This is a genomic window from Streptomyces sp. NPDC126503 (assembly GCF_040302405.1).
GTDB classification, from domain to species: domain Bacteria; phylum Actinomycetota; class Actinomycetes; order Streptomycetales; family Streptomycetaceae; genus Streptomyces; species Streptomyces gulbargensis.
Genome location: NZ_JBEORS010000020.1, coordinates 56234 through 111684 on the forward strand (window position 1 = coordinate 56234; position 55451 = coordinate 111684).

General features: G+C 73.2%; 52 protein-coding genes and 1 tRNA gene (2 of these 53 running past the window's edge). 26 read left to right on the forward strand and 27 right to left on the reverse strand.

The window, feature by feature from the left end:
* The 4 genes from ABTY40_RS23650 to metH all read right to left on the reverse strand — a co-directional run.
* Positions 1–741: the start of an ABC transporter substrate-binding protein gene (locus ABTY40_RS23650; RefSeq protein ID WP_352061347.1), read on the reverse strand. The gene continues 843 nt to the left of window position 1, outside the view; 741 of the gene's 1584 nt are visible here — the first part of the coding sequence; it begins with the start codon at positions 739–741; its stop codon lies beyond the left edge, outside the window.
* A gap of 66 nt (positions 742–807) precedes the next feature.
* Positions 808–2394 carry an ABC transporter substrate-binding protein gene (locus tag ABTY40_RS23655; protein ID WP_352061348.1) on the reverse strand — a complete coding sequence of 529 codons (1587 nt, stop codon included), beginning with the start codon at positions 2392–2394 and terminating at the stop codon, positions 808–810.
* Positions 2395–2875: 481 nt separating this feature from the next.
* Positions 2876–3574: an HAD family hydrolase gene (locus ABTY40_RS23660; protein WP_352061349.1), complete on the reverse strand. Its 699-nt coding sequence runs from the start codon at positions 3572–3574 to the stop codon at positions 2876–2878.
* A 174-nt stretch (positions 3575–3748) separates the two neighbouring features.
* On the reverse strand, positions 3749–7258 hold the full coding sequence (gene metH, locus ABTY40_RS23665; protein ID WP_352061350.1) for a methionine synthase: 3510 nt from the start codon (positions 7256–7258) through the stop codon (positions 3749–3751).
* Between the two features lie 223 nt (positions 7259–7481).
* On the opposite strand from metH, the gene ABTY40_RS23670 reads away from it, so the two are divergent.
* The 5 genes from ABTY40_RS23670 to ABTY40_RS23690 all read left to right on the forward strand — a co-directional run bounded on the left by ABTY40_RS23670 (position 7482) and on the right by ABTY40_RS23690 (position 13767).
* Positions 7482–8267 (forward strand): IclR family transcriptional regulator, encoded by a 786-nt coding sequence (locus ABTY40_RS23670; protein WP_352061400.1) that lies wholly within the window; start codon positions 7482–7484, stop codon positions 8265–8267.
* A gap of 278 nt (positions 8268–8545) precedes the next feature.
* Positions 8546–9304: an MIP/aquaporin family protein gene (locus ABTY40_RS23675; protein ID WP_352061351.1), complete on the forward strand. Its 759-nt coding sequence runs from the start codon at positions 8546–8548 to the stop codon at positions 9302–9304.
* 34 nt (positions 9305–9338) lie between these two features.
* The gene (gene glpK / locus ABTY40_RS23680; RefSeq protein WP_345282461.1) at positions 9339–10865 is read left to right on the forward strand and encodes a glycerol kinase GlpK; all 1527 of its coding nucleotides are present in this window, start codon (positions 9339–9341) and stop codon (positions 10863–10865) included.
* A 16-nt stretch (positions 10866–10881) separates the two neighbouring features.
* The gene (locus ABTY40_RS23685) at positions 10882–12486 is read left to right on the forward strand and encodes a glycerol-3-phosphate dehydrogenase/oxidase (RefSeq protein WP_352061352.1); all 1605 of its coding nucleotides are present in this window, start codon (positions 10882–10884) and stop codon (positions 12484–12486) included.
* A gap of 198 nt (positions 12487–12684) precedes the next feature.
* Positions 12685–13767, forward strand: a complete 1083-nt coding sequence (locus ABTY40_RS23690; protein ID WP_352061353.1) for a PAC2 family protein — start codon at positions 12685–12687, stop codon at positions 13765–13767.
* A 77-nt stretch (positions 13768–13844) separates the two neighbouring features.
* Here the strand turns inward: ABTY40_RS23690 and mshC are convergent, their stop codons facing one another.
* The 4 genes from mshC to ABTY40_RS23710 form a co-directional block, all read right to left on the reverse strand.
* Positions 13845–15074 (reverse strand): cysteine--1-D-myo-inosityl 2-amino-2-deoxy-alpha-D-glucopyranoside ligase, encoded by a 1230-nt coding sequence (gene mshC / locus ABTY40_RS23695; protein WP_352061354.1) that lies wholly within the window; start codon positions 15072–15074, stop codon positions 13845–13847.
* Positions 15075–15312: 238 nt separating this feature from the next.
* Positions 15313–16122 carry an SCO1664 family protein gene (locus tag ABTY40_RS23700; protein WP_352061355.1) on the reverse strand — a complete coding sequence of 270 codons (810 nt, stop codon included), beginning with the start codon at positions 16120–16122 and terminating at the stop codon, positions 15313–15315.
* Positions 16119–16709: a DUF3090 domain-containing protein gene (locus ABTY40_RS23705; protein WP_352061356.1), complete on the reverse strand. Its 591-nt coding sequence runs from the start codon at positions 16707–16709 to the stop codon at positions 16119–16121. Before ABTY40_RS23705 ends, ABTY40_RS23700 begins: the two co-directional genes overlap by 4 nt.
* 65 nt (positions 16710–16774) lie before the next feature.
* Entirely contained in the window at positions 16775–17464 is a 690-nt protein-coding gene (locus ABTY40_RS23710; protein ID WP_345282472.1) for a histidine phosphatase family protein, read from the reverse strand.
* A 206-nt stretch (positions 17465–17670) separates the two neighbouring features.
* On the opposite strand from ABTY40_RS23710, the gene ABTY40_RS23715 reads away from it, so the two are divergent.
* Entirely contained in the window at positions 17671–18663 is a 993-nt protein-coding gene (locus ABTY40_RS23715; RefSeq protein WP_352061401.1) for a magnesium and cobalt transport protein CorA, read from the forward strand.
* Positions 18664–18857: 194 nt separating this feature from the next.
* On the opposite strand, the gene ABTY40_RS23720 is transcribed toward ABTY40_RS23715, so the two are convergent.
* Positions 18858–19907 carry an LLM class F420-dependent oxidoreductase gene (locus ABTY40_RS23720; protein WP_345282474.1) on the reverse strand — a complete coding sequence of 350 codons (1050 nt, stop codon included), beginning with the start codon at positions 19905–19907 and terminating at the stop codon, positions 18858–18860.
* Between the two features lie 129 nt (positions 19908–20036).
* On the opposite strand from ABTY40_RS23720, the gene ABTY40_RS23725 reads away from it, so the two are divergent.
* Complete coding sequence (locus ABTY40_RS23725; protein WP_352061357.1) at positions 20037–21014, forward strand: aldo/keto reductase; 978 nt, start codon at positions 20037–20039, stop codon at positions 21012–21014.
* Positions 21011–23323, forward strand: a complete 2313-nt coding sequence (locus ABTY40_RS23730; protein WP_352061358.1) for a helix-hairpin-helix domain-containing protein — start codon at positions 21011–21013, stop codon at positions 23321–23323. The genes ABTY40_RS23725 and ABTY40_RS23730 overlap by 4 nt, the downstream gene beginning before the upstream one ends.
* Positions 23324–23394: 71 nt before the next feature.
* Here the strand turns inward: ABTY40_RS23730 and ABTY40_RS23735 are convergent, their stop codons facing one another.
* On the reverse strand, positions 23395–24063 hold the full coding sequence (locus tag ABTY40_RS23735; protein WP_352061359.1) for a hypothetical protein: 669 nt from the start codon (positions 24061–24063) through the stop codon (positions 23395–23397).
* A gap of 47 nt (positions 24064–24110) precedes the next feature.
* Here ABTY40_RS23735 and ABTY40_RS23740 point away from each other — a divergent pair, with 47 nt between their 5' ends.
* Complete coding sequence (locus ABTY40_RS23740) at positions 24111–24299, forward strand: DUF5703 family protein (protein WP_017241661.1); 189 nt, start codon at positions 24111–24113, stop codon at positions 24297–24299.
* 61 nt (positions 24300–24360) lie between these two features.
* Here ABTY40_RS23740 and ABTY40_RS23745 read toward each other — a convergent pair whose 3' ends face one another.
* The 3 genes from ABTY40_RS23745 to ABTY40_RS23755 form a co-directional block, all read right to left on the reverse strand.
* Positions 24361–25176 (reverse strand): chaplin, encoded by an 816-nt coding sequence (locus ABTY40_RS23745; protein WP_352061360.1) that lies wholly within the window; start codon positions 25174–25176, stop codon positions 24361–24363.
* A gap of 156 nt (positions 25177–25332) precedes the next feature.
* Complete coding sequence (locus ABTY40_RS23750) at positions 25333–25566, reverse strand: chaplin (RefSeq protein WP_352061361.1); 234 nt, start codon at positions 25564–25566, stop codon at positions 25333–25335.
* Positions 25567–25693: 127 nt separating this feature from the next.
* On the reverse strand, positions 25694–27019 hold the full coding sequence (locus ABTY40_RS23755) for a M20/M25/M40 family metallo-hydrolase (RefSeq protein ID WP_345282491.1): 1326 nt from the start codon (positions 27017–27019) through the stop codon (positions 25694–25696).
* Between the two features lie 237 nt (positions 27020–27256).
* Between ABTY40_RS23755 and ABTY40_RS23760 the strand changes: the two genes are divergently transcribed.
* Together ABTY40_RS23760 and ABTY40_RS23765 are read left to right on the forward strand one after the other, a co-directional pair.
* A tRNA-Leu gene (locus ABTY40_RS23760) sits at positions 27257–27344 on the forward strand.
* A 74-nt stretch (positions 27345–27418) separates the two neighbouring features.
* The gene (locus ABTY40_RS23765; RefSeq protein ID WP_352061362.1) at positions 27419–28363 is read left to right on the forward strand and encodes a pseudouridine synthase; all 945 of its coding nucleotides are present in this window, start codon (positions 27419–27421) and stop codon (positions 28361–28363) included.
* On the opposite strand, the gene ABTY40_RS23770 is transcribed toward ABTY40_RS23765, so the two are convergent.
* The 4 genes from ABTY40_RS23770 to ABTY40_RS23785 all read right to left on the reverse strand — a co-directional run bounded on the left by ABTY40_RS23770 (position 28364) and on the right by ABTY40_RS23785 (position 32542).
* Complete coding sequence (locus ABTY40_RS23770) at positions 28364–28984, reverse strand: MBL fold metallo-hydrolase (protein WP_352061363.1); 621 nt, start codon at positions 28982–28984, stop codon at positions 28364–28366.
* Complete coding sequence (locus ABTY40_RS23775) at positions 28984–30069, reverse strand: S-(hydroxymethyl)mycothiol dehydrogenase (RefSeq protein ID WP_352061364.1); 1086 nt, start codon at positions 30067–30069, stop codon at positions 28984–28986. The genes ABTY40_RS23770 and ABTY40_RS23775 overlap by 1 nt, the downstream gene beginning before the upstream one ends.
* Before the next feature lie 122 nt (positions 30070–30191).
* On the reverse strand, positions 30192–31658 hold the full coding sequence (locus ABTY40_RS23780; protein ID WP_352061365.1) for an amino acid permease: 1467 nt from the start codon (positions 31656–31658) through the stop codon (positions 30192–30194).
* Positions 31659–31840: 182 nt separating this feature from the next.
* Positions 31841–32542, reverse strand: coding sequence for a FadR/GntR family transcriptional regulator (locus tag ABTY40_RS23785; RefSeq protein WP_345282501.1), 702 nt, complete (start codon positions 32540–32542; stop codon positions 31841–31843).
* Between the two features lie 148 nt (positions 32543–32690).
* On the opposite strand from ABTY40_RS23785, the gene ABTY40_RS23790 reads away from it, so the two are divergent.
* From ABTY40_RS23790 to ABTY40_RS23800, 3 genes are all read left to right on the forward strand, one after another.
* Complete coding sequence (locus ABTY40_RS23790; RefSeq protein ID WP_352061366.1) at positions 32691–33215, forward strand: gluconokinase; 525 nt, start codon at positions 32691–32693, stop codon at positions 33213–33215.
* Between the two features lie 54 nt (positions 33216–33269).
* Positions 33270–34667: a GntP family permease gene (locus tag ABTY40_RS23795; protein WP_352061367.1), complete on the forward strand. Its 1398-nt coding sequence runs from the start codon at positions 33270–33272 to the stop codon at positions 34665–34667.
* Positions 34668–34731: 64 nt separating this feature from the next.
* Positions 34732–35169 (forward strand): ASCH domain-containing protein, encoded by a 438-nt coding sequence (locus tag ABTY40_RS23800; RefSeq protein ID WP_352061368.1) that lies wholly within the window; start codon positions 34732–34734, stop codon positions 35167–35169.
* 21 nt (positions 35170–35190) lie between these two features.
* Here ABTY40_RS23800 and ABTY40_RS23805 read toward each other — a convergent pair whose 3' ends face one another.
* On the reverse strand, positions 35191–36846 hold the full coding sequence (locus ABTY40_RS23805; protein ID WP_352061369.1) for an FAD-binding dehydrogenase: 1656 nt from the start codon (positions 36844–36846) through the stop codon (positions 35191–35193).
* A gap of 94 nt (positions 36847–36940) precedes the next feature.
* Here ABTY40_RS23805 and ABTY40_RS23810 point away from each other — a divergent pair, with 94 nt between their 5' ends.
* From ABTY40_RS23810 to ABTY40_RS23830, 5 genes are read left to right on the forward strand one after another with little or no spacing between them, the layout of a single operon-like run.
* Entirely contained in the window at positions 36941–37621 is a 681-nt protein-coding gene (locus ABTY40_RS23810) for a TetR/AcrR family transcriptional regulator (RefSeq protein ID WP_352061370.1), read from the forward strand.
* A 10-nt stretch (positions 37622–37631) separates the two neighbouring features.
* Positions 37632–38396, forward strand: a complete 765-nt coding sequence (locus ABTY40_RS23815; RefSeq protein WP_352061371.1) for a glucose 1-dehydrogenase — start codon at positions 37632–37634, stop codon at positions 38394–38396.
* Between the two features lie 56 nt (positions 38397–38452).
* On the forward strand, positions 38453–39025 hold the full coding sequence (locus ABTY40_RS23820; protein WP_352061372.1) for an NUDIX domain-containing protein: 573 nt from the start codon (positions 38453–38455) through the stop codon (positions 39023–39025).
* A gap of 9 nt (positions 39026–39034) precedes the next feature.
* The gene (locus ABTY40_RS23825) at positions 39035–39430 is read left to right on the forward strand and encodes a YidH family protein (RefSeq protein ID WP_352061373.1); all 396 of its coding nucleotides are present in this window, start codon (positions 39035–39037) and stop codon (positions 39428–39430) included.
* Between the two features lie 32 nt (positions 39431–39462).
* Entirely contained in the window at positions 39463–39771 is a 309-nt protein-coding gene (locus tag ABTY40_RS23830) for a DUF202 domain-containing protein (protein WP_352061374.1), read from the forward strand.
* Between the two features lie 62 nt (positions 39772–39833).
* On the opposite strand, the gene ABTY40_RS23835 is transcribed toward ABTY40_RS23830, so the two are convergent.
* Entirely contained in the window at positions 39834–40763 is a 930-nt protein-coding gene (locus ABTY40_RS23835) for an NADP-dependent oxidoreductase (RefSeq protein WP_352061375.1), read from the reverse strand.
* 124 nt (positions 40764–40887) lie between these two features.
* On the opposite strand from ABTY40_RS23835, the gene ABTY40_RS23840 reads away from it, so the two are divergent.
* Positions 40888–41184: a hypothetical protein gene (locus tag ABTY40_RS23840; protein WP_352061376.1), complete on the forward strand. Its 297-nt coding sequence runs from the start codon at positions 40888–40890 to the stop codon at positions 41182–41184.
* 167 nt (positions 41185–41351) lie between these two features.
* On the forward strand, positions 41352–42263 hold the full coding sequence (locus ABTY40_RS23845) for an MBL fold metallo-hydrolase (RefSeq protein ID WP_352061377.1): 912 nt from the start codon (positions 41352–41354) through the stop codon (positions 42261–42263).
* A 101-nt stretch (positions 42264–42364) separates the two neighbouring features.
* On the opposite strand, the gene ABTY40_RS23850 is transcribed toward ABTY40_RS23845, so the two are convergent.
* From ABTY40_RS23850 to ABTY40_RS23875, 6 genes are all read right to left on the reverse strand, one after another.
* Positions 42365–44503 carry a xanthine dehydrogenase family protein molybdopterin-binding subunit gene (locus ABTY40_RS23850; RefSeq protein WP_352061378.1) on the reverse strand — a complete coding sequence of 713 codons (2139 nt, stop codon included), beginning with the start codon at positions 44501–44503 and terminating at the stop codon, positions 42365–42367.
* Positions 44504–44517: 14 nt separating this feature from the next.
* Positions 44518–45510, reverse strand: coding sequence for an FAD binding domain-containing protein (locus tag ABTY40_RS23855; RefSeq protein ID WP_352061379.1), 993 nt, complete (start codon positions 45508–45510; stop codon positions 44518–44520).
* Complete coding sequence (locus ABTY40_RS23860) at positions 45507–46112, reverse strand: (2Fe-2S)-binding protein (protein WP_352061380.1); 606 nt, start codon at positions 46110–46112, stop codon at positions 45507–45509. The genes ABTY40_RS23855 and ABTY40_RS23860 overlap by 4 nt, the downstream gene beginning before the upstream one ends.
* Positions 46109–46420 carry a hypothetical protein gene (locus ABTY40_RS23865; protein WP_502990655.1) on the reverse strand — a complete coding sequence of 104 codons (312 nt, stop codon included), beginning with the start codon at positions 46418–46420 and terminating at the stop codon, positions 46109–46111. The genes ABTY40_RS23860 and ABTY40_RS23865 overlap by 4 nt, the downstream gene beginning before the upstream one ends.
* Positions 46421–46546: 126 nt before the next feature.
* Entirely contained in the window at positions 46547–46711 is a 165-nt protein-coding gene (locus ABTY40_RS23870) for a hypothetical protein (RefSeq protein ID WP_352061381.1), read from the reverse strand.
* Between the two features lie 327 nt (positions 46712–47038).
* Positions 47039–48349 (reverse strand): enolase C-terminal domain-like protein, encoded by a 1311-nt coding sequence (locus ABTY40_RS23875; protein WP_352061382.1) that lies wholly within the window; start codon positions 48347–48349, stop codon positions 47039–47041.
* Between the two features lie 133 nt (positions 48350–48482).
* On the opposite strand from ABTY40_RS23875, the gene ABTY40_RS23880 reads away from it, so the two are divergent.
* Entirely contained in the window at positions 48483–49511 is a 1029-nt protein-coding gene (locus tag ABTY40_RS23880; RefSeq protein ID WP_352061383.1) for a phosphotransferase family protein, read from the forward strand.
* A 6-nt stretch (positions 49512–49517) separates the two neighbouring features.
* Positions 49518–50741: an acyl-CoA dehydrogenase family protein gene (locus tag ABTY40_RS23885; protein WP_352061384.1), complete on the forward strand. Its 1224-nt coding sequence runs from the start codon at positions 49518–49520 to the stop codon at positions 50739–50741.
* A gap of 33 nt (positions 50742–50774) precedes the next feature.
* Here the strand turns inward: ABTY40_RS23885 and ABTY40_RS23890 are convergent, their stop codons facing one another.
* Entirely contained in the window at positions 50775–51368 is a 594-nt protein-coding gene (locus ABTY40_RS23890) for a TetR/AcrR family transcriptional regulator (RefSeq protein WP_309053148.1), read from the reverse strand.
* Between the two features lie 86 nt (positions 51369–51454).
* Positions 51455–52273: an SDR family oxidoreductase gene (locus ABTY40_RS23895; protein WP_352061385.1), complete on the reverse strand. Its 819-nt coding sequence runs from the start codon at positions 52271–52273 to the stop codon at positions 51455–51457.
* Positions 52274–52439: 166 nt separating this feature from the next.
* Here ABTY40_RS23895 and ABTY40_RS23900 point away from each other — a divergent pair, with 166 nt between their 5' ends.
* The 3 genes from ABTY40_RS23900 to ABTY40_RS23910 form a co-directional block, all read left to right on the forward strand.
* Positions 52440–53696, forward strand: a complete 1257-nt coding sequence (locus ABTY40_RS23900) for an exo-beta-N-acetylmuramidase NamZ family protein (RefSeq protein ID WP_352061386.1) — start codon at positions 52440–52442, stop codon at positions 53694–53696.
* Positions 53697–53793: 97 nt separating this feature from the next.
* A complete protein-coding gene (locus ABTY40_RS23905; protein WP_352061387.1) occupies positions 53794–55146 on the forward strand; it encodes an erythromycin esterase family protein in 1353 nt (450 codons plus the stop codon).
* A gap of 181 nt (positions 55147–55327) precedes the next feature.
* Positions 55328–55451, forward strand: partial view of an alpha/beta fold hydrolase gene (locus ABTY40_RS23910; protein ID WP_352061402.1) — the 5' portion only. The gene runs 1085 nt beyond the window's last position; only the first 124 of its 1209 coding nucleotides appear in the window; it begins with the start codon at positions 55328–55330; its stop codon lies off the right edge, out of view.

Consider the following 55451-nt stretch of genomic DNA (forward strand, 5'->3'; position numbering starts at 1 on the left):
CTCGCCGGCGCCGAAGGCGCGGGAGAGGGCGGTGCGGTCGCCCTGGTAGAGCTTGAGGGTGACGCCGCCGTTCTTCGGCTTGGCGGTGCCCTGGTAGCCGGGGTTGGGCGAGAAGACGGCCTCGGTCTCGCCGAAGGAGTCGAGCTTGTACGGGCCGGAGCCGACGGCCTTGCCGTCGGTGCGCAGGGCGTCGGCCGGGTACTCGCGGTGGTCGACGATGGAGCCGGCGCCGGAGGCGATCTTGCTGGGGAAGGTGGCGTCCGGCACCTTGAGGTGGAAGACCACGGTCCGCTCGTCCGGGGTCTCGATCCGGTCGATGGTGGCGAGCAGGGGCGTGGGGCCGGAGGGGGCGCCGATCTTGAGGGCGCGCTCGAAGGAGAACTTGACGTCCTCAGAGGTGAGCGGGTTCCCGTTGGAGAACTTCAGGCCGGGGCGCAGGGTGCAGCGGTAGACCTTGCTGCCGGCGGCGAAGCCGCACTTCTCCGCGGCCTCGGGCTCCGGCACGGAGGCGCCCTTGGGGAAGGCCAGCAGGGACTGGAAGACGTTGTTGAACAGGAGCCAGGAGCCGGGGTCGTAACCGGCGGCCGGGTCGGTCGCGAGGATCTCGTCGGACATGCCGACGCGCACGGTGCCTCCGGCTCCGTCGGCGCCCGCCCCCTGTTCGGTTCCGCAACCGCTGAGGAGGGCGGCGGACAGGCCGGCGGCGAGCGGGGCCGTCAGCCACTTGGTGTGTGCCTTCACAGAACTTGCCTCTTGATCTCTTGCCAGGCCGGCCGCGCGCGGTGCGCGGCCGGAACAACGAAGGGGTCAGGCGGTGCCGCGGCCCAGTTCCCAGAGCAGCAGGTCGGAGGAGGTGTTGAGCGCGTACTCGACTCCGGTGACGTCGGCGCGGGAGGCGACGTACTGCTTGCCCTGCCACAGGGGGAGGACGGGCACGTCCTGGGCGACGATCTTCTGGATCTGCCCGTAGACGGGGGTGGCGGCGTTGCGGTCGGCCTGCCGGCGGGACCGCGGGATGAGCTGGTCGCGGACGACCTTGTTGACGTACGGGGAGTTCAGGAAGTTGTCGCGGTCGAGGAAGGGCGCGATGTAGTTGTCGGGGTCCGGGTAGTCGGGGAACCAGCCGAGGCCGTAGACGGCGTAGTCGCCGCGCTTCTGAGCGGTGCGGAACCGGGACCACTCGGCGCCCTTGACGGTGACGTCGAAGAGCTCGGTGGCGACGAGCTGGTTCTTGAGCGCCTCGAACTCCTGGGCGGTCTCGGCGCCGTAGTGGTCGGTGGTGTAGTGGAGGGTCAGCTTGACCGGGGTCGGGACGCCGGCGTCCTTGAGGAGCTTGGCGGCCCGGGCGGTGTCGGGCTCTCCGTACACGTCGAAGAAGGGGGTGGCGTGGCCGGTGATGCTGGTGGGGATCAGCGAGTAGAGCGGCTCGGCGGTGGGGCCGTAGACCCGGTCGACGAGGGCGCCGCGGTCGATGACGGCGGCCATGGCCTGGCGGACGGCCTTCTCCTGGACGGAGGGGTCCTTGGTGTTGAAGCCGAGGTAGCGGATCTCCAGGCCGGGCACCTCGGTGACGTGGATGTCGTCGCGGGAGGTCTCGGTCAGGTCCTTGATCTGCTCCTGGGAGAGCGAGCGGGCCATCATGTCGATGTCCTTGCTCTCCAGGGCGGCGCCCATGGTGCCCGCGTCGCCGAAGGTGCGCAGCTCGACCCGCTCGTTGCGCAGGGTGATGTCGCCCTTGTAGCGCGGGTTCTTGGTGAAGACGAAGCGGGTGGCCTTCTCGCCGTCGCGCTCGGCCTTCATGGTGTAGGGGCCGGAGCCGTCGACCTCGAAGCCGTCGCGGAGCTTGTCGGCGGCGTACTTGTCCTTGCTGAGGATGCCGGCGACGGGGGTGGAGAGCTTGTACGGGAAGGTGGCGTCGGGCGTCTTGAGGTGGAAGACGACCTCGTCGCCCTTGGTCTCGACGGTGTCGATGTTGGAGAGCAGGGCCGCGGTGCCGTTGTCCGACTTGATCTTCAGGACGCGCTCGACGGAGTACTTGACGTCCTCGGCGGTGACGGGGGTGCCGTCGGCGAAGGTGAGGCCCGAGCGCAGGGTGCAGCGGTAGCTCTCGCTGACCTTGTCGGTGAAGCCGCAGCTCCGGGCCGCCTCGGGGACGGGCTCGCCGCCGCCGCGCGGCACGTGCAGCAGGGTCTGGACGGTCTGCCGCAGGATGTTCCAGGCGCCGGTGTCGTAGGCGAAGGCCGGGTCGAGGGGGGCGGGGGCGTCCTCGGTGGCCGTGAACTGGTCCGTGGTACCGACGACGATGGCTCTGCTCTCCTCCGAGGCGCCGCAGGCGGCGAGGAGGGGGGCGAGCAGTCCGGCCACGGCCGGCATCACCAAGGTCTTGCGGTTCATCAGGGACGTTCTCCTCACCCGGCACGGGGGTACAGCGGTCTGTGGACACTCCGCCGCCGGCCGCCCGGTCGGGGCGGGAGCGATCGGGCCGGGATGTGCGATCGTTCCTGTGTTCACGGCGGTGTGGGTGTGCGCCGGTGCACGCGGTTATGCGGCGAAGTACTCGCGAAAGATTAGTGCGCCGCAGGGGTATTGCCGGACCGGGGGCCCGGTGCGGGGGTAATCGCAGGGTGATCATGAATGCGCGGCGGTCGATAGTCATGCGGGGGTGCGATGCGGACGCCGGTGATCGAAACGGGACACATGGGGTCGCTCCGCGCCCGCTTTTCGGACGGGGAACGGGATCAGGCCACCCACCGCCGAGCACGCTGCGTGACGAAGGTCACGTGGCGCGTTCACGGTGAATGGCCTGATCGTTTTTGGTACGGGAATGCGGGAATCCCACGTGCCGCCGGTACCACGGGTAAGCCTCAGGAAATGCTCAGATTCCCGTGATCAGCGTGCGCAGGAACGGTACGTCGACCTCTTCGAGGGAGCGCACCACGACCCGGCCGGGCAGCGGCGGGATGGGGGCGACGGAGGGGACGGCCACCACCCGGCATCCGGCGGCCTCGGCGGCGGCCACGCCCGTCGCGGTGTCCTCCACGACGGCGCACAGGGCCGGATCGGCGCCGACGCGACGGGCGGCCGTCAGGTACGGCTCCGGGTGCGGCTTGGTCCGGGCGACCTCGTCGCCGGCGACGGTGAGGGTGAAACGGTCCGGGCCGAGCGAGGCGAGGACCCGGTCGATGATCCGCCGGTGGGAGGCGGAGACCAGGGCGGTGGGGATGTCGTGCCGGGCGAGCTCGGTCAGGAGGCGCTCGGCGCCCGGCATGAGGGGCACGCCCCGGGCGATGCGCTGCTCGAACCTGTCGTTGAGCAGGACCGTCAGCTCCTCCAGGGTGATGTCGGCGCCGGTGGCCTCGATGAGGTAGCCGGCGCTGCGGGTCATCGGGCCGCCGACCACGACGTCCCGCCAGGCCTCGTCCAGCCGGTGGCCGAGATCGGCGAAGACCTCCACCTCGGCGTCCCACCAGAAGCCCTCCGTGTCGACGAGGGTGCCGTCCATGTCGAGGAAGACCGCCTGCAGGGCGGAGCTTCCGTTCGGACGGAACAGGGACGCGGGGACCGTACTGGTCATCCGGCACACCTCCATGGAGGGACGAGAAGGCCGGCCCCCGCTCCCCCGGGACGGGGAGAAGGACCGGCCTGCACTGGACCGACCAGTGTACGTCGCCGCCCGCGCGTGCGCCGGTATTTGCGCCCGCGCGGGCGAAGGGGGCTGCCGCGAGCCGCCCCGGGCGGCTCGGGGGCCTCAGCGCGCGTTGAAGTACTTCGCCTCGGGGTGGTGGAGCACGATGGCGTCGGTGGACTGCTCGGGGTGGAGCTGGAACTCCTCCGAGAGGTGCACCCCGATCCGCTCCGGGCGCAGCAGTTCCGCGATCTTCGCCCGGTCCTCCAGGTCGGGGCAGGCGCCGTAGCCGAGGGAGAAGCGCGCACCCCGGTACTTGAGGTCGAACATGTCCGCCACGTCCGCCGGGTCCTCGGCGGCGAAGCCCAGCTCGGCGCGGACCCGCGCGTGCCAGTACTCGGCGAGGGCCTCCGCCAGCTGCACGGACAGGCCGTGGAGCTCCAGGTAGTCGCGGTAGGAGTCGGAGGCGAACAGCTCGGCGGTGGCCTCACCGATCCGGGAGCCGACGGTGACGACCTGGAGGCCGACGACATCGGTCTCGCCGGAGTCCTCCGGGCGGAAGAAGTCGGCCAGGCAGAGGCGGCGCCCGCGGCGCTGGCGCGGGAAGGTGAAGCGGGTCCGCTCGTTGCCCGCCTCGTCCAGGATGATCAGGTCGTCGCCCTTGGAGACGCACGGGAAGTAGCCGTGGACGACGGCCGCCTCCAGCAGGTTGTCGGTGTGGAGGCGGTCCAGCCAGCCGCGCAGCCGGGGCCGGCCCTCGGTCTCCACCAGCTCCTCGTACGTCGGTCCGTCCCCGGCCCGGCTCTGCTTGAGGCCCCACTGCCCCTTGAAGAGGGCGCCCTCGTCCAGCCACGAGGCGTAGTCCTTGAGCGGGATGCCCTTGACCACGCGGGTGCCCCAGAACGGCGGGGTGGGCACCGGGTTGTCGGTGGCCACGTCCGAGCGGCCGCCGGGCTCCGGCTCGTCCACCTGGAGCGCGGCGGAGCCCCTGGCGACCCGGCGCTGCTTCAGCTCGGGGAGTACGGCTCCGGGGACGCCGCGCTTCACGGCGATCAGGGCGTCCATGAGGCGCAGCCCCTCGAAGGCGTCGCGGGCGTAGCGGACCTCGCCCTGGTAGATCTCGTGGAGGTCCTGTTCGACGTAGGCGCGGGTGAGGGCGGCGCCGCCGAGGATGACCGGGTACTTCGCGGCCAGGTCGCGCTGGTTCAGCTCCTCCAGGTTCTCCTTCATGATCACCGTGGACTTCACCAGCAGGCCGGACATGCCGATGACGTCGGCGTGGTGCTCCTCGGCGGCTTCGAGGATGGCGGAGACGGGCTGCTTGATACCGATGTTGACGACGTTGTAGCCGTTGTTGGAGAGGATGATGTCGACGAGGTTCTTGCCGATGTCGTGGACGTCGCCGCGGACGGTGGCGAGGACGATCGTGCCCTTGCCCTCGTCGTCCGACTTCTCCATGTGGGGTTCGAGGTGGGCGACGGCCGTCTTCATGACCTCGGCGGACTGGAGGACGAACGGCAGCTGCATCTGGCCGGAGCCGAACAGCTCGCCGACGACCTTCATGCCGTCGAGCAGCGTCTTGTTGACGATGTCGAGCGCCGGCGTCGTCTCCAGGGCGGCGTCGAGGTCGGCCTCCAGACCGTTCTTCTCACCGTCGATGATCCGTCGCTTGAGGCGCTCCTCCAGGGGCAGGGCGAGGAGCTCCTCGGCCTTGCCGGCCTTGAGGGACTTGGCGGTGGCGCCCTCGAAGAGGGCCATCAGCTTCTGGAGTGGGTCGTAGCCCTCGGCCCGCCGGTCGTAGATCAGGTCCAGCGCGGTGGTGACCTGCTCCTCGTCGAAGCGGGCGATCGGGAGGATCTTGCTCGCGTGGACGATGGCGGAGTCCAGGCCCGCCTTGACGCACTCGTCGAGGAAGACGGAGTTCAGCAGGATGCGCGCGGCCGGGTTGAGGCCGAAGGAGATGTTGGACAGGCCGAGGGTGGTCTGCACGTCCGGGTGGCGGCGCTTCAGCTCGCGGATCGCCTCGATCGTGGCGATGCCGTCCTTGCGGGACTCCTCCTGGCCGGTGCAGATGGTGAAGGTGAGGGTGTCGATGAGGATGTCCGACTCGTGGATGCCCCAGTTGCCGGTGAGGTCGGCGATGAGCCGCTCCGCGATCTCGACCTTCTTCTCGACCGTCCGCGCCTGGCCCTCCTCGTCGATGGTGAGGGCGATGAGGGCGGCGCCGTGCTCCTGGGCAAGGCGGGTGACCTTGGCGAAGCGGGACTCGGGGCCGTCGCCGTCCTCGTAGTTGACGGAGTTGATGACGGCCCGGCCGCCGAGCTTCTCCAGGCCGGCGCGGATGACCTCCACCTCGGTGGAGTCCAGGACGATGGGGAGGGTGGAGGCGGTGGCGAAGCGTCCGGCCAGCTCCTCCATGTCGGCGACGCCGTCGCGGCCCACGTAGTCCACGCACAGGTCGAGCATGTGCGCGCCCTCGCGGATCTGGTCGCGCGCCATCTCGACGCAGTCGTCCCAGCGGCCCTCCAGCATCGCCTCGCGGAACTTCTTCGACCCGTTGGCGTTGGTCCGCTCGCCGATCGCCAGGTACGAGGTGTCCTGGCGGAACGGCACGGTCTGGTACAGCGAGGCCGCGCCCGGCTCGGGACGCGGGTCGCGCGGCGCCGGGGTGAGGTCGCGGACGCGCTCCACGACCTGCCGCAGGTGCTCCGGGGTCGTACCGCAGCAGCCGCCGACGAGGGAGAGCCCGTACTCGCGGACGAAGGTCTCCTGGGCGTCCGCCAGCTCGGCGGGGGTCAGGGGGTAGTGGGCGCCGTCGGCGGTGAGGACGGGCAGGCCCGCGTTGGGCATCACGGACAGCGGGATGCGCGAGTGGCGGGCGAGGTAGCGCAGGTGCTCGCTCATCTCGGCCGGGCCGGTGGCGCAGTTCAGGCCGATCATGTCGATGCCGAGCGGCTCCAGCGCCGTCAGGGCGGCGCCGATCTCGGAGCCGAGGAGCATCGTGCCGGTGGTCTCGACGGTGACGGAGACGATGACCGGGACGTCGGCGCCGAGGGCGTCGAGGGCGCGGCGGGCGCCGATGACGGAGGCCTTGGTCTGGAGGAGGTCCTGGGTGGTTTCGATCAGCAGGGCGTCGGCGCCGCCGGTGAGCAGGCCCTCGGCGTTCTGCTGGTAGGCGTCGCGCAGGACGGTGTACGGGGCGTGGCCGAGGGTCGGCAGCTTGGTGCCGGGACCGATGGAGCCGAGGACCCAGCGCTGCCGGCCGTCGGCGGCGGTGACCTCGTCGGCGACCTCGCGGGCGATGCGGGCGCCGGCCTCGGACAGCTCGTGGACGCGCGGGGAGATGTCGTACTCGCCGAGGGCGGAGTGGTTGGCGCCGAAGGTGTTGGTCTCGACGCAGTCGACGCCGGCGGCGAAGTACTCGCGGTGGACCGAGGCGACGATGTCGGGCCGGGTGACGTTCAGGATCTCGTTGCAGCCTTCGAGGTTCTGGAAGTCCTCGAGGGTGGGGTCCTGGGCCTGGAGCATGGTGCCCATGGCGCCGTCGGCGACGACGACGCGGCTCGCGAGGGCCGCGCGGAGCGTCTCGGCACGGTTGCGGCTGTCGGCGGAAGGGGTCGGCAACGAGGCCATGGATGTGCTCCCTGGGATGCGACGGCTGTCGGCTTTGCCCGCTCGGAGGAGCGTGCACGGGGTCAGCGTAACCGCGAGCGGCCCGGGGTGGACACGGCGTCCCACGAGGCGGACGGCATCCTGTGTGCGAGGACTCCCGGTACGGCCCCTTCTTCACCGACACTGTCAGGTGTGACGCAAGGTCGGCATGGACCGATAGTGTTCAGCATTGTCGAACAGCACGATGAGGGAGAAGGGCCGGGCGATGGCGAAGAACATCCAGTCGCTTGAACGGGCGGCGGCGATGCTGCGACTGCTCGCGGGCGGCGAGCGCCGGCTCGGCCTGTCCGACATCGCGTCCTCTCTGGGACTGGCCAAGGGGACGGCCCACGGCATCCTGCGCACCCTCCAGGCGGAGGGCTTCGTGGAGCAGGAGCCGGCCTCGGGCCGGTACCAGCTGGGCGCGGAGCTGCTGCGGCTCGGCAACAGCTACCTGGACGTGCACGAGCTGCGCGCCCGGGCGCTGGTCTGGACGGACGACCTGGCCCGGTCCAGCGGCGAGAGCGTGCACCTGGGCGTGCTGCACCAGCAGGGCGTGCTGATCGTGCACCACGTCTTCCGGCCCGACGACAGCCGCCAGGTCCTGGAGGTGGGGGCCATGCAGCCCCTGCACTCCACGGCCCTGGGCAAGGTCCTGTCCGCGTACGACCCGGTGGCGCACAGCGAGGCCGTGGAGGCGGAGCGGGAGGCGTTCACGCCCCGTACGACGACGGAGCTGGGGTCCTTCGAGGAGCTGCTCGACATGACCCGGGCGCGGGGCTGGGCGGCGGACGTGGAGGAGACCTGGGAGGGCGTGGCCTCGGTGGCCGCGCCGGTCCACGACCGGCGGCGGATGCCGGTGGGTGCGGTGGCGGTCACGGGCGCCGTGGAGCGGGTGTGTCCGGACGGGGAACTGCGTCCCGAGCTGGTGGCGGCGGTGCGGGACTGCGCCCGCGCGGTCTCCCGGGACCTGGGGGCCCGCCGCTTCTGACACGCGGAGCGACCGCCCCCGTACGCTGCGGACCACTGTCTCGAACCCGCCGGTAACGATCGCGTTATCGGCGGGTTTTTCCCTTCCCAGGGCCTTGACGCGCTGTTAACCCGGGGGCAAAACTTCCGTTCATCGGTCGGCATTGTCGAACAGCTACCGGCAATACACGTTAGAGTGTGGCAGTGCCAAGGGCCGGAAACGCCCTCCCACGAGGGCGCGGACCACCGGAGAAACCCGGAGTTCGCCTTCCCCCTGGACGAAGGACAAAGGAGTCGCGGGTGTCCAGCTCCGACATCTTCCTCGGCGAGACCATCGGTACCGCCGTACTCATTCTTCTCGGCGGTGGTGTCTGCGCCGCCGTGACGCTCAAGAGCTCGAAGGCCCGGGGTGCGGGCTGGCTCGCGATCACCTTCGGGTGGGGCTTCGCCGTGATGACGGCCGTCTACATGACGGCTTCCCTCTCCGGAGCCCATCTGAACCCCGCCGTCACGGTCGGCATCGCGTTCAAGGACGGCGACTGGAGCCACGCCCCCGTCTACTTCGCCGGCCAGTTCCTCGGCGCGATGATCGGTGCAGCGCTGGTCTGGGTGGCGTACTACGGACAGTTCCGGGCCCACCTCACCGACCCGGAGACCGTCGGCGAGAAGCCGATCGAGGGCCCCGGCCCGGTGCTGGGCATCTTCTCCACCGGGCCCGAGATCCGCAGCGCCTGGCAGAACCTCGCCACCGAGATCATCGGCACCGTCGTCCTGGTCCTCGCCGTGCTCACGCAGGGCCTCAACGACAGCGGCAAGGGCCTCGGCGTCCTCGGCGCCCTGATCACGGCCTTCGTCGTGGTCTCGATCGGCCTCTCGCTCGGTGGTCCGACCGGTTACGCGATCAACCCGGCCCGCGATCTCGGTCCGCGCGTCGTGCACGCCCTGCTGCCGCTGCCGAACAAGGGCGGCTCCGACTGGAGCTACGCCTGGGTCCCGGTCGTGGGACCGCTGATCGGTGGAGCCCTCGCCGCGGGTATCTACTCCCTCGCGTTCGCCTGAGCCGTCCTCTTCCAGACTTCCCTTGGAGCACATCGTGACCGACGCACACACCGCGGGCCCCTTCATCGCGGCCATCGACCAGGGCACCACCTCCTCCCGCTGCATCGTCTTCGACAAGGACGGCCGGATCGTCTCGGTCGACCAGAAGGAGCACGAGCAGATCTTCCCCAAGCCGGGCTGGGTGGAACACGACGCCGCCGAGATCTGGGCCAACGTCCAGGAGGTCGTCGCGGGCGCCCTCGACAAGGCGGGCATCACCTCCGCCGACGTCAAGGCCATCGGCATCACCAACCAGCGCGAGACCACCCTGCTCTGGGACCGGAACACCGGTGAGCCCGTCCACAACGCCCTCGTGTGGCAGGACACCCGCACCGACACCCTCTGCAAGGAGCTCGGCCGCAACGTCGGCCAGGACCGCTTCCGCCGCGAGACCGGCCTGCCGCTGGCGAGCTACTTCTCCGGCCCCAAGGTCCGCTGGCTGCTGGACAACGTCGAGGGCCTGCGCGAGCGCGCCGAGCGCGGCGAGATCCTCTTCGGCACCATGGACTCCTGGGTCATCTGGAACCTCACCGGCGGTGTCGACGGCGGCGTGCACGTCACCGACGTCACCAACGCCTCCCGCACCATGCTGATGAACCTCCACGACATGGCCTGGGACGAGCGCATCCTGTCGTCGATGGAGATCCCGGCCGCCGTGCTGCCGGAGATCCGCTCCTCGGCCGAGGTGTACGGCACGGTCAAGGGCGGCGTCCTCGACGGCATCCCGGTCGCCTCCGCGCTCGGCGACCAGCAGGCCGCCCTCTTCGGCCAGACCTGTTTCGCCGAGGGCGAGGCCAAGTCCACGTACGGCACCGGCACCTTCATGCTGATGAACACCGGTGACAAGATCATCAACTCCTACAGCGGCCTGCTGACCACGGTCGGCTACCAGATCGGCGACCAGAAGCCGGTCTACGCCCTGGAAGGCTCGATCGCCGTCACCGGCTCGCTCGTCCAGTGGATGCGCGACCAGATGGGCCTGATCAAGTCCGCCGCCGAGATCGAGACCCTCGCCTCCTCGGTCGAGGACAACGGCGGCGCCTACTTCGTGCCGGCCTTCTCCGGCCTCTTCGCCCCCTACTGGCGCTCCGACGCCCGCGGTGTCATCGCCGGTCTCACCCGGTACGTCACCAAGGCGCACATCGCCCGCGCCGTCCTGGAGGCCACCGCCTGGCAGACCCGCGAGATCACCGACGCCATGACGAAGGACTCCGGCGTCGAACTGACCGCGCTGAAGGTCGACGGCGGCATGACCTCCAACAACCTGCTGATGCAGACCCTCTCGGACTTCCTGGACGCCCCCGTGGTGCGCCCCATGGTCGCCGAGACCACCTGCCTCGGCGCCGCCTACGCCGCCGGCCTGGCCGTCGGCTTCTGGCCGGACACCGACGCCCTGCGCGCCAACTGGCGCCGCGCGGCCGAATGGACCCCTCGCATGGACGCCGAGAAGCGTGACAGCGAGTACAAGAGCTGGCTGAAGGCCGTTGAACGCTCCATGGGCTGGCTCGAAGAAGAGAACTGACGAGGAGTAATTCGAGATGACCACCCCGCAGACCGTTCCCGCCCTCGGAGCACGCCCCGCCGCCGGTTCGCTCCCGACCCGCGCCGAGACCAGAGAGCAGCTTGCCAAGGCGACGTACGACCTCCTGGTGATCGGCGGCGGCATCCTGGGGATCTCCACCGCCTGGCACGCCGCGCAGGCCGGTCTGCGGGTGGCCCTGGTGGACGCCGGCGACTTCGCCGGCGCCACCTCCTCGGCCTCCTCCAAGCTGCTCCACGGCGGCCTGCGCTACCTGCAGACCGGCGCGGTGAAGCTCGTCGCCGAGAACCACTTCGAGCGGCGGGCGGTCTCCCGCCAGGTGGCCCCCCACCTGTCCAACCCGCTCACCTTCTACCTGCCCGTCTACAAGGGCGGCCCGCACGGCGCCGCCAAGCTGGGCGCCGGCGTCTTCGCGTACTCCGCGCTCTCCGCCTTCGGCGACGGCGTCGGCCACCTCCTCTCCCCCGCCAAGGCCGCGCAGGACGTGCCGGAGCTGCGGACGGACGACCTCAAGGCCGTGGCCGTCTACGGCGACGACCAGATGAACGACTCGCGCATGGCCCTGATGACCGTCCGGGCCGCCGTCGACGCCGGCGCGGTCGTCCTCAACCACGCCGAGGTCACCGGACTGCGCTTCACCCGCGGCCGGGTCACCGGCGCGGAGCTGAGGGACCGGCTCTCCGGCGACGAGTTCGGCGTCTCGGCCCGGCTGGTGCTCAACGCCACCGGCCCGTGGGTGGACCACCTGCGCCGGATGGAGGACCCGAACGCGGCCCCGTCCATCCGTCTGTCCAAGGGCGCGCACCTCGTCCTCAAGCGCACCTCCCCCTGGAAGGCGGCGCTGGCCACCCCGATCGACAAGTACCGGATCACCTTCGCCCTCCCCTGGGAGGACATGCTGCTCCTCGGCACCACCGACGAGGAGTACGAGGGCGACCCGGCCGAGGTCGCGGTCAACGACAAGGACATCGCCCAGATACTCGACGAGGCCGCCTTCTCCATCCGCGACCAGCAGCTCTCGCGCGATCTGATCACGTACTCCTTCGCGGGTCTGCGGGTGCTGCCGGGCGGGCCCGGCGACACCTCCAAGGCCAAGCGCGAGACGGTCGTCACCGAGGGCCGCGGCGGGATGCTGTCGGTGGCCGGCGGCAAGTGGACCACTTTCCGCCACATCGGCCGCACGATCATGAAGAAGCTGGAGTCGCTGCCCGGCCGTCCGCTCGGCGAGGACTACGAGCCGGTCGCCACGCTGCCCAAGCGGCTGCCGTTGCCCGGCATCGCCAACCCGAACGCGGTCGCGCACCGGCTGCTCGTGGACGGTCCGGCGCCCGGTCCGCGGATGGCCGCCGACACCGCCAAGCACCTGGCGACGCACTACGGCTCGCTCTCCTTCGAGATCGCCCGCATGGCGAACGAGAACCCGGAGCTGGCCCGCCGGATCCACCCCGACGCCCCGGAGATCTGGGCGCAGGTCGCCTACGCCCGGGACCACGAGTGGGCGGAGACGGCGGACGACGTGCTGCGCCGCCGTACGACGCTGACCATCCGGGGTCTCGCGACGGACGAGATCCGCGCCGGGGTCGAGTCGATGCTGCGGAAGTGACGTCCCGTAACTCCCGTGCGCCGAGGGGCGGTTCCTCCTGGAGGGGCCGCCCCTCGGGCGTGCCGTGTGCGGCGGCCCGATCCTGGGTAGCCGATCAAGGCCGCACGGGCCTGCGGGGAAGTCCGGGGGCTGCGGGCGGGCCGCCGGAAAGCCGTAAGGTTGGTCCGTACGACAGGAACTTCGAAAAGGAGGCGCTGGGTGATCGAGCTCGAGGGGGTTCCCGAGCTGATCGACCCGGTCATGGTGGCCGCGTTCGAGGGCTGGAACGACGCCGGCGACGCCGCCTCCACCGCGGTCGCCCATCTGGACCGGGAATGGAAGGGCGAGGTCTTCGCGGCGCTCGACGCCGAGGACTACTACGACTTCCAGGTGAACCGGCCGACGGTCTTCCTGGACAACGGTGTCCGGAAGATCACCTGGCCGACGACCCGGCTCTCCGTGGTGCGGGTCGGCGGGGACAAGCCCCGTGACCTGGTGCTGGTGCGGGGGATCGAGCCCTCGATGCGCTGGCGGTCCTTCTGCAACGAGCTGCTGGGCTTCGCCCACGAGCTGGGCGTGGAGATGGTGGTGATCCTCGGCGCGCTGCTGGGCGACACCCCGCACACCCGTCCGGTGCCGGTCAGCGGGGTGACCTCCGATCCGGACCTGGCGCGGACGATGGACCTGGAGGAGACCCGGTACGAGGGCCCGACGGGCATCGTCGGCATCCTCCAGGAGGCGTGCACCCACGCGGGCGTACCCGCGGTGAGCCTGTGGGCTGCGGTGCCGCACTACGTGTCGCAGCCGCCGAATCCGAAGGCGACGCTGGCGCTGCTGAACCGCCTGGAGGACCTCATCGGGCTGCGCATCCCGCTGGGTGAGCTGCCGGAGGACGCGCGGGCCTGGCAGCTGGGCGTGGACCAGCTGGCGGCCGAGGACAGCGAGGTCGCCGAGTACGTGCAGACGCTGGAGGAGGCGCGGGACACCGCCGAGCTGCCGGAGGCCTCGGGCGAGGCCATCGCCCGGGAGTTCGAGCGCTATCTGCGGCGGCGCGACCCCGGTGCGGGCCCCGGCGCTCCCGGTCCTGGCCCCGGGGTGGCCACGGAGGGCGGCGACACGTCGTACCTCCGGGACGCGGCCGGAGGGCGCACCCGCCCGCCGAAGCCGGACCAGCCGGGGCCGGAGGCCGTACCGGGCGTCGAGTCGCCGGCCGAGACGGCCCAGGACGACCAGGGCGACCAGGCCGGCCCGGACGGCCGGCCCCGGCCGGACGGCGAGGACGGCGGCTCCGAGGAGGAGTGACGGTACGAGAGGAGGGGGCGCCCCGGTCGGGGCGCCCCCTCCTCCGTGTCCGGACCGGAAACCGGCCGGGGGTCGGCCTACAGGGCGACGCCGAGGAGGGCGTCGACGGCGCGGGAGACGAGACCGGGCGCGGACTCGTCCGTACCGCCCTCCGCGTGCTGCAGCGCGGCCCAGCGGTCGACCGCCGCGAGCGCCTTCGGAGCGTCGAGATCATCGGCGAGCGCCTCGCGGAGCTCCTCGACGAGGGCGTCCGCGGAGGGGCCGTCGGGGCGGGAGACCGCGGCGCGCCAGCGGCCGAGGCGGTCCACGGCGTCCTGGAGGACCTGGTCGGTCCACTCCCAGTCGGCGCGGTAGTGGTGGGAGAGGAGCGAGAGCCGGATGGCGGCCGGGTCGACGCCCTGGCGGCGGAGCGCGGAGACGAAGACCAGGTTGCCCTTCGACTTCGACATCTTCTCGCCGTCGAGGGCCACCATGCCGGCGTGGACGTACGCCTTGGCCATCGGGTACTCGCCGGTGAGGCTCTGGGCGTGCGAGGCGCCCATCTCGTGGTGCGGGAAGATCAGGTCGGAGCCGCCGCCCTGCACGTCGAAGCCCATGCCGAGGTGGTCGAGGGCGATGGCGACGCACTCGATGTGCCAGCCGGGGCGGCCGGGGCCGAGGGTGCCGCCGTCCCAGCTCGGCTCGCCGTCGCGGGCGGCCATCCACAGCATCGGGTCGAGCGGGTTCTTCTTGCCCGGACGGTCCGGGTCGCCGCCGCGCTCGGCGGAGAGGTGGCGCATCAGGTCGGAGTCGTAGTGCGAGACCGAGCCGAAGTGCGGGTCGGCCTCGACGGAGAAGTAGATGTCGCCGTCGAGTTCGTAGGCGGCGCCGGAGTCGCGCAGCCGCTCGACCAGCGGAACGATGCCGGGTATGGCTTCGACCGCTCCGATGTAGTGCTGCGGCGGCAGCATCCGCAGGGCCGTCATGTCCTCGCGGAAGAGGGCGGTCTCGCGCTCGGCGAGGCCGGTCCAGTCGATGCCGTCGCGGATCGCGCGCTCCAGGAGGGGGTCGTCCACGTCCGTCACGTTCTGGACGTAGTGCACCTGCCGCTTGGTGTCGAGCCACACGCGCTGCACGAGGTCGAACGCGTTGTAGGTCGCCGCGTGACCCATGTGGGTCGCGTCGTACGGCGTGATGCCGCAGACGTAGAGACGGGCGACGGGGCCGGGGGCGAGGGTCACTCGTCCGCCGGTCGCGGTGTCGTGGATCCGGAGGTCGCGGCCCTTGCCGGGAAGGGCGGGGACCTCAGAAGCGGGCCAGGCATGCATGACCCGAGCGTAACCGGACAGCCGTTCCGGATACGAACCGGAGGGGAGATCTTGACCGATTAGACGGTCTTGCACGTCAGGGCCGCGCGTGCATACCCCCAGGGTCCCAGGCCACGGCCGGAGAAGTGGCCGAAACAATACGGTCCGGCCCGACTGTGACGGACGCCTCGCCGCCCGGCCCGCCGGCCGCCGCGCAGTACGTCAGGTCCGTGCTCCGGCGCGCCCGTCGTGCCGTGGCTCAGACGGGGGGCCAGGGGATGGCGGGCCACTGCCCGGACGGCTCCGGATGCCGCCGGTGCTCGCGCAGCGCCCCGACCCTGGCGCGCAGCGCCTCGATCTCGGCGGCGGTGAGCAGCCGGGCCAGCCGCGCCGCGAGCGGCTCCCCCGGGGCCAGGGCACGGCCGAGGCCGTCGAGGACCTCCAGGGCCTCGGCGGGCAGCTCCTCCCCCGCCCAGCCCCACAGCAGGGTCCGCAGCTTGTCGTCCACGTGGAAGGTGACGCCGTGGTCGATGCCGTACAGCCGTCCGTCGGGGGCGGGCAGCAGGTGGCCGCCCTTGCGGTCGCCGTTGTTGATGACGGCGTCCAGAACGGCGAGCCGCCGCAGTTCGGGGCTGTCGGCGTGGACGAGGAGCGCGGTGCGGCCCTCGCCGACCTCGGCCGGCCCGACGGCCTTCCAGCCCTCGCCGGGCTCCGCGTCCTCGGTGAGCGCGAGGAGCCGCGCCTCGGGGTCGGCCTCGATCCACAGCTGGACCATGCCCTCGCCGTACGGCCCGTCCCGGAGCACGGTCGGCGGGACCAGGCCCCAGCCGGTCGCCTCGGAGATCTCGTAGGCGGCGACCTCGCGCTGCGCCAGCGTGCCGTCGGGGAAGTCCCACAGGGGCCGCTCCCCCGCGACCGGCTTGTAGACGCAGGCGGCCTCGCGGCCCTCGTGGGCGACGGAGCAGTACAGCACCGCGTTCGACGCCTCGCGGACCCGGCCGCGGACGGTCAGCTCACCGCGGGCGAGCAGTTCGACGGCCGGCAGGGTCTCGGGGCTGCTGCTGCTCATGCTCCGCGACGGTACCCGTTCTGGCGGGGGCACACATGGCCTTCGGGGTCGAGCGGGAGGCTGCACAGGGGGCACGGCGGCCGGCCGGCGTTCACCACGTCCAGGGCGCGCTTCGCGAACGCCCGCGCCTGGGCTCCGGTGAGGCGCACGCGGAGCATCGGCGGGCCGTTCTCCTCGTCCTGGAGCAGCCGTTCCTCGGCCGCGGCGAGGTCCTCCTCGGAGTCCGCGTCGAGTTCGACGAGCGCCTGCGCCTCCACGATCATGCGCTGCTCCTCGCCGTCCCAGGCGAGCGCCATGGTGCCGACCCGGAACTCCTCCTCGACGGGCACGTCGAGGGGGGCGGTGTCCGCGATGTCGGTGGGGGCGACGGCCGGGACGGGGGCATTGCCCCCGGTGCGGCGCACCACCTCGTCGAGGAGTTCGTCGATGCGCTCGGCGAGGGCCGCGACCTGTGCCTTCTCCAGGGCGACGCTGGTGACCCGGCCGGCGGCGGAGGCCTGGAGGAAGAAGGTGCGGCGGCCAGGCAGCCCGACCGTACCGGCCACGAAACGCTCCGGTGGGTCGTAGAGGAACACCTGACGGGACACGTTCCCGGCTCCTTGCGTCTCGACGTCGTACTACAGCGGCGCGTCCACCCTACTGCGGGAAGGGATCACGGTGCGCCCGCGCCGCCCCCGACCTCCGCCGCCCCGCCGTCGCCGGGCGTCTCGCGGGGGGCGAGAGCCGCGAAGTCGCCGGTGTCGCCGAGCCGGACGAGGAAGGGCCGCAGCCGGGTGTAGCGGATGACGGTGACCGAACAGGGGTCGACGTGGACGCGCTGGAAGAGGTCGAGGTGGAGTCCGAGCGCGTCGGCGACGAGGGACTTGATGATGTCGCCGTGGGAGCACATCGCGTAGACGGCGTCCTCGCCGTGCTCGGCCTCGACGCGCGCGTTCCAGTCGCGTACGGCCTCGACGGCGCGGGCCTGCATGCCGCGCATGGACTCGCCGCCGGGGAAGGCGGCGGCGGAGGCGTGGGCCTGGACGACCTGCATGAGGGGCTCGTCGGCCAGTTCGGCGAGCTTGCGTCCCGACCAGTCGCCGTAGTCGCACTCGTTGATCCGCTCCTCGATGTGGAGCGGCAGACCGGGCCGGGCGTCCAGGAGCGGCCGCACGGTCTCCCGGCAGCGCTGGAGCGGGCTGGAGACGACGGCGGCGAGGGGCACGTCCGCGAGGCGGCCGGGCAGGGCGGCGGCCTGCGCGACCCCGCGCTCGTCGAGGGCGACGCCGGGGGTGCGCCCGGCGAGGACCGCGGAGGTGTTGGCGGTGGAGCGTCCGTGCCGGACGAGGATCAGCGTGGCCATGTCCGCCAGCGTAAGCGGCGTGCCGCGCGAGCGGGGCACGGAAGGGGCGACCGCTCCCGGCCTGGGCCCCGGGGCCGGCCCGCCCGGTGTGGGGAGGCGAGGCGCGGGTACGGGCGGAGGACGGACGGCTACGGATGGAGGCGACGGGTGCGCGGCAGGCGGTACGGGACACGGCGGGAGTGCGGGGCGGGACCGGGCGGGGGAGAATACGGCGCGTGATCGTGGACTCCGCCCTCTACCGGGACGGGCGCCGTACCGACGGCCCCGCCGACCTCTCGCAGGCCCTCGCCGAGGCGCGGGCGACGGGCGACGCCTTCCTGTGGGTGGGCCTGCACGAGCCGACCCACGCCGAATTCGACCACGTGACGGCCGAGTTCGCGCTGCATCCGCTGGCGGTCGAGGACGCCCTGAAGGCGCATCAGCGGCCCAAGCTGGAGGTCTACGACGACTCCCTGTTCGCGGTGCTCAAGCCGGTGGTCTACGAGCCGGAGAGCGACCGGGTCTCCTCGGGCGAGCTCATGGTCTTCATGGGCGACTCGTTCGTGGTGACGGTCCGGCACGGCGAAGGCGCCCCCCTCGCCGCCGTGCGCAAGCGCCTGGAGGCCGACCCGGAGGTGCTCCGGCACGGTCCGACGGCGGTGCTGTACGCGGTGAGCGACGCGATCGTGGACCACTACATCGACGTGGCGGCGGAGCTCCAGGTGGACCTGGAGGAGCTGGAGGCCGACGTGTTCGCGCCGACCGGGGGCAAGGCGGGCAACACGGCGGAGCGGATCTACACGGCCAAGCGGCAGGTCCTCGAGTTCCGGCGGGCCAGTGGCCCCCTGGCCGGGCCGATGTCCCGCCTGACGGCCGGCACGGTGCCGTTCGTGAACGAGCGCTCCCAGCCGTTCTTCCGCGACGTCAACGACCATCTCACCCGCGCCAACGAGCAGGTCGAGGGGCTCGACCGGCTCCTTTCGGACGTGCTGTCGGCACATCTGGCACAGATGGGCGTGCGGCAGAACGACGACATGCGCAAGATCTCCGCCTGGGCCGCCATGGCCGCGGTCCCCACGATGGTCGCGGGGATCTACGGCATGAACTTCGACCACATGCCCGAGCTGCACTGGGAGTGGTCCTATCCCGTGGTGATCGTCCTGATGGTGGGGACGGTCCTCGGGCTGTACCGGCTGTTCAAGAGCCGGGGCTGGATGTGACGCGCCCGGCCCGGCGCTCCCGGGGCCGTCCCGGGTCGGAGGGCCGGGGGGCGGCGCGGGCTCGGCCGAAGGAGTGAGGCCGGAGCCGTAACCCCGGGCGCGGTGGCGCGTTGAGCTGCGTGACGGCCGTGGCGGGGAAGACCCCCCGAGCCCCCACCACGGCCGCAGGCTTTCTCCCGCTCCCCCGTGCCCGGTCAGGCGAGTCCGGCCCGCTCCAGGGCCTCGACGCCCGCCCGCAGCGCCGCCAGCCGCTCGTCCAGGGTGAACCCGGCCGGGGAGAGTGTGAGGGTGGTGACGCCGGCCGCCGCGTAGGCGGTCATGCGGTCCGCGATCCGCTCGACCGGGCCGAGCAGCGCCGTCCGGTCGATCAGGGTGCGCGGCACGGCCGCCGCCGCGCCCGCCTTGTCGCCGGCCAGGTACTTCTCCTGGATCTCGGCGGCCTCCTTCTCGTAGCCCATGCGCCGGGCGAGCTGGTTGTAGAAGTTCTGCTCGCGGCTCCCCATGCCGCCGACGTACAGCGCGGTGTACGGGCGGAAGACGTCCGCGAGGGCGTCCACGTCCTCACCGAGGGCGAGGGGGAGGGTCGGGCAGACGTCGAAGCCGTCCATGGTCAGCCCGGCCTTCTCGCGGCCCGCGCGCAGATGGCGCAGCGTCGTCTCCTCCAGGTGCTCGGCGGAGGGGAAGATCAGCAGCGCGCCGTCGGCGATCTCGCCGGTCTGCTCCAGGTTCCTGGGGCCGATCGCGGCGATGTAGAGGGGGATGTGCTCGCGCTGCGGGTGCACGGTGAGCTTGATCGGCTTGCCGGGGCCGCCCGGCAGCGGCAGGGTCCAGTGCGCGCCCTCGTACGTGAGCCGCTCGCGGGTCATGGCCTTGCGGACGATCTCGACGTACTCGCGGGTGCGGGCGAGCGGCTTGTCGAAGGCGACGCCGTACCAGCCCTCGGAGACCTGCGGGCCGGAGACGCCGAGGCCGAGCCGGAAACGGCCGCCGGAGAGCGAGTCCAGGGTGGCGGCGGTCATCGCCGTCATGGCGGGCTGCCGGGCCGGGATCTGCATGATCGCGGAGCCGACGTCGATCCGTTCCGTCTTCGCCGCGACCCAGGACAGGACGGTGGGGGCGTCGGAGCCGTACGCCTCGGCCGCCCAGCAGACGTCGTAGCCGAGGCGGTCCGCCTCCTGGGCGACGGCGAGGTTGTCGCCGTCCATGCCGGCGCCCCAGTAGCCGAGGTTGATGCCGAGCCGCATTCCACGCACCCCTTACCCATCGGTAACGTCCCTGTGGTCCGGACTCTAGCGCGGGGTCCGGGCTTCCGGCAGGGGACCGTTGTCCACAGGCTCTCTCCGCGTGGTGCCCTGGCCAGTAATCTCGCGGCCATGGAGCAGAGGCATCTCGGACGTACCGGCCTGCGCGTGTCGCGCCTCGGACTCGGCACCCTCACCTGGGGCCGGGACACCGACGAGCACGACGCGGCCGAGCAGTTGAAGGCCTTCTGGGACGCGGGCGGGACGCTGGTCGACACCGCCGACGTGTACGGCGGCGGCGAGGCGGAGTACCTGCTCGGCCGTCTGATGGAGCGCCTGGTGCCCCGGCGGGACCTGGTCCTGGCCACGAAGGCGGGCAGCGTCCCCGACCCCGACCGGCGCACGGACGGCTCGCGCGGCCATCTGCTCGCCGCGCTCGACGCCTCGCTCGCCCGCCTCGGCACGGACCACGTCGACCTGTGGCAGCTGCACGCGTACGACCCGCACACCCCGCTCGAGGAGTCGCTGCAGGCGCTCGACATCGCGGTGCGCAGCGGGCGCGCCCGGTACGCGGGCGTGGCGAACTTCTGCGGCTGGCAGCTGGCCAAGGCGGGCACCTGGCAGCTCGCCGGTGACCGGACCCGGCTGGCGGGGGCGCAGCTGGAGTACTCGCTGCTCCAGCGGGGCGTGGAGCGCGAGGTGCTGCCGGCCGCGCTCGACCTCGGGATGGGCCTGCTGCCGTCCTCGCCGCTGGGCCGGGGGGTCCTGACGGGCAAGTACCGCAGCGGTACGCCCTCGGACTCGCGGGGCGCCTCCGGGACGATGGCCCCCTTCGTGGAGCCGTACCTGGACGAGGCGGCGAGCCGGATCGTCGACGCGGTCGCGACGGCGGCGGACGGGCTCGCGACGACCCCGCTGCACGTGGCGCTCGCCTGGGTCCGCGACCGGCCGGGCGTGACCGCGCCGATCGTCGGGGCGCGCACGGCGCGGCAGCTCGCGGCCTCGTTGTCGGTGGAGACCCTTAGTCTTCCTGACGAGATCTGCCGGGCGCTGGACGACGTGTCGGCGCCCGTGCACCGCTATCCGGATCACGACTGGAGCACCTTGTGACCGAGCCTTCCGGGGAGACCGTGCCCGAGGCACCCGCGGACGTGGAGCCTGCCGACGCCCTCGGGGAGCGGGAGCCCGAACGGACCGGGGCCGCGGCCCCCTCCGCCACGGGGTCCGGCTCCACGAGACCGGCCGACGCCCCGGCCGGAGAGCCGGACACGCCCGACGGCGCCACCGACCAGGAGGAGGCCGCCGGGGAGCCGGCCGAGGCCGGGGACGACGGGGAGGACGGAGCCGAAACTGTCGCCGTGGAGGCCACCGGTTCCGAGGCGGGAGCCGATGCCCCCACGGAGGCGGCCGGCGGGGAGACCCCCGCTGCCGGTCAGCTGAGTGAGGCGGAGGCCGAGATCGCCGCGCAGCGGGAGCTGCGGGCCCGGATCGAGGCACGGAAGGCCGAGAAGGCCGGTCCCGTGGAGAGCGGGGCCAAGCTGAGCGGGACGGCCGCCGATCTGCTGGCCGCCGTACGGGCGGTGGAGAGCGGCAAGGCCTCCGGCGAGGCGTTCTACGAGGCGCCCGAGCCCGCCCCCCGCCGCCCCGCGCCCGCGGCCGCCCCGGCCGTGACGGTACGGCCCCCCGCCCCGCGGACGGCCGCCGCGCCCGCGCCCGCCACCACCGCGGCCGTGGCGGAGGTCCTGGCCGCCGGTGGCGCTCCCGAGGCGCTGGCCGGGCCCGTCGCCGCCGCGCTCGGGGAGAGTGCGGCGGGCGCGCTGCGCGAGGACCCCTGGCAGCTGCTGGCCGTCCCCGGGGTCCGCCCCGAACAGGCGGACGGCTTCGCGCGGGCGCTGCTCGGCGGTGCGTGCGGACCGGACGACCCGCGCCGGACGGTCGCCCTGACCGTGTGGCTGCTGGAGCAGGCCGCCGTCCAGGGTCACACGGCGCTGGACGTCGAGGCGGTACGGGCCGGGCTCGCCCGGCATGCCGTGCCCGATCCGGACAAGGCCGTGGAGACCACCGTCGCCGAAGGAGCCGTCCTGGTCTTCCAGGAGGAGGAGCAGGAGGAGGCGGCGGAGGACGACTCCGAGGGGAGCGGCGCCGGGGAAGCCGAACCGGAGGAGCCCGGGACGGAGGCGGCCGGCGTGCCCGTCCTGCTCGGGCTCGACCGGTACGCGCTCGCCGAGGAGAGCCTGGCCGACGGTCTGGCCCGGCTGGTGCGGACGGCCACGCCGGACACCTGGGAGGGGTCCGAGCTGGAGCGCGCCGCCGGGGCGCACGGCCTCGTGCTGCACACCGGCGGGGAGGCGGCCCGCGCCGAGGCGGTGGCGCTCGCCGCCGCGGCCGGCGCCCGGGGCCTGCGGTCCCTGGTGACCGTGCACAGCCCGGAGGGGCTGGGGGCGCTCGGTGACGGCGGAGCGCCGGCGGTGACGCTCGCCGCGCTGCTGTCCGGTGCGGCCGGTCCGGGCCGGGACGAGGAGGGCGCCCTCGCGCTGGACCTGCTGGTGGTGCTCGACGCTCCTCAGCTGGACGTGGAGGCGGGCGCGATGCTGGTCGAGTCGCTCCCGGACGGCTGCCGGCTGGTGCTGAGCGGCGACCCGGGTGTTCTGGGCTCCGCCGGCGCCGGGCAGGTCTTCGCCGACGCGCTCGCGGCCCGCGTGTGCCCCCGGGTCGCCTCCCGGGTTCCGGACCCGGGGCCGCTCGGGGAGCTGGTCTCCGGCGTGGGCGCCGGGGAACTGCTCCAGGTGGAGGCCCCCGGCAAGGAGATCGTCATCGTCCCGGTGCGGGACGCCGGCGAGGCCGTGCACCGGACGGTCCAGCTGGTCGCGGACTCGGTTCCGCGCGCGCTCGGGGTACCGCCCGAGCGGACGCAGGTGATCACGGTCGGCCACGGCGGCTCCGCCGGTACGCGCGCGCTGAACGCGGCGCTCAAGCAGCGGCTGAACCCGGGGCCCGGCCGGTTCGGGGGCTACGACCCCGGTGACCGGGTGGCGTACGCGCCCGCTCCCGGCCGGACCGTGAGCGGAACCGTCCTGGGGGCGGACCCGGAGGGCCTGCGGCTGCGCTGCGCGGGCGCGGAGGTGCTCGTACCGAAGGAGCGGGTGGAGTCGGCGCTGCGGCACGGCTGGGCGCTCACCGCGCACCAGGCGGCCGGGGCGCGCTGGCCGGCGGTGGTCGTGGTGCTGCCGGGGGACGCGGCGCCGGGGCTGAGCCGGCCGTGGGTGTACACGGCCTTCGGCCGGGCGGAGCGCCATCTGTCGGTGGTGCACGGCGTGGACCAGGCGCTGCCCCGGGCGGTCGCCGAGCGCCCCGCCCCGGAGCGTACGACCCGGCTGCGGCCGCTCCTGGAAGGGCTGCTCGCCGCCGACGGGGAGTGAGCCGCCCCGGGGACGGCGCGGGGCCGGGACACCGTGGCGGTGTCCCGGCCCGTCGTGTCGGATCGGTCCGCCTAGACCGGCGCGGATCCCGGGGTGCCGGGGCGCGCGGTGCCCTCCTCCTCGTCCGCGTCCCCGAAGTCGTCCTCGTCGAAGACGGAGCTGACGTCGAAGCGGTAGAGGATCCGCTCGGGGTCGGCCTGCTCGAAGGGTGAGGCCAGCCACTCCCCCGGGTCGGGGAGATCGTCGGCCGCGGTGAGCCAGAGGGTGGAGTCACCCTCCTCCAGCCCGAACTCCTTGTGGCGGGACGCGATCTCATCGGCCTCGTACTCGCCGAAGACCACCCCGAGGGCGGCGGCCGTGCCCGTCGGGCCGTCCTCGTCCTCGTCGGGGTCGAGGTCGGTGATCCGGCGTGCCTGGGCGAGCAGGCGCTGCGGTTCCACCACGGCGTAGTCGCGCCGGATCAGGAGGCTGAGCGCGCGAGGTTCGTCAGGTCCGGCGTACGGCGGGAGGCTGTCGTCGGCTCCCGGGATCTCGAAGGGGGTGACTTCGTCATAGCGTTCGTAGAGGAGTTCGTCGTAGGCCTCGGCGGCGGTGGCGAGGACGTTGAAGGCCTCGTAGACGGCCGGGTCGTCGTCTCCCGTGCGGCGTTCGACCGCCGCGAGGTGACGGTCCAGTGCGGCTTTGACCGCCTCGGCGGCGGCACGTACCTCGGCAGCGGTGGGCTGCGCAGCATCAGACATGGGACAGACGCTATCCGTACCGGGCCGGTGCCCGCACAATAGATGCGATGCCGGAATACGAATTTGTCGACGTGTACGTGCCGCGCGGCGTCTCCCGTAAGGAGGCCACGCGGCTGCTGACCGACCATGCCGAGTACGGACACTGGGAGTTGGACCGCCTGAGCCTGCACCGGGACGGCAGCCGCAGGGTGCGGCTGAAGCGCCGGATCATCCGCCAGATCCGGGCGACCTGGTAGGACGCCGAGAAGGGGCCCCGCACACCGCGGGGCCCCTTCGCGTCGTACCCGGGTGCGGCCGTCAGGCGGCGCGGCGGGCGCGGCGGTAGATCAGCGAGCCGGCGAGCAGCAGGCCCACGCCGGCGGGAACGGCGACGCCGAGCGTTCCCGCACCGGTCTCGGCGAGCTCCTCGGTGCCGCGCGGCGGGGTGACACCGTGCGGGCCGGGGTTGTTCGAGCCGCCGTCGTCGCCGGGGCCGCCGGGCGTCCCGGGCGTGCCCGGGGTGGTCGGGGTCTCCGGCGTGGTGGGCGTGCCGGGATTCCCCGGGTTTCCGGGGTTTCCGGGGTTGCCGGGGTTTCCAGGATTGCCCGGGTTCCCCGGGTTCCCGGGATGGCCCGGGTTTCCGGGGTTCCCGGGATCGCCCGGATTCCCCGGGTTTCCGGGGTGGCCCGGCGGGGTCGGCTCGACGCCGTTGGCGCAGTTGTTGCCCGCGGCGGCGTTGCCGAGGCCGATGCCCGTGACGCTGTTGCCGCACACGTTCACCGGGACGTCCACGGGGACCTGGACGACGTTGCCGGAGCCCACGCCGGGAGAGCCGCTCGCGTGGCCGTCGGCCGAGGAGCCGTCCGGCTTGTCGGAGCCGTAACCGGAGTCCGAGACGTTGGCACACGTGTTGCCCATCGCCGGATTCAGGATTCCGACGACGTTGACGGTGTTTCCGCACACGTTCAGGGGAACGTGGACCGGCACCTGGACGGTGTTGCCGGACGCGATGCCGGGGGAATTCGCGGCCGCGCCGTTCGCTCCGGAATCGGCGTGCGCATGACCGCCGGCGAGGGCGAATACCCCGCCCGCGGCCGCAACGGTGATGAGGCCCTTGCGCGTGACCTGTCGCATAGCTGGTTGTCCTGCCTTCTCGGCTTCTCGCCTTTTCGGCTTCGAAAAGAGCGCCACCGGGCCGATGCCCGGGGCGGAATGGGCACCGGCCCCGGAGTGCATGGCGCGCACTCCGGGGCCGGACCGGCCCACGCCCTCACGGGGCGAGGCTCAACGTCAGGCGTTGACGCAGGTGTTGCCGAAGGCGGGGTTCAGCAGACCGATGATGTTGACCGTGTTGCCGCACACGTTCACCGGGATGTGGATCGGAATCTGGACGACGTTGCCCGAGACGATGCCGGGGGAAGCGATGGCCGCCCCCTGGGCACCCGCGTCGGCGACGGCCACGCCCGCGCCCGCGAGAACGAGACCACCGGTGGCAGCCGCAGCAGCGACGACCTTCTTGATCATTATTCCTCCTAGTTGGCAATGCGGTCCCAGCGGCGGACCGCATCACCTGTAACGAGGGGGAATGGTGGGGGCTACGGCCCCCATGTGCATTCACTCTTTCCGGTTAAAGTCATACACGCGGTCGAATTCAGCAGGCGTCGATGAAGCGGTCCAGAACGCGGACGCCGAACTTCAGACCGTCCACGGGAACGCGCTCGTCCACGCCGTGGAACATGCCCGCGAAGTCGAGCTCGGGCGGCAGCTGGAGCGGGGCGAAGCCGAAGCAGCGGATGCCGAGGTCGTCGAAGGACTTGGCGTCGGTGCCGCCGGACAGCATGTACGGCACGGCGCGGGCGATCGGGTCCTCGGCGCGCAGGGCGAGCTGCATGGCGTCGACCAGGGCGCCGTCGAAGCTGGTCTCCAGGGCCTTGTCGCCGTGCACGTCCTCGCGCTTCACGCGCGGGCCGAGGATCCGGTCGAGGTCGGCGAGGAACTCCTGCTCGTACCCGGGCAGGAAGCGTCCGTCGACGTGGGCGGTGGCCTGGCCGGGGATCACGTTCACCTTGTAGCCGGCGCCGAGCATGGTGGGGGCGGCGGAGTTGCGGAGGGTGGCCCCCACCATCTTGGCGATGCCGCCCAGCTTGGCGAGGGTGCCGTCCATGTCCTCGGGGTCGAGCGGGGTGCCGAGCGCGTCCGACAGCTCGTCCAGGAAGCTCCGTACGGTCTTGGTGACGCGCACCGGCCACTGGTGGCGGCCGAGCCGGCCGACGGCCTCGCACAGCTCCGTGATGGCGTTGTCGTCGTTGGTCATGGACCCGTGGCCCGCGGTGCCCTCGACGGTCAGCCGCATCCAGTGCATGCCCTTCTGGGCCGTCTCGACCAGGTAGAGCCGCAGGTTCTCGTTGACGGTGAAGGAGAAGCCGCCGACCTCGCCGATGGCCTCGGTGACCCCGTCGAAGAGGTCCCGGTGCTTGTCGACCAGGTGCCGGGCTCCGTAGGTGCCGCCGGCCTCCTCGTCGGCGAGGAAGGCGAGGACGATGTCGCGCGGGGGCTTGCGGCCGCTGCGCAGCCGGTCGCGGACGACCGCCAGGGTCATCGCGTCCATGTCCTTCATGTCGACCGCGCCCCGGCCCCAGACGCAGCCGTCGGCGACCTCGCCGGAGAAGGGGTGGTGGGTCCAGTCCTCGGCGTTCGCCGGGACGACGTCGGTGTGGCCATGGATGAGCAGGGCGGGCCGCGAGGGGTCCTCCCCCTCGATCCGGGCGACGGTGGAGGCCCGCCCCTTGTGCGACTCGATGATCTTCGGCTCGAGGCCGACCTCGGCGAGCTTCTCCGCCACGTACTCGGCCGCCGCCCGCTCCCCCGGTCCGGAGTGGTCGCCGTAGTTGCTGGTGTCGATGCGGATGAGATCACGACAGAGGTCGACGACCTCGTCCTCGCCGGTGATGCCCCGGGCGGTGCTCGACTCGCTCACGCTGCTTCCTCCCACTACGTGCCCCATGGCTGCTGATCACCTCCATCCTCCCGCGCCGCCCCCACCGGGCCCAAGGGCGCCGACCGTCCGACATGCGGCCGTCACATCCCCGGCGGCGCCCGGCGCGTCCGGGGGGTGCGCAGGGCGCTGACCAGGGGGTGGTGATCGACCACCCCGAATGTTTGCTATGGTTTTCCTCGTCGGAAGGGCCGAGCGGCCCGGAAGACCACAACACCTGTCCGGGTGGCGGAATGGCAGACGCGCTAGCTTGAGGTGCTAGTGCCCTTTATCGGGCGTGGGGGTTCAAGTCCCCCCTCGGACACCAGCGAAGGACCCCACGTCATGTGGGGTCCTTCTTGTTGTGGTCCGGTTGCGGCCCTGGGTACGACGGGAGGACGCGTGAGACGCGGAACGAAGGCTCCCCCCTCTCCCCTGCCCCAGCGGGAGGGGATCGACGCGGTGCGGGTGCGGCTGCCCGAGGATCCCGAGGGGGCGTGGGCGACCGTCGGGGACCATCTCGTGGCGCGGTACGCCGGGGCCGTGGGGTCCGGGCGGGTCGCGGAGATGCTGCGCGAGGGCCGGTTCGTGGGGGTCGGCGGGCCGGTGCGCGGGGACGAGCCGTACGCGGCGGGGACGTACCTCTGGTTCCACCGGGACTTCCCGGCCGAGGAGCGGGTGCCGTTCGAGGTGGGGGTGGTCCACCGGGACGAGCGGATCGTGGTGGCGGACAAGCCGCACTTCCTGGCGACGGTGCCCCGGGGCCGGCACGTGACGGAGACGGCGCTCGCACGGCTGCGGCGGGAGCTGGGGCTGCCCACGCTGCAGCCGGCGCACCGGCTGGACCGGCTGACGGCGGGGCTGGTGCTGTTCGTCGTACGGCCCGAGGACCGGGGGGCGTACCAGACGCTGTTCCGGGACCGGGCCGTGCGCAAGGAGTACGAGGCGGTGTCGCCGTACGATCCGGCGGTGGAGCTGCCGGTGACGGTGCGGAGCCGGATCGAGAAGGAGCGCGGGGTGATGGCCGCCCGGGAGGTGCCGGGGGAGCCGAACGCGGAGAGCCGGGTGGAGCTGCTCGCGCACGGGGGCGGGCTGGCCCGGTACCGGCTGGTGCCGGTGACCGGGCGGACGCATCAGCTGCGGGTGCACATGAACGCGCTCGGGCTGCCGATCCTGGACGACCCGGTCTATCCGGTGGTCCGGGAGGACGGGCCGGAGGACTACGGGCGGCCGCTGCGGCTGCTGGCGCGGTCGCTGGAGTTCACCGACCCGTTCTCGGGCGTGGTGAGGCGGTTCGAGAGCCGACTGCGGCTCGGTGGCCCCGGGCCACGCGGCGGAGCCGCGTAGTCAGCGCTGCCATTCCTCGAGGTGCGGGGCCTCGGCGCCGATGGTGGTGGTCTCGCCGTGGCCGGTGCGGACCACGGTCTCCGGGGGGAGCGTCAGGAGCCGGGTCCTGATCGAGTCGATGATCGTGGGGAAGTCGGAGAAGGACCGGCCCGTCGCGCCGGGGCCGCCCCGGAAGAGGGTGTCGCCGGTGAAGACGGTGCCGAGGTCGCGGGCGTAGAGGCTGACGGCGCCGGGGGCGTGGCCCGGGGTGTGCAGGACGGTGAGGTCCGTGCCGGCGATGGTGAGGACCTGGCCGTCGGCGAGTTCGCCGTCCGGGGTGTGGTCGGGGTGGGTCTGCTTCCACAGCGGCTGGTCGGCGGGGTGGAGCAGGATGCGGGCGCCGGTGGCGGCGGCGAGCGCGGGTGCCGCGTCGATGTGGTCGTCGTGGGCGTGGGTGCAGACGATGGCGCGCAGGGTGCGGCCGTCGAGGGCGGCGAGGATGGCGTCGGCGTCGTGGGCGGCGTCGATGACGATCGCCTCGGTGTCGTCGCCGACGATCCAGACGTTGTTGTCGACCTCCCAGGTGCCGCCGTCGAGGCTGAAGGTGCCGGAGGTGACGAGGTGGTCCACGCGGGCGGCCATCACAGCACCACCACCGAGCGCAGGACGTCGCCCTCGTGCATGCGGGCGAAGGCCTTCTCGACGTCGCCGAGGCCGATGGTCTCGGTGACGAAGGCGCCGAGGTCGATGCGGCCCTGCCGGTGCAGGTCGACGAGCATGGGGAAGTCGCGGGAGGGCAGGCAGTCGCCGTACCAGGAGGACTTGAGCGCGCCGCCGCGGCCGAAGACGTCGAGGAGGGGCAGTTCGATCGTCATGTCGGGGGTGGGGACGCCGACGAGGACGACGGTGCCGGCGAGGTCGCGGGCGTAGAAGGCCTGGGCGTACGTCTCGGGGCGGCCGACCGCCTCGATGACGACGTCGGCGCCGAATCCGCCGGTGAGTTCGCGGACGGCCTCGACCGGGTCGGTGTCGCGGGAGTTGACGGCGTGGGTGGCGCCCATGGCGCGGGCGGTGTCCAGCTTCCGGTCGTCGATGTCGACGGCGATGATCTTCGCGGCGCCGGCGAGGCGGGAGCCGACGATGGCGGCGTCCCCGACGCCTCCGCAGCCGATGACGGCGACGGTGTCGCCGCGGCCGACGTTCCCGGTGTTGAGGGCGGCGCCGATGCCGGCCATGACGCCGCAGCCGAGGAGGCCGGCGGCGGCGGGGGCGACGCCCGGGTCGACCTTGGTGCACTGGCCGGCGTGGACGAGGGTCTTCTCGGCGAAGGCGCCGATGCCGAGGGCCGGCGAGAGCTCGGTGCCGTCGGGGAGCGTCATGCGCTGCCGGGCGTTGTGGGTGTCGAAGCAGTACCAGGGGCGGCCGCGCAGGCAGGCCCGGCACTGTCCGCAGACGGCCCGCCAGTTGAGGATCACGAAGTCGCCGGGGGCGACGTCGGTGACGCCCTCGCCGACGGTCTCGACGATTCCGGCGGCCTCGTGGCCGAGCAGGTAGGGGAAGTCGTCGCCGATGCCGCCCTGCTTGTAGTGGAGGTCGGTGTGGCAGACGCCGCAGGCCTGGACGCGGACCACCGCCTCGCCGGGGCCCGGGTCGGGGACGGTGATCGTCTCGACCCGCACCGGTTCGTTCCTGCCGGGGGCGACGACCCCCAGGACCTGCTGTGGCATCGCCAACTGTCCTTCCGCCGGACGGATCTTGTGAACCTCCTGCGTACCACTTTCCGCGGAAGAATGGCGAGACCCCCGCAGGCGGCGCCTGCGGGGGTCCCGTCGGTTCGGCGTGGGGGAGGTCAGTCGCGGGAGGCGGCGGCGGTGGCGCGGACCCGGCCGCGGACCAGGAACCAGCCGCCGACGAGGGCCGCGGCGATGAGCGGCAGACACGCGACGGTGGTGCGGCCCACGCCGCCGTCCATCCACATGAGGACGACGACGGAGGCCAGGAAGCCCAGGGTCACGATCTGGGTGTAGGGGGCCCAGGGCAGGTTGTAACCGGGGCGGGTGAGCTTGCCCTCCTTGGCGCGGCGGTAGAACAGCAGCGAGCAGAGCATGATCATCGCCCAGGTGCCGAGGATGCCGATGGAGGCGAAGTTGATGACGAGCTCGAAGGCGTCCTCGGGCATGACGTAGTTGAGGGCGACGCCCAGGACGCCGAAGCCCGCTGTGAGCAGGATGCCGCCGTAGGGCACGCCGCCCTTGTTCATGACGCCGGTGAACTTCGGCGCGGAGCCGGACAGCGACATGGAGCGCAGGATGCGGCCGGTGGAGTAGAGGCCGGAGTTGAGGCTGGAGAGGGCGGCGGTGAGGACGACGAGGTTCATCACGCCGGCGGCGCCGGGGACGCCGAGCTTGTCGAAGACGGTGACGAAGGGGCTCTGGTCGCCGGAGTAGGCCGTGTACGGCAGGAGGAGGGCGAGCAGGACGACGGAGCCGACGTAGAAGAGGCCCACGCGCCACATGATCGAGTTGATCGCCTTCGGCATGATCTTCTCGGGGTTCTCGGTCTCACCGGCGGCGACGCCGCACAGTTCGACGGAGGCGTAGGCGAAGACGACGCCCTGGACGAGCAGCAGCATCGGCATGACGCCGTTGGGGAAGATGCCGCCGTTGTCGGTGATGGTGGAGAAGCCGGGGGTGTGGCCGCCGACGTCGTGCGAGGTCACGACGAGGAAGATGCCGACGAGCATGAAGGCGACCAGGGCGGCGACCTTGATGATCGCGAACCAGAACTCCATCTCGCCGAAGTACTTCACGGAGATGAGGTTGGCGGCGAGGACGACCGCGAGGGCGATCAGGGCGAGGATCCACTGCGGGACGTCGCTGAACATGGCCCAGAAGTGGGCGTAGGTGGCCGCCGCGGTGATGTCGGCGACGGCGGTGGTCGACCAGTTGAGGAAGTAGAGCCAGCCGGCCGTGTAGGCGCCCTTCTCGCCCATGAACTCACGGGCGTAGGAGACGAAGGCGCCGGAGGAGGGGCGGTAGAGCACCAGCTCGCCGAGGGCCCGCACCACGAAGAAGGCGAAGACGCCGCAGACCGCGTAGGCGATGAAGAGGGAAGGACCGGCGTTGGCCATGCGGCCGCCGGCGCCCAGGAAGAGGCCGGTGCCGATGGCGCCGCCGATGGCGATCATGTTGATGTGACGGGACTTGAGGTCCTTGCGGTACCCGGCGTCACCGGCGTCGATGTGGGGGGACGCCGCACCGGTGGCCGCCGGGGTGGCGGACAGCGGGTCGGCCGCAGTCGAGACGCGGTCACTCATGGAGTTGTTCGCCTTCGTGAGGGGGTGGGCTGTGCGGACCCGGCCGTGCCCTTGTGGGGCGTGCGGCACGGCCAGCGGACATCCTCACGGCAGGAGGGGGTTACTGACTGTGAGCGATTTCACTGAACGCCCGGATTTGAGCTAGTTCAGAGGTTACCGAGCGGTGAACTCCGGGCGGCCGGTCAGGGCGCGAGGACGTCCAGCTCCTTGAGGGCGCCGACGGCGATCTCACGGGTCAGGGCCTCGGCGCGGGCCGCGTCCCGCTCCCGTACGGCCTCGGCGACCTGGACGTGGAGGGTGACGGCGGCCGGGTCGGGGTCCTCGAACATCACGTGGTGGTGGGTGCGGCCGGTGAGGACCTCGGCCACGACGTCGCCGAGGCGGGCGAACATCTCGTTGCCCGAGGCGTTGAGGACGACCCGGTGGAAGGCGATGTCGTGGACGAGGTACGCCTCCAGCTGCCGGCCGCGCGAGGTGGCGACCATGCCGAGGGCCTCCTCGGTCAGCTCGCGGCACTGCTCGGGGGTGGCGTTCAGGGCGGCGAGGCCCGCGGCCACGGGTTCGACGGCCGAGCGGAGCACGGTGAGCGAGCGGAGCTGGCGGGGGCGGTCGGCGCCGGCCAGGCGCCAGCGGATCACCTGGGGGTCGTACACGTTCCAGCTGGCGGTGGGAAGCACGGTGACGCCCACCCGCCGGCGGGACTCGACCAGGTGCATGGACTCCAGGACCCGGACGACCTCGCGGATCACCGTGCGCGAGACGTCGAAGCGCCGGGCGAGCTCGTCGGTGCGCAGCACGGTGCCCGGGGGGTACTCCCCCGCCGTGATCGCGAGACCCAGGGTGGCCAGGACGTGGGAGTGGAGCCCCTGGGCCGGTGTCGTCATGGTGATCAGCCTAAGTCGCCCCGGCCGGGCGATCACAGCCGGGAATGAAAAGTACGACTTTTATGTCACAGACTCTTGAATACGTCGTACCCAATGGGTTTCATGAGCGCGACGGACCGATGTCGAAGAAGACAGCGAGGCACCCCCCATGAGCTCCACCCCCCACACCGCTCCCCCGGTCGTCGTCGTCATGGGCGTCGCGGGCACCGGCAAGACCACCATCGGTCCGAAGGTCGCCGAAGCCCTGGGCCTGCCCTACGCCGAGGGCGACGACTTCCACCCGGAGGCCAACGTCGCCAAGATGTCCGCCGGAGTCCCGCTGGACGACGCGGACCGCGCGCCGTGGCTCGACGCCATCGGGGAGTGGGCCCACCGCCGGGCCGGTCTCGGCGGTGTCGTCAGCAGCTCCGCGCTCAAGCGGAGCTACCGGGACCGGCTGCGGGCCGCCGCGCCCGGCGTCGTCTTCCTCCACCTCACCGGGGACCGCGCGCTGATCGAGGAGCGGATGGCCGCCCGCAAGGGCCACTTCATGCCGACCGCGCTGCTCGACTCCCAGTTCGCCACCCTGCAGCCGCTGGAGGACGACGAGGCCGGCGTGGCCGTCGACGTCTCCGGCACCCCCGCGGAGATCACCGCCCGCGCGGTCGACGCCCTGCGCCGCCTCGCCCGCTGATCCCTCCCGTCCCCCTCTGTTACGCCCCCACCTGCCCGTACGAAGGACACCACCGTGACCAGTCTCAGCGTCGAGGTCCTGGCAGCGGACGCCGTCGAACCGATCACCTCGGCCGGCAACGCCCAGCTGGGCATCGCCGTACTCGCCGGCATCGCCGTCATCGTCCTGCTCATCACCAAGTTCAAGCTGCACGCGTTCCTCGCGCTGACCATCGGGTCGCTCGCGCTCGGCGCGTTCGCCGGGGCGCCGCTCGCCGACGCCATCAAGTCGTTCACGACCGGGCTCGGCAGCACCGTCGCCGGCGTCGGCGTCCTCATCGCGCTCGGCGCGATCCTCGGCAAGCTCCTCGCCGACTCGGGCGGCGCCGACCAGATCGTCGACACCATCCTCGCCAGGGCCAAGGGCCGCGCCATGCCCTGGGCGATGGTCCTGATCGCCTCGGTCATCGGACTGCCGCTGTTCTTCGAGGTCGGCATCGTGCTGCTGATCCCGGTGGTCCTGCTGGTCGCCAAGCGCGGCAACTACTCCCTGATGCGGATCGGCGTCCCGGCCCTCGCCGGACTCTCGGTGATGCACGGGCTCATCCCGCCGCACCCCGGCCCGCTGGTCGCCATCGACGCGGTCGGCGCCAACCTGGGCGTGACCCTCGCCCTCGGCCTGGTCGTCGCGGTCCCGACCGTGATCATCGCCGGCCCCGTCTTCTCCCGGTACGCCGCCCGCTGGGTGGACGTCCCGGCGCCCGAGAACATGATCCCGGCGCGGCCCTCCGAGGACCTCGACCGGCGCCCGGGCTTCGGCGCCACCGTCGCGACCGTCCTGCTGCCCGTCGTCCTGATGCTGGTCAAGGCGCTCGTGGACATCGTGGTGGACGACCCCGAGAACGGGGTGCAGAAGGTCACCGACGTCATCGGCTCCCCGCTGATCGCCCTGCTGGCCGCCGTCCTCGTGGGCCTGTTCACCCTGGGCCGTGCGGCCGGTTTCACCAAGGAGCGCCTCTCCTCGACCGTCGAGAAGTCCCTCGCCCCGATCGCGGGCGTGCTGATGATCGTCGGCGCGGGCGGCGGCTTCAAGCAGACCCTGATCGACATCGGCGTCGGCCAGATGATCCTCGACTTCTCCAGGGACTGGTCGATCCCCGCCCTGCTCCTCGCCTGGCTGATCGCGGTCGCGATCCGGCTCGCGACGGGTTCGGCGACGGTCGCGACCATTTCGGCGGCGGGCCTGGTGGCTCCGCTGGCGGCCGGGATGTCCACCGGTGAGACGGCCCTGCTCGTGCTGGCCATCGGTGCCGGCTCCCTCTTCTTCAGCCACGTCAACGACGCCGGTTTCTGGCTGGTGAAGGAGTACTTCGGGATGAGCGTCGGCCAGACGATCAAGACCTGGTCGGTGATGGAGACGATCATCTCGGTGGTCGGCATCGTCTTCGTCCTGCTGCTGTCGCTCCTGGTGTAGCGGACGGCGAACGGGCGGAAAACCCGGGCGCCGAGGGCCGGTCACGGCTGACAGACTGTCGGCCATGACCGGCCCTCACGCGCTCCCGCCGTATCTGCTCGCCTTCCCCGGTCCCCTGCGGGACCAGCTCGTCGCCGCCGTGCTGCGCGGCGAGAAGGTCTCCACGACGGGACTGCTCGTCGAGTACGAGATCGAGGGCGAGGAACTGCCTCCGGTGGGCGAGCGGTCGGCGCTCATCGACTCCGCGGGCCGCGAGGTCGCGGTCCTGGAACTGACCGAGGTCCGGGTCCTGCCGCTCGGCGAGGTCGACCTCCAGCACGCGCTGGACGAGGGCGAGGGGTACACGTCCGTCGCCGAGTGGCGGGCCGGGCACGAGGAGTTCTGGCACGGGGCGGAGATGCGCGAGGCGCTGGGGGACCCCGGCTTCACGGTGGACGACGACACGATGATCGTGGCCGAGCGCTTCCGGGTGGTGGAACGGCTCCCGGTGGCGGAGGACTGAGGCAGCCCCTCACCCCGTACCTCAGCCGACCGCCTTCGCCGCCGCGCGGCCGGCCGCGCGGCCCGAGAAGAGGCAGCCGCCGAGGAAGGTGCCCTCCAGGGAGCGGTAGCCGTGCACTCCGCCGCCGCCGAAGCCCGCCGCCTCGCCCGCCGCGTACAGACCCGGCAGCGGTTCGCCGCCCTCCGTCAGGACGCGGGAGGAGAGGTCGGTCTCCAGGCCGCCGAGGGACTTACGGGTGAGGATGCCCAGGCGGACGGCGATCAGCGGACCGGCCGCCGGGTCGAGGATCCGGTGCGGGGCGACCGTGCGAATCAGCCGGTCGCCCAGGTACCGGCGGGCCCCCCGGATCGCCGTGACCTGGAGGTCCTTGGTGAAGGGGTTGGTGATCTCCCGGTCCCGGGCGGTGATCTCGCGGCGCAGGGAGGCCTCGTCGACGAGGTCCTCGCCGGTGATCCGGTTCATGCCGCGCACCAGGGCGGACAGGTCGTCCTCGACCACGAAGTCCGCTCCCCTGTCCATGAACGCCCGGACCGGTCCCGGCACGTCGGCGCGGGCGCGGACCAGGACGTCGCGGACGGACCTGCCGGTGAGGTCGGGGTTCTGCTCGGATCCGGAGAGGGCGAACTCCTTGCCGATGATCCGCTTGTTCAGGACGAACCAGGTGTGGTCGTGCCCGGTCCGCAGGATGTGTTCGAGGGTGCCCAGCGTGTCGAAGCCGGGGAAGAGCGGGACGGGCAGCCGCCTGCCGGTGGCGTCCAGCCAGAGCGAGGAGGGTCCGGGCAGGATGCGGATGCCGTGCCGGGCCCAGATCGGGTTCCAGTTCTCGATGCCCTCGGTGTAGTGCCACATGCGGTCGCGGTTGATGTGCCGGGCGCCGGCCTTCTCCGCGATGCCGAGCATCAGGCCGTCGACGTGCGCGGGGACGCCGGAGAGCAGCCGGGCCGGCGGGGTGCCGAGCCGGGCGGGCCACTGGGCGCGGACGAGATCGTGGTTGCCGCCGATGCCGCCGGTGGTGACGATCACGGCCTGGGCCCGCAGGGCGAAGGATCCGGCCACGGTGCGGCCGGTGGCGGTGCCGCGCGGGGCCGCGGACGGTTCCAGGATGTCGCCGGTGACGGTGTCGACCGCGCCCGCCGTGCGGCCGAGGCCGGTGACGCGGTGCCGGAAGCGGAAGCGGACGAGGCCGCGGGCGGCGCCCTCGCGGACCCGGCGGGCGAAGGGGGCCACGAGGCCGGGGCCCGTGCCCCAGGTGATGTGGAAGCGGGGCACCGAGTTGCCGTGGCCGTTCGCGTCGTAGCCGCCGCGCTCCGCCCACCCCACGACCGGGAAGAAGCGGACTCCGCGCGCGTGCAGCCAGGCACGCTTCTCGCCGGCCGCGAAGTCGACGTACGCCTCCGCCCACAGGCGGGGCCAGTGGTCCTCGGGCCGGTCGAACCCGGCGGTGCCCAGCCAGTCCTGGAGGGCGAGGGCGTGGCTGTCCCGGACGCGCATCCTGCGCTGCTCGGGCGAGTCCACGAGGAAGAGGCCGCCGAAGGACCAGTGCGCCTGGCCTCCCAGGGACTGCTCGGGTTCCTGGTCGAGGAGGATCACGGAGCGGCCGGCGTCGACCAGCTCGGCGGTGGCGACGAGTCCGGCGAGGCCGGCCCCGACCACGATCACATCGGCGTCGTAGGACATGGACCGCATCTTCGATACACGCGTGTATCGGCGTCAACGGTTTCACCGGGCCACTTCCCTCCCATTTTCTAATGTCGGGCATTAACATGGCTGCATGGCCAGAACCTCCGGGCCCGAGACCCGGGAGAAACTGATCCGCGCGGCCGAGGAGCTGTTCGCGTCCCGGGGCGTGGACGGAGCGCAGCTGCGCGAGATCGTCGCGCGCGCGGGACAGTCCAACCCCTCCGCCGTCCAGTACCACTTCGGCTCGCGCGCCGGACTGCTGGACGCGGTGATGGCCGGGCGCCAGGCCCGTACCGAGCGCGTCCTCGCGCCCCTCCTGGAGGCGGCCGGTGACGAACTGCGGGGCCTGGTCACCGTCCTGGTCACCGCCGAGGCGAGCGAGCTGCGCACCGAGCGGGGCCGCCGCTGCCTGCGGATCTCCGCGCAGCTCAGCCATGAGAGCGGGGTCCGTACCGGCACCCCCCACCCGACGCTCGCCGGCACCGCCTACTGGCGCCTGATCGAGCGGACGGGGGCCTGCCTGGCGGCCGCCGGGCTGCCCCGGCCGCTGCTCCTGGAGCGGCTGGACCTGGCGCTGACCGTGATCGGCGCGGCCCTCGCCGACCGGGCCCGGCAGTACCTCGACGGCACCGAGCCGCTCACGGACGAGGCGCTGTTCCTCGCGGACCTCGCCGGGACGACCACCGCGCTGCTCGGCGCCCCGCCCCCCGGCGCGCCCTCCCCCACGCCCTCCGGTCCGTCCGGTCCGGCGGAACCGACCGACTCCTCGTGAAGGAACCCCCATGAACGACCTCACCGGCAAGACCGTCCTCGTCACCGGCGGCGCCCGTGGCCTCGGCGCCGAGGCCGCCCGGCAGGCGGTGGCCGCCGGCGCGAACGTGGTGATCACCGACGTGCTCGACGAGGAGGGCACGGCCACCGCCGGCGCGCTCGGCGAGCGCGCCCGGTTCCTCCACCACGACGTGACCTCCGAAGAGGAGTGGGCGGCGGCGGTCGCGTACGCCGTGGCCGAGTTCGGCGGGCTGCACGGCCTGGTGAACAACGCCGGCATCTCCACCGGCGCCTTCCTGGAGACCGAGTCCGTCGAGCACTTCCGCAAGGTCCTCGACATCAACCTGACCGGCGTCTTCATCGGCATGAAGGCGGCGATCCCCGCGATGCGGGAAGCCGGGGGCGGCTCGATCGTCAACATCTCCTCCGCCGCCGGCCTGATGGGCCTCGCCCTCACCGCCGGGTACGGGGCCTCCAAGTGGGGCGTGCGCGGTCTGACGAAGATCGGCGCGGTGGAGCTCGGCACGGCCGGCATCCGGGTCAACTCCGTCCACCCCGGCATGACGTACACCCCGATGACCGCCTCCGTCGGCATCGAGCGCGGCCCGGGCAAGTACCCCAACACGCCCATGGGCCGGGTGGGTGAGGCCGACGAGATCGCGGGCGCGGTCGTCTTCCTGCTCTCCGACGCCGCCTCGTACGTGACGGGCGCGGAGCTGGCGGTGGACGGCGGCTGGACCACCGGGCCGACCGTGAAGTACGTGATGGGCCAGTGACGTGCCCGTACGGGAGGGGCCGGTGAGGTCCGGACCGCGCCTGCTTGGATGGCGGTATGAATCCCGCTGAGGAGATCCTTGACGTCGTCGACGAGCACGACCGGGTGATCGGGCGGGCCCCGCGCGCCGAGGTGTACGCGCGGGGCCTGATCCACCGCTGTGCCTTCGTCCGGGTGCGCGACGCCCGCGGCCGGACCTTCGTGCACCGCAGGACGGCGACGAAGCTGCTCTACCCGTCGCTGTACGACATGTTCGTCGGGGGCGTGGTCGGCGCGGGCGAGTCGTACGACGCGGCCGCCCTGCGCGAGGCCGAGGAGGAACTGGGGGTCGGCGGCCTGCCGCGGCCCGAACCGGTGCTGCGCTTCCTGTACGACTCCGGCGGCGTCGCCGGCAAGTGGTGGTCGGCCGTCTACGAGGTGCGCTGCGACCTGCCCGTGCGCCCGCAGGCGGAGGAGGTCGCCTGGCACGCCTTCCTGACGGACGAGGAGCTGGCGGAGCGGCTGCCCGGGGCGGCCGAGCCGTGGGAGTGGGTGCCGGACGGCCTCGCCGCGTACGAACGGCTGCGGGCGCGCGCCGGCCACCGGGGAGGGGCCACGGCGGACCGCCGGGGCGGCGGCGCGGCCGGTTAGGGTGCCCCGGTGAGCGATTTCGTGCGGAGTCTGCGGCTCTGGTTCGCGCCGGGGCGGGTCAGGGACGAGGGCGAGACCCCCGACTACCGCTTCTCGCTGGCCAACGAGCGGACCTTCCTCGCCTGGCTCCGCACCGCGCTCGCCCTGGTGGGCGGCGGCTTCGCCGTCGACCAGTTCCTGCCGGACCTGCGCTGGGGCGTACGGGTCGGACTGGCGCTCGCCCTGCTCGGGGCCGGCGCCCTGTGCGCGCTGCGCGCCGTGAACCACTGGGTGCGCTGCGAGCGGGCGATGCGGCGCGGTGAGGACCTGCCGGTGTCCCGCTTCCCGGCGGTGCTGAGCCTGGTGGTGGCGGTGGTCGCCCTCGCGATGGTGCTGGTCGTCGTCCTCGGCTGGGCCGAGGGGTGAGTGGGGAGGGCTCCCCCGGGCCCGCGCCGGCCGTGAACGGGGCCCGGGATCCCGGGCTTCAGCCGGAGCGGACCCGGCTGGCCTGGCGGCGTACCACCCTGTCGTGCACGGTGGTGGCGGTGCTCGCGGTGAAGCTGGCCGCGCAGGACGAGCCGTCGGCGGCGGGGCTGGCCGGCCTCGCGCTGTCGGCCCTGGTGTGGGTGGCGTTCCTGGCGGTCGCCCACCGGCGTATCCGCGCCCTCGACACCGCCCGGCCCCGGCCGCTCTCCCCCCGGGGCGCCCTGCTGGCCGCGCTCTGCACGGTCGCGCTCGCCGTGTTCGGGGCCGCTCTCCTCGGCTGACCGGCGGAGGTCACCCCCTCGAGGCCTGAGGTGCCTGAGGTGCCTGAGGTGCCTCAGGTGCATCAGGGAACGGTGACGACGACCTTGCCGTTCAGCCCGCCCTCCGCGTTGGCGCGCTGGGCGTCGGCCGCCCGCTCCAGCGGGAAGCTCTCGGCCACGCGGACGGTCAGCACGCCCTCGTCGGCCAGGCCGGCGAGGGCCGCCAGATCGTCCGGGTCGGGGCGGACCCAGAAGTACCGACCGCCGAGGCCCAGGACCTCGCCGTCGGCGACGGAGGCGATCCGCCCGTCCGGGGCCCGCAGACCTGCCGCGATCTTCAGGTACGGGCCGCCGATGGTGTCCAGGACGGCGTCCACGCCCTGCGGGGTGAGGGCGCGGACCTGCTCGGCGAAGCCGCGCTCCTCGAAGCGAACCGGCTCGGCGCCGAGCTCGGCCACCCGCGCCAGGCCCGTCTCCCGGGCCGCGCCGAGGACCCGGCAGCCGAGGTGCCGGGCGATCTGGACGGCCATGGAACCGACGCCGCCGGCCGCCGCGAGGACGAGCACGGTCTCGCCGGGGCGGACGGCCAGGGCGTGGTGGAGTACCTGGTAGGCGGTGAGGCCGACCAGCGGCAGCGCGGCGGCTTCCTCGAAGCCGAGGGAGCGCGGTTTGCGGGCGAGGGTCCGGACGGGCGCGGCGACGTACTCGGCGAAGGTGCCGCGCGCGAGGAAGTCCTCGCGGACGTACCCCATCACCTCGTCTCCCTCGGCGAACTCGACGACGGAGACGCCGGGCCGGACGACGACGCCTGAGACGTCCCAGCCGGGGACGACGGGGAAGACGGCCTGGATCATGCCGTCGAGGTAACCGGCCTGCGCCTTCCAGTCGACCGGGTTCACGGAGGCCGCCCGCACCCTGACCAGGACCGAGTCCGGGCCGACCTTGGGATCGGGCAGCTCTCCGTACTCCAGGACCTCGGGGCCGCCGTACCGGCTGTAGCTGATCGCTCTCATACCCCGACCCTCGCGGGGCCCGCCGGGGCTCGCAAGCCGGAACCGGCGCACGGTCGTACCGGGACGACAGCGGCGTACCGGACTAGCCTGGAAGCGTCAGCCGACCCCTCAGGGAGGCCCCGCCATGACTGTCCTCCACCACGAGCACCCCACCCACGAGCACGCCCACGGGCCCGGCTGCGGCCACTCCGCGGTGTCCCACGGGGATCACCTGGACTACGCGCACGACGGCCATCTGCACCGCGAGCACTCCGGCCACTGGGACGAGTGCGAGCCGTCCGGACACGTCTCCCACGAGGGACACGAGCACTGGCACGGGCCCGAGTGCGGTCACACGGCGGTGCCGCACGGGGACCACCTCGACTACGTGCACGACGGGCACCGGCACGCGGCCCACGACGACCACTGGGACGACCACTGACCCGGCCGTGACGGGCAGCGGCCCGGCCGCCCGCCCGGCCCCCTTCCCCGGTGCTCCGTTCCCAGGGCCCCCTTCCCCCTGACACTCCTCCCCCGGCCTCCTTCCCCCGGACCGGCCCTGCTGGCAGTCTTCCTCCGTCCGGTCGGTCCCGACCCCGGGGGAACCTCTTGTCCGTCTCCGATCCGTACGTGGTCGCTCTCGCGCCGCGCGTCCACGCCTTCGTCCAGCCCGACGGCGGCTGGTGCCTGAACAACGCCGGCTTCGTCGGGGACGCCCGCGAGTCGCTGCTCGTCGACACGGCCGCGACCGAGCGCCGCGCCCGGCTGCTGCGCGAGGCCGTGCTCGCCGGGGGCCTGCCGCTGCCCCGCACGATCGTCACCACCCACCACCACGGCGACCACACCTACGGCAACGGGGTGTTCCAGCCGGAGGCGCGGGTCGTGGGTCACGAGAACTGCCGCACCGAGCAGCTCGCGGCCGGCCACCAGCTGCACCTGCTGTGGCCGCGGACCGACTTCGGCCGGGTCGACATCCTGCCGCCCTCGCTGACCTACCGGGAACGGCTGACCCTGCACGTCGGGGACGTGGAGGTCCACGTCCTCCACCCGGGCCCCGCGCACACCACGGGCGACTCGATCGTCCATCTCCCGGAGCAGGGCGTGGTGTTCACCGGGGACCTGGTCTTCCACGGGGGGACTCCGTTCGTGCCCCAGGGCTCGCTCGGGGGTTCGCTGCGGGCGCTGGCGCGCCTGCGCTCCCTGGACGCGCCGACGGTGGTGCCCGGGCACGGGCCGGTCGCCGACCCCTCGGTCTACGACGCGACGGAGCGGTACCTGCTGTGGGTACGGGAGCTGGCCGCCGAGGGGTACGCGAAGGGGGACCCGCCGCTCGAGACGGCGCGGCGGGCGGACCCGGGCGAGTTCGGCGCCTGGCGGGAGAGCGAGCGGCTGGTGGCGAACCTGCACCGGGCGTACGCGGAGCTGGAGGGCCTGCCGGAGGGCTCGCCGCTCGACCCGGCGGTGATCTTCCGGGACATGGCGGCGATGAACGGCGGGGTGCCGGTGGCCTGCCACGCCTGATGCCGTGACGGCTTTCGCCAGGTGCGCGAAAGGGCCCCGCCCGGAGGCGGAGACCCTTTCGGGGGTCGGAAGGCGCCCTTCGGGTCCCGCCGGTCCGGGGGCTACCGGAGGGCGGGCAGGACCCGATCCGGGGTCAGCGGCAGTTCGCGGAAGCGGACACCGGTGGCGTGGTGCACGGCGTTGCCGATGGCGGCCGGGGTGCCGACGATGCCGATCTCACCGATGCCCTTGCTGCCCATCGGGTTGAGGTGGGGATCCTCCTCGTCGACCCAGTGCGCGTCGATCTCCGGCACGTCGGCGTTGCTCGGTACGTGGTAGGAGGCGAGGTCCCGTTCGGCGAAGCCCCCGAAGGCCGGGTCCGCGGTGCTGTGTTCGGTGAGGGCCATGCCCAGTCCCATGACCATGCCGCCGATGAACTGGGAGCGCGCGGTACGCGGGTTGAGGATCCGCCCGGCGGCGTAGACCCCGAGGAGCCGCCGCACCCGCACCTCCCCGGTGCCGGTGTCGACCCGCACCTCCGCGAAGTGGGCGCCGAACGCGTGACGGGCGAACGGCGGGGTCCGCCCGGCCTCCTCGGTGGTGTCGGCGGAGGCGGTGACCCCCTCGGCGGGCAGGGGGCCGGTGTGCCGGGCCAGCCTCTCGGCCAGGTGGGCGCAGGCCTGGTGCACGGCCCAGCCCCAGGAGGCGGTGCCGGACGAGCCGCCGGCGAGCGGGGCGCGGGGCAGGCGGGTGCTGCCGATGCCGATCGTCACCGAGCCGACGGCGACGCCGAGGGCGTCGGCGGCGATCTGGGCGAGGACCGTCCGGGCGCCGGTGCCGATGTCGGTGGCGTTGACGCGGATGTCGTAGCCGCCGTCGGGGAGGGCGGTGGCGGTGGCGGTGGACGGGGAGACGAGCACCGGGTAGGTGGCCGCGGCCACCCCCGTACCGGTGAGCCACCTGCCCTCGCGGCGGGTGGCGGGGCGGGGGTCGCGGTCGGCCCAGCCGAACCGGCGGGCGCCCTCGCGCAGGCAGGCGACGAGGTTGCGGCTGCTGAAGGGCAGGCCGCTGTCGGGTTCGGTGACGGGCTCGTTGCGCACCCGCAGCTCGACGGGGTCGATGCCCAGGGCCTCGGCCAGCTCGTCCATGGCCGACTCCAGCGCGTACATGCCGGGCGCCTCGCCCGGGGCGCGCATCCAGGAGGGGGTGGGGACGTCGAGGGGTACGACGTGGTGGTCGGTGAGGCCGTGCGGCGACGCGTACATCACCCGGGCGGGCACGCCGGCCTGCTCGACGAACTCCTTGACGCGGGAGGTGTGGGTGGTGACCTCGTGGCCGACGCCGAGGAGGGTGCCGTCGTGTCCGGCGGCGAGCCGGACCCGCTGGATCGTCGGCGCGCGGTGGCCGACGACGGCCGCCAGGTGGCCCCGGGGCAGGGCGAGCTTCACGGGCCGGCCGGTGCGGCGGGCGGCCATCGCGGCGAGCACGACGTGCGGGCGGGGGGTGCCCTTGGAGCCGAATCCGCCGCCGACGTGCTCGGAGACCACCGTGATCCGGTCCTCGGGCAGGCGGAAGAGGGCGGCGAGGGTCTTGCGGACCGGGCCGGCACCCTGACTGGAGTCGTACACCGTCAGGTGGGTCCCGTCGCCCTCGCCGTCCCAGCGGGCGAACGCCGCGTGCGGCTCCATCGGGTGGTTGTGCAGCGGCGGGATCCGGTAGGTGACGTCCACGCGGACGGGCGCGGCCGCGAAGGCGGCGTCGAGGTCGCCGCGCTCGCGCAGGGCGGGCTGGCCCCCGTTGGCCAGGTCGGGCCGGTAGGCGTCCGGATGGTGCTCGGTGAGGGTGACGTCGTGCGGTTCCGTGGCGTACGTGACGCGGACGGCCCGGGCGGCGGCGCGGGCGTCCGGAAGGGTCTCGGCCACGGCCAGGGCTACGTACCAGCCGCGGTGCGGCACGGCGTCGTCCTGGAGGACGGCGAGGGTCGGATCGCCGGCCTCGCCGAGACGCGGGGCGGTGCCGGGGGTGAGGACGGCGAGGGTGCCGGGCAGGGCGAGGGCGGCGGAGGTGTCGACGTCCGTCACCCGGCCGCGGGCCACGGTGGCGGGCACGGGCCAGGCGTAGGCGCAGTCGGGCGGCGTGTGGGCGTGTTCGCCGGCGTAGCGGGCGGTGCCGGTGACCTTGTCGCGGCCCTCGACCCGCTCGGTGGCGGCGCCGAGGGCGGGGGCGGGCGCGGCGGGCACCCGGGCGGGGGTGGAGTGCATCGCTGGTCTCCCGTTCAGGGGCGGTCGGCGGCCAGTTCGGACAGGACCCGGCAGGCGAGGTTGTGGGCGAGCGGCACCTTGAAGGCGTTGTCCCGCAGCGGCTGGGCCAGGGCGAGTTCGGTCTCCACGGCGTGGGCGATGTTCCGGTCGGTGGGCGTGGTGCCCAGGAGCGCGGTCTCGGCGAGCCGGGCCCGCCACGGCCGGTGCGCGAGGCCGCCGAAGGCGAGGCCGACCCCGCGCACGGTGCCGTCGTCGGCCAGGTCGAGGACGGCGGCGACGGAGGCGAGCGCGAAGGCGTACGAGGCGCGGTCGCGGGCCTTGCGGTACGCGGACGGCAGGCCGGCCGTGGCGGCCGGCAGGGCCACCGCCGTGATCAGCTCGCCGGGCCGGATGACGGTGTCCCGTTCGGGGTGGTCGCCGGGCGACCGGTGGAAGTCGGTCACCGGCACGGTCCGTTCGCCGCCGGGACCGTGCAGGTGGACGGTGGCGTCCAGGGCGGCGAGGGCGACGGCCATGTCGGAGGGGTGCGTGGCGACGCAGTGGGGCGAGTGGCCGAGGACGGCGTGGTCGCGGTGGACTCCCTCGCGGGCGCCGCAGCCGGTGCCGGGCTCTCGCTTGTTGCAGGGCATGGCGGTGTCCTGGAAGTAGGGGCACCGGGTGCGCTGGAGGAGGTTCCCGCCGGTGGTGGCGATGTTCCGCAGCTGCCCCGACGCCCCGGCGAGCAGCGCCTGCGACAGGACGGGGTACCGCCCGCGGACGAGGGGGTGGGCGGCGAGGTCGCTGTTGCGCACCGTCGCGCCGACGCGCACGCCCCCGTCGGGCAGTTCCTCGACGGTGTCGAGCGGCAGCCTGCTGACGTCGACGAGGGTCCCGGGCTCCTCCACGCCGTGCTTCATCAGGTCGACGAGGTTGGTTCCGCCGGCGAGGTAGCGGGCGCCCGGGCGTCCCGCGTGCGCGGCGGTGGCCTCCTCGACGCTGGTGGCGCGTACGTATCCGAAGGGCTTCACCGGGTCACGTCCTCGACGGCGGCGACGATGTTGGGGTAGGCGCCGCAGCGGCAGAGGTTGCCGCTCAGCCGCTCGCGGATCTCCTCCCGGGTCAGCTCCACCGGACCCCGCCCGGCCGGCCGGGCCGGGTCGGTGACGTGGGAGGGGTGGTCCGCCGCGGCCTCGGCGAGCACGCCGACGGCGGAGCAGAGCTGTCCGGGGGTGCAGTACCCGCACTGGAAGGCGTCGCGGTCGAGGAACGCCTGCTGGACGGGGTGCAGCTCGCCGCCCGCGGCCAGCCCCTCGACGGTGGTGATCTCGGCGCTGTCCTGGGCGACGGCGAGGAGCAGGCAGCTGTTGGCGCGCCGCCCGTCGACGAGGACGGTGCACGCCCCGCACTGCCCGTGGTCGCAGCCCTTCTTCGCCCCGGTCAGCCCGAGGTCTTCGCGCAGGACGTCGAGCAGGGTGGCCCGGTGGTCGACGGTGAGGTCTGTCGGAGCGCCGTTGACCCGGAGGGTGACGCGGGACCGGGTGTCGTCGCGGTCCGTGGCGGCGGGGCCGTGGGACCGGGCGGCGGCCCCGTCCGTGGCCGCGGGGTCGTGGGGCGGGTGTGGGGCGCTCATCGACGGGTCCCGTCGGTCTTGTCGGGGACGAGTTCGCCGTCGCCGCCGGGGAGGTCACCGATGCCGTGGGAGTCGTCGGGCTCCTCCGCGAGCCGCTGGTCGAGGCTCTCGCCCTCGCGCTGCTCACGGGCGGTCGTGCCGACGTGGTCGACGGCGAGGGGCCGCTCGGGCGGGGACCAGCCCTCGTCGTACGGGTCGGCCTCCCGGCCCGACAGCGTGTCCTCGGGGTCGAGGATGCCGTCGTCCTCCCAGCCCTCGGCGCCGTCCGGCTGGTGGACGTTGTCGCCCGTCGTGCTCCCGATGTCCATGGCGTCGCTCCCGTGTGCTGCTGATCACGTCCGCTGATCGCGTATCCAGCCTGGATCACGTCACACATTCCGGCATTCCGGGCGGCGCGGAACAGGAACCCCGCCCGTGGGCGGCCGTCCCCCGGGTCACTCCCGGTGATCGGCCCCGGAGGCGGACAGGTCCCAGGTGAGGAGCCGCTCGGCCTCCCGGCGGGTGACCTCGGCGAGCGTTCTCACCTCACCGGGGACGTCTCCGTGCTCGTCGACGAGCTGGTCGTATATGGGTGAGCCGAGCAGGGTGGGGCTGGTCATCACGGGACACTCCTGGGGCACGTAGCGCTACGGGGTGCCGGGGGCGGCCCCGGCGCCGTGACATCTGCCCCTGCTCCGCCGGTTCATGCGGGGCCGTGGGCGACGCGGGGCGCGCGTCAGGCGAAGCGCTGCGGGCGGCGGCCCTCAGGCCGTGCGGCCGGTGCGTGGGGGCGCAGGCCTGCGAGCGCGGGGAGGTACGGGTCGGGGGCGGGCGCGGAGGGTTCCGCGCGCGGCCCGGGCGCCCGTACGGCCAGGGTCGCGAAGGAGCGCCGGGGCTCGTCCGGCGGGCCGCGCGCGGAGTGGCTCCGCCGAGTGCGCGGCTGCGGGCTACCACCGGCGGGGTCGCCACGCGGGGTCCGCGGCCCGCATCGCCGCCGTGTCGTCGCGGTCGCGCATGCGGCCGTCGTCGTCGAGCCAGCGGCGGTGCAGCGCCTCCAGGGCCGGACGGTCGAGTTCGACGCCCAGGCCGGGGGCGTCGGAGACGGGGAGCCGGCCGTCGCGGAAGACGGGGCGGGGGGTGACGACGTCCTCGGTCTGCCACGGGTAGTGGGTGTCCGAGGCGTGGGTGAGGCCGGGCAGGGTGGCGGCGACCTGGGTCATGGCGGCGAGGCTGATGCCCAGGTGGGTGTTGGAGTGCATGGAGAGCCCGACGCCGTAGGTGCGGCAGAGCGCGGCGAGTTCGCGGGTGCGGTGCAGGCCGCCCCAGTAGTGGTGGTCGCAGAGGACGATCCGTACCGCTCCCCGGGCGAAGGCCTCGGGGATCTCCTCGAAGGTGGTCACGCACATGTTGGTGGCGAGTGGCACGCCGGTGCCGGCGGCGACCTCGGCCATGGCGGCGGTGCCGCTCGCCGGGTCCTCCAGGTACTCCAGGACGTCCTCGAGCGCGCGGGCGACGGCGAGCGAGGTCGGCACGGACCAGGCGCCGTTGGGGTCGAGGCGGAGCGGATGGCCGGGAAAGGCCTCGGCGAGGGCACGGATCGCGGCGACCTCCCGCTCGGGGTCGAAGACCCCGCCCTTGAGCTTGAAGGAGCGGAAGCCGTAGGTCCGCGCGAAGCGGCGGGCCTGCGCGACGACACCGGCCGGATCGAGGGCGGCGCCCCAGTCGTCCGCCGGCCCTCCGGCGCCCGGGTGGGCGGCCCAGCGGTGGAAGAGGTAGGCGCTGTACTCCACCTCGTCGCGGACCTTGCCGCCGAGAAGGGCGTGCACCGGCAGGCCGAGGGTCTTGCCGAGGGCGTCGAGGCAGGCGGTCTCGAAGGCGGACACGACGGAGAGGCGGAGCTTGGCGGCGGTCCTGACCCCGCGCAGCCCGCTCGCGTCGACCCCGGCCGCGGCCTCGGGCCGGGCCGCCCCGGCACCGGAGACGACACCGGTCGCGGTCTTGGCCACCGGCTCGAAGAGGCTGTTCACATGGGTGACCGAGCGGCCGGGGAGGGTCTCGGCCAGGGAACGGGCGATCTCCAGGTAGACGCCGTCGCCGTAGGTCTCCCCGAGGCCGACCACGCCTCCCCGGGTGACGACCTCCACCACGAGCCGGGGGGTGTAGGGCTGGTGAACGCCCTGGACGTTGAGCAGGGGCGGGTCGGAGATGAGGATCGGGGTGAGCCGGACTTCGTCGACGAGCAGCAGCTTCGCATCCATCCGTGAACGATATTCACGTACACGACCCGCTGGCCAGAGGGCGGGCGGAGCTTTCCACGGGCCACCCCTGGACGACATACCGACTGGTCGGTCATCATGAACGCCGACCGAAGCCGACCCGGAGGTACGCCCCATGAGTTCCGCCCCGCCGCCAGGCCTCGACCCGGACCGGCTGCGCCGCTTCCTCGACCGCGAGCGCCCGGGCCTGGTGGCCGGCCCCCTCGAAGCCCGGCTGATCGAGGGCGGCCGCTCCAACCTCACGTACACCGTGACCGACGGCACCGACGGCGGCCGGTGGGTCGTCCGCAGGCCCCCGCTCGGCCACGTGCTCGCCACCGCCCACGACATGCGGCGCGAGCACCGCGTCATCAGCGCCCTGAGCGGCACCGACGTGCCGGTCCCCGGGACGATCGTCCTGTGCGAGGACGAGTCGGTCCTCGGAGCGCCCTTCTACGTCATGGAGTTCGTCGAGGGGACCCCCTTCCGCTCGGCCCGCCAGCTCGCCCCGCTCGGGCCCGAGCGCACCCGGGCCGCCGTCCTCGGCCTGGTCGACACGCTCGTCGCCCTGCACGCCGTCGACCCGGCGGCGGTCGGGCTCGACGACTTCGGCCGCCCCGAGGGCTTCCTCGACCGGCAGCTGCGCCGCTGGGGCAAGCAGCTGGCCGCCTCGCGCGGACGCGAGCTGCCCGGCGTCGAGGAGCTGCACGCGGCGCTCGGCCGCGCCCTGCCCGCCTCGCCCGCCCCCACCGTGATCCACGGCGACTTCCGGCTCGACAACGTCCTCATCGGCGCCGACGACCGCGTCCGGGCCGTCCTCGACTGGGAGATGTCCACGCTCGGCGACCCGCTCACCGACCTCGGCCTGCTGGTCATGTACAGCACCCCGCTGGACCTGCCGGACTCCCCCGTCTCCACGACCGCCACCGCCGCCGGGCACCCGAGCGCCGCCGAACTGGTCGAGCGGTACGCGTCCGGCTCGGGCCGCGACACCTCCGCCCTCGCCTGGTACACCGCCTTCGCCTGGTTCAAGCTCGCCGTGATCCTGGAGGGCATCCACTACCGGTACACCCTCGGGCAGACGGTCGGCGCCGGCTTCGACCGCATCGGCGACCTCGTCCCCGTCTTCATCGAGCACGGCCTGACCACCCTTCAGGAGGGCTGATCCGCCATGGACTTCGCCTACGACGCCCGCACCGAGGACCTGCGCGGCAGGCTCCTCGCCTTCATGGACGAGCACGTGTACCCGGCCGAGGCCGTCGCGCACGAGCAGCACGCCCGCCTCGCCTCCCCGTGGGACACCCCGCCCGTGGTGGAGGAGCTCAAGGCCGAGGCCAAGCGGCGGGGCCTGTGGAACCTCTTCCTGCCGGACCCGGAGTACGGAGCCGGGCTCACCAACCTCCAGTACGCCCCGCTCGCCGAGATCACCGGCCGCAGCCCGCACCTGGCGCCCACCGCCCTCAACTGCGCCGCGCCCGACACCGGGAACATGGAGCTGCTCGCCCAGTTCGGCGACGAGGCGCAGCGCAAGCAGTGGCTGGAGCCGCTGCTCGCGGGCGAGATCCGCTCGGCCTTCGCGATGACCGAGCCCGAGGTGGCCTCGTCCGACGCGACCAACATCGAGACCCGGATCCGGCGCGCCTCCGACGGCACCGACACGTACGTCGTCGACGGCCGCAAGTGGTACATCTCCGGGGCGATGAACCCCGACTGCCGCGTCTTCATCGTCATGGGCAAGACCGACCCCGACGGCGCCGACCCGCGCCGCCAGCAGTCGATGATCCTGGTCCCCCGCGACACCCCCGGCGTCGAGGTCCGGCGCGCGATGCGGGTGTACGGCTACGAGGACCACTCCCACGGCGGCCACGCCGAGGTGGTGTTCGACGGGGTGCGGGTCCCGGCCGCGAACCTGATCGGCGAGGAGGGCGGCGGCTTCGCCATCGCCCAGGCCCGGCTCGGCCCGGGACGCATCCACCACTGCATGCGGCTGATCGGCATGGCCGAACGGGCGGTGGAGCTGATGTGCCGGCGCGCGGTCTCCCGTACGGCCTTCGGCAAGGCGCTCGCCCAGCAGGGCGTCGTGCAGAACTGGATCGCGGACGCCCGGGTGACGATCGAGCAGCTGCGGCTGCTGGTCCTGAAGACGGCCTGGCTGATGGACACGGTCGGCAACCGGGGCGCCCACACCGAGATCCAGGCGATCAAGATCGCCACCCCCCGGGCGGTGGTCGACATCATCGACAAGGCCGTGCAGAGCCACGGGGCGGGCGGTGTCTCGCAGGACTTCCCGCTCGCCGAACTGTGGGCGGCCGCCCGGACCCTGCGGCTCGCGGACGGCCCCGACGAGGTGCACCAGCGGTCGCTGGCGCGGCGCGAGCTGAAGCGGTACCTGTGACCGGCCGCCCCTGGGCCGGGCCCGGCGGCCCGGTCAGGGGCGGAGCGCCCGCAGGAGCAGGTCGGCGAGGTGGCCGGCGACCTGCTCGGGGGTGAGGGGGCCGTCGGGGCGGTACCAGGTGGAAAGGTGGTGGACGGAGCCGAAGTGGTAGTCCACGACCAGGTCGGCCGGGGTCGCGGCGGAGAACACGCCGGAGCGCTGGCCCTCCTCGATCAGGGCGCGGAACCGCTCGTGGTAGCGGCGGCGCTCGGCCCGCACCTGCTTGTTCTTCTCCGGGCTCAGGTGGTGCATCGAGCGGAAGAAGATGGCGGCGTCGTCCAGGTTCTCGATGGTCGTGACGACCACGTCGGCGGCGGCGCCGCGCAGGCGCTCCTCGACCGGCGCGTCGGCGCCCGCGAAGGCGTCGAGCCGCTCCTGCTGGAGGCGCAGGACCCGGGCGTAGACCTCCTGGAGGAGGTCCTCCTTGGAGCCGAAGTAGTGGTACAGGGCGCCCTTGGTGACCCCCGCGGCCTCCACGATCTCCTGGACGGAGGTCCGGTCGTAGCCCCGCTCCGCGAAGAGCCGGGTGGCGGCGGCCAGCAGCCTCTGGGGGACGGGGGTACCGCTCCCGTCCGTCGTCCTGGCCATGATGTTCCGCCGCCTTCCTTCGAGTCCGCCCCGTCCTGGACGACGGGGTTCTTGTCCGTAGATCTTCCCATCCGCCGCGCCGGACGCTACCGCGTGCCCGTCTCCCAGGCGCGCTGGAGGTGGTTCATGGTGCCGAGCCAGCGCTCGGGGTCGGTGGCCCGGTTGCGGTAGTAGCCGGCGACCTCGGGGTGGGGCAGGACGAGGAAGCGGTCGGTGGCGATGGCGTCGAGGAGGGCGTCGGCGACGTCCTCGGGGTCGATGGCGGTGGGGGCGAGGACCAGCTCGCCGGCCGATCCGGCGGCGGTGAGCATGTCGGTGCGGACGCCCTGGGGGCAGATGGCGTGGACCTTGAGGCCTCGGTGCCGGTAGGTGAGCGAGAGCCATTCGGCGAAGGCGTGGGCGGCGTGCTTGGAGACGCTGTACGGGGCGGCGCCGATCATCGTGAGCAGCCCGGCGGCGGAGACGGTGGAGACGAACCGGCCGCCGCCGCGCTCCAGCCAGTCGGGGAGCAGGGCGCGGGCCGCGCGGACGTGGGCCATGACGTTGACGTCCCAGGCGGCGGCCCAGACGTCCTCCCCGGCGAAGGCGTCGCCGGGCGAGGAGAGTCCGGCGTTGGCGCACCAGATGTCGACGGTGCCGCCGAGGGCCTCGCGGGCGTCGCCGACGACGGCGGAGGCATCGCCGGGGACGGCGGTGGCGCCGATCTCCTCGGCCACGGCCTTGGCCCGACCGGCGTCGATGTCGTTGACGACGACGCGGGCGCCCTCGGCGGCGAAACGGCGGGCGAGCGCGGCACCGATGCCGCCGCCCGCGCCGGTGACGACGACCCCGGCGCCGCGTACCGCGTCCCCCGCCGGGCCGGTGCCCGGCTCCGTACCCCTGCCGCTTCCCGTGTTCCCGCTCATGGCAGACCCCACCTCTCCGCTGTGACGACCCGGGCAGACTAACCGGTCGGTATGGACTCGCGGAAGACCGGACCGCACGCCTCGTTCCCCGGAGCCGTCAGGGGCGCTAGCGTGCGTGCCCATGTCACGCGCCCCGGCCGGGGACGGTCATCAGGGAGGTTTCCGCATGAGCCTGTCGCGTCGGAGTCTGCTGGCCGCCGGGGGCGCCCTCGGCGCCGCGGCCGTGTCCGCCCCGCCCGCCGCCGCGGAGTCCGCCGCCGGGCCCGGCGGGCCCGGGAGGGTGCGGACCGGCTTCGAGCGGCTCGCCGCGGACGGGTACGCCCTGCTGGCCGGTGAGCGGGTCGGCGTCGTCACCAACCCGACCGGGGTGACGCGGGACGCCCGGCACGTGGTGGACGTCATGCACGCGGACGAACGGGTGGACCTCGCCGCCGTCTTCGGCCCCGAGCACGGTTTCCGGGGCACCGCGCAGGCCGGTGGCTCCGAGGGCCGGTACGACGACCCGGCGACCGGTCTGCCCGTGTACGACACGTACCTGAAGAGCGGGCAGCCGCTCGCGGACGTCTTCACCGCCTCCGGCGTCGACACGGTCGTCTTCGACATCCAGGACGTGGGCGCGCGGTTCTACACCTACATCTGGACGCTGTACGACTGCATGGCCGCCGCCGCGCTGGCCGGGAAGCGGTTCGTCGTCCTGGACCGGCCGAACCCGGTCACCGGGCGGGCGGCCCTCGGCCCGGTCCTGGACCGGGCGTTCGCGACCTTCGTGGGCCGGGAGCCGATCGCGCAGGCGCACGGCATGACCGTGGCGGAGCTGGCGCTGCTGTTCAACGGCGAGTTCCTGGCCCGTCCGGTGCAGCTGGAGACGGTACGGATGACGGGGTGGCGGCGCGCGGAGTTCTTCGACGCGACCGGCCTGCCCTGGGTGCCGCCGAGCCCCAACATGCCGACCCCCGAGACCGCCCTCGTCTACGCGGGCACCTGCCTCTTCGAGGGCACCAACCTCTCCGAGGGGCGGGGCACCACCCGCCCCTTCGAACTCCTCGGCGCCGAGGGGGTCGACCGGCGGTGGGCGGAGGCGGCGAACGCCCTCGGCCTGCCCGGCGTCCGGTTCCGGGAGGCGTACTTCGCGCCGACCTTCTCCAAGTTCCAGGGCAGGACGGTGGGCGGGGTGCAGCTCCACGTCCACGACCGGGAGGCCTTCGACCCGGTACGGACCGGGGTCGGGCTCCTCGTCACCGCCCGCCGCTCCTGGCCGGGGTTCACCTGGCGGGCGGACCGCTGGATCGACAAGCTGACCGGCTCGACGCGGGTGCGGACCCTGATCGACGCGGGAGCCGGGGTGGACGAGGTCGCCGGGGCGTGGGAGGCGGATCTGGCCGCGTTCCGCGCGGTGCGGCGGGAGTACCTCCTCTACCGCTGAGCGGGCCGGCGCCGCTCCGGTGGTGGGGCACGCTCCACCACCGGAGCGGGTGCGTGCAGGATGTCCCGGCGCCGTCCCCGTCGCACAGGCTTGCCCCATGACATCCAGCACTTCGTCCTCCTCACGCCGTCGCCGCCTGCCCCTGACCGCTCTGCTGGCCGCCGCCTGTCTCGCCGCCCTCGGCACTCCCGCCGCCGCAGGGCCGCCCCCCGCCGCGACCGCCGACCCGGCCCGGGAACTCGCCCGGACCGCCACTGCGCCGACCGATCCGGTCGCGCTCGACCGGCTGGTCGGCCCGGCGACGGTGGTGGCGATCGGCGAGGCCACCCACAGCTCCGCGGAGTTCTTCACCGCCAAGCACCGCGTCTTCGAACAGCTCGTGGAGCACGAGGGGTTCACCACCTTCGCCCTGGAGGCCGCCTGGTCCACCGGGCTGCTCGTCGACACCTGGGTGCGCACCGGCCGGGGCGACATCGAGGCGATCATGCGCGACGAGTTCCAGGAGTCGTACCGGCTGTGGAACACCGAGGAGTACCTCGACCTGTTCCGCTGGATGCGCCGGTACAACCAGGCACACCCCGACCGCCAGGTCCGGTTCATGGGCAACGACCTCGGCTACGCCGGCCCGAACCTCTTCGACGCCGTCACCGGGCACGTCCGGCGTGCGCATCCGGCGCTGCTCCCCCGCTTCCAGGAGCTGTACCGCGCCTCCCGGCCCTCGGGTCCGATGGAGGCCTGGGTCAAGGGCTACCTGGACCGGCCGCTCGCCGAACGGCGGCGGATGGCCAAGGAGGCCGACGAGGCCCTCGCCCTGCTGTCCGCCCAGCGCCCCGCGCCCGGCCGGGCGGCGCGGGAGGCGCACGCCTGGGCGGTGCAGCACGCGCGGGCGATCGCCCAGGTCGGCACGGAGTACGCGCACGACTTCGCCGACCCGGCCGGCGTCAGGCGGGCCATGCTCTACCGGGACCGGGTGATGGCGGAGAACACCGTGTGGTGGCAGCGGCGGACCGGCGGCCGGGTCCTGCTGTCCGCGCACAACGGCCACATCGGCTACGAGACGCTCAATCCCGACCATTACCCGCGCACCCAGGGGGCGTTCCTGCGGGACCTCCTCGGCTCCCGGTACGTGGCGGTGGGCGCCTCGTTCGGGCGGGGTTCGTTCCACGCGCACGACACCGGGGCGCCCGGGGAGCCGCTGCGGGTCTTCCACGTCGGCCTCCCCGGTCCGGACAGTCACGCCGAGACCCTGGACCGGGTCTCTCCCGGCCCGTTCCTGCTCGATCTGCGGCGTACGGCTCCGGCGGCGCGGTCCTGGCTCGCCGGGGCCCGTCCCGCCCACCACATCGGCACGGCCTACCCGTGGCCGGGGGCCACGCCGGCGGTGCGGCTGCCCGCCTCGTACGACGCGATCGTCCACTTCCCGGCCGTCTCGGCGGCCCGGCTGCGCTGAGACCGGCCTGCCGCCTTCCGGGGCCGGGGCACTCCCCCGGCCCCGGAAGGGCCCCGTCCAGGTCTGGCGGGGGCGGCGGGCGGGCATGCTGGGCGTGGAGCCGCCGCCCGCGCACCGCAGGACGTGCGCCGACGGGCGCGCGGCCGCCTCGACGCGGAGGGACGGTCGGGCCGTGACCGGGATGAGTGTGGAGCCGTACCGGGAGCTCACCTTCGACCAGGACGGCGACGGACCGCCCGGCCAGGCGGCGGAGCTGGTCGCCCTGGCCCGCCGGGGCGTCACGGACCTGGTGGTCTTCGCCCACG

Excerpts from the sequence above, each read along its gene's own strand:
- ABTY40_RS23655 (WP_352061348.1), bottom strand. The coding sequence starts at position 2,394 with ATGAACCGCAAGACCTTGGTGATGCCGGCCGTGGCCGGACTGCTCGCC.
- ABTY40_RS23660 (WP_352061349.1), bottom strand. The coding sequence starts at position 3,574 with ATGACCAGTACGGTCCCCGCGTCCCTGTTCCGTCCGAACGGAAGCTCC.
- metH (WP_352061350.1), bottom strand. The coding sequence starts at position 7,258 with ATGGCCTCGTTGCCGACCCCTTCCGCCGACAGCCGCAACCGTGCCGAG.
- ABTY40_RS23670 (WP_352061400.1), top strand. The coding sequence starts at position 7,482 with ATGAGGGAGAAGGGCCGGGCGATGGCGAAGAACATCCAGTCGCTTGAA.
- ABTY40_RS23685 (WP_352061352.1), top strand. The coding sequence starts at position 10,882 with ATGACCACCCCGCAGACCGTTCCCGCCCTCGGAGCACGCCCCGCCGCC.
- mshC (WP_352061354.1), bottom strand. The coding sequence starts at position 15,074 with ATGCATGCCTGGCCCGCTTCTGAGGTCCCCGCCCTTCCCGGCAAGGGC.
- ABTY40_RS23700 (WP_352061355.1), bottom strand. The coding sequence starts at position 16,122 with ATGAGCAGCAGCAGCCCCGAGACCCTGCCGGCCGTCGAACTGCTCGCC.
- ABTY40_RS23710 (WP_345282472.1), bottom strand. The coding sequence starts at position 17,464 with ATGGCCACGCTGATCCTCGTCCGGCACGGACGCTCCACCGCCAACACC.
- ABTY40_RS23720 (WP_345282474.1), bottom strand. The coding sequence starts at position 19,907 with ATGCGGCTCGGCATCAACCTCGGCTACTGGGGCGCCGGCATGGACGGC.
- ABTY40_RS23725 (WP_352061357.1), top strand. The coding sequence starts at position 20,037 with ATGGAGCAGAGGCATCTCGGACGTACCGGCCTGCGCGTGTCGCGCCTC.
- ABTY40_RS23735 (WP_352061359.1), bottom strand. The coding sequence starts at position 24,063 with ATGTCTGATGCTGCGCAGCCCACCGCTGCCGAGGTACGTGCCGCCGCC.
- ABTY40_RS23740 (WP_017241661.1), top strand. The coding sequence starts at position 24,111 with ATGCCGGAATACGAATTTGTCGACGTGTACGTGCCGCGCGGCGTCTCC.
- ABTY40_RS23745 (WP_352061360.1), bottom strand. The coding sequence starts at position 25,176 with ATGCGACAGGTCACGCGCAAGGGCCTCATCACCGTTGCGGCCGCGGGC.
- ABTY40_RS23750 (WP_352061361.1), bottom strand. The coding sequence starts at position 25,566 with ATGATCAAGAAGGTCGTCGCTGCTGCGGCTGCCACCGGTGGTCTCGTT.
- ABTY40_RS23770 (WP_352061363.1), bottom strand. The coding sequence starts at position 28,984 with ATGGCCGCCCGCGTGGACCACCTCGTCACCTCCGGCACCTTCAGCCTC.
- ABTY40_RS23775 (WP_352061364.1), bottom strand. The coding sequence starts at position 30,069 with ATGCCACAGCAGGTCCTGGGGGTCGTCGCCCCCGGCAGGAACGAACCG.
- ABTY40_RS23780 (WP_352061365.1), bottom strand. The coding sequence starts at position 31,658 with ATGAGTGACCGCGTCTCGACTGCGGCCGACCCGCTGTCCGCCACCCCG.
- ABTY40_RS23785 (WP_345282501.1), bottom strand. The coding sequence starts at position 32,542 with ATGACGACACCGGCCCAGGGGCTCCACTCCCACGTCCTGGCCACCCTG.
- ABTY40_RS23790 (WP_352061366.1), top strand. The coding sequence starts at position 32,691 with ATGAGCTCCACCCCCCACACCGCTCCCCCGGTCGTCGTCGTCATGGGC.
- ABTY40_RS23800 (WP_352061368.1), top strand. The coding sequence starts at position 34,732 with ATGACCGGCCCTCACGCGCTCCCGCCGTATCTGCTCGCCTTCCCCGGT.
- ABTY40_RS23805 (WP_352061369.1), bottom strand. The coding sequence starts at position 36,846 with ATGTCCTACGACGCCGATGTGATCGTGGTCGGGGCCGGCCTCGCCGGA.
- ABTY40_RS23810 (WP_352061370.1), top strand. The coding sequence starts at position 36,941 with ATGGCCAGAACCTCCGGGCCCGAGACCCGGGAGAAACTGATCCGCGCG.
- ABTY40_RS23815 (WP_352061371.1), top strand. The coding sequence starts at position 37,632 with ATGAACGACCTCACCGGCAAGACCGTCCTCGTCACCGGCGGCGCCCGT.
- ABTY40_RS23820 (WP_352061372.1), top strand. The coding sequence starts at position 38,453 with ATGAATCCCGCTGAGGAGATCCTTGACGTCGTCGACGAGCACGACCGG.
- ABTY40_RS23835 (WP_352061375.1), bottom strand. The coding sequence starts at position 40,763 with ATGAGAGCGATCAGCTACAGCCGGTACGGCGGCCCCGAGGTCCTGGAG.
- ABTY40_RS23840 (WP_352061376.1), top strand. The coding sequence starts at position 40,888 with ATGACTGTCCTCCACCACGAGCACCCCACCCACGAGCACGCCCACGGG.
- ABTY40_RS23850 (WP_352061378.1), bottom strand. The coding sequence starts at position 44,503 with ATGCACTCCACCCCCGCCCGGGTGCCCGCCGCGCCCGCCCCCGCCCTC.
- ABTY40_RS23860 (WP_352061380.1), bottom strand. The coding sequence starts at position 46,112 with ATGAGCGCCCCACACCCGCCCCACGACCCCGCGGCCACGGACGGGGCC.
- ABTY40_RS23865 (WP_502990655.1), bottom strand. The coding sequence starts at position 46,420 with ATGGACATCGGGAGCACGACGGGCGACAACGTCCACCAGCCGGACGGC.
- ABTY40_RS23870 (WP_352061381.1), bottom strand. The coding sequence starts at position 46,711 with ATGACCAGCCCCACCCTGCTCGGCTCACCCATATACGACCAGCTCGTC.
- ABTY40_RS23875 (WP_352061382.1), bottom strand. The coding sequence starts at position 48,349 with ATGGATGCGAAGCTGCTGCTCGTCGACGAAGTCCGGCTCACCCCGATC.
- ABTY40_RS23880 (WP_352061383.1), top strand. The coding sequence starts at position 48,483 with ATGAGTTCCGCCCCGCCGCCAGGCCTCGACCCGGACCGGCTGCGCCGC.
- ABTY40_RS23885 (WP_352061384.1), top strand. The coding sequence starts at position 49,518 with ATGGACTTCGCCTACGACGCCCGCACCGAGGACCTGCGCGGCAGGCTC.
- ABTY40_RS23890 (WP_309053148.1), bottom strand. The coding sequence starts at position 51,368 with ATGGCCAGGACGACGGACGGGAGCGGTACCCCCGTCCCCCAGAGGCTG.
- ABTY40_RS23895 (WP_352061385.1), bottom strand. The coding sequence starts at position 52,273 with ATGAGCGGGAACACGGGAAGCGGCAGGGGTACGGAGCCGGGCACCGGC.
- ABTY40_RS23900 (WP_352061386.1), top strand. The coding sequence starts at position 52,440 with ATGAGCCTGTCGCGTCGGAGTCTGCTGGCCGCCGGGGGCGCCCTCGGC.
- ABTY40_RS23905 (WP_352061387.1), top strand. The coding sequence starts at position 53,794 with ATGACATCCAGCACTTCGTCCTCCTCACGCCGTCGCCGCCTGCCCCTG.